This window comes from uncultured Thermomonas sp. (genome assembly GCF_937872235.1).
Lineage (GTDB): Bacteria > Pseudomonadota > Gammaproteobacteria > Xanthomonadales > Xanthomonadaceae > Thermomonas > Thermomonas beijingensis.
In genome coordinates, this window is record NZ_CALMPC010000087.1 from 1 (window position 1) to 42,050 (window position 42,050).

Consider the following 42,050-nt stretch of genomic DNA (forward strand, 5'->3'; position numbering starts at 1 on the left):
GAGAAACCCTGGGTTGATGCAGAGCTCCAGCGGATCGTGGTGGCTATCCTCACCTCTCAGGGGGGGCGCATTGCCGGAAAATTTGCTGCAGAAGCCAGTGCGCAACGGGAACGGGATCGACTGGAGCAGGAAAGCCCTGGAATCACCGAGGTGGACTGGAATCCGGATGGATCCATATCGATCGATCCGGATTGAATATCAAGTTCGGACTAGCCGCGCAACGCCTGTAGCACCGCAGCTTCATTCACATCCTTCACCACACTGGCCGTGCCCGGGCCGTTCCAGAGGATGAAGCGCAGGCCGCTGGCTTGTGCTTTCTTGTCCAGCCGCATGCGTGCAAGCAGGGCATCGGGTGCCAACCCAGTAGGCAGCTCTACCGGCAGGCCGAAGCGTTGCAGCAGGCTGCGCAGGGTGCTGGTATCGGCATCGCTGGCCATCCCCAGCAAGCCGGAAAGCTTGGCTGCCAACAGCATGCCTACCGCCACCGCTTCGCCGTGGTTGAAGCCGTGGGCATAGCCTTGCTCGGCCTCGATCGCATGGCCAAAGGTATGGCCGAAATTGAGCAGCGCACGCTCGCCGTGTTCGAACGGGTCGCGCTCGGTGATCGCTGCCTTGTGCGTGCAGCTACGTGCAATCGCGGCCGACAGGGCGGCATCGTCGGCGGCCAGCAAGGCATCGCAGTGCGCCTCCAGCCAGCGTAGGAATTCGGCATCCACAATCGCGCCGTATTTGATGACTTCGGCCAAGCCGGCGCGCAGCTCGCGGGGGGGCAGGCTGCGCAGGGTGGCGGTGTCGGCAATCACCGCGCGCGGCGGATGGAACGCACCCACCAAATTCTTGCCCTGCGGGATGTCCACCGCGGTCTTGCCACCGACCGAAGAATCCACCATGGCCAGCAAGGTGGTGGGCAGTTGTACCACGTCAATGCCGCGCATCCAGCACGCGGCGGCAAACCCGGCCATATCACCCATCACCCCGCCACCCAGCGCATAGATGCAGGCGTCGCGGGTGGCGCCCAGGGTGGCCAATGCATCGATCACGCCACCGAAATTGGCCAGCGTTTTTTCCGCTTCACCGGCATCGATGACATGACGCGCGATACGCAAGTCGGGTTGTGCGGCACGCAGCGCGGCCTCCACGCGCTTGGCATACAGCGGTGCCACATTGGCATCACTGACGATCAGCGCGTGGCGGCCACGCAGGGTGGCGGTGAGCAGCACGCCGTCATCCAGCAGGCCTGCGCCAATGTGGATGCGATACGGCGCGTTGCCACCGACAGCGACGATTTGCGGTGCAGTGCTCATGCGTGAGGATCCTTGAGGGCGTGCAGCCGCAGCACCAATGCCGCGGCCAGTTGTTCGGGCGTCTGCACGCTGGTGTCAATCACGAGATTGGCGATTTGCCGATACAGCGGTTCGCGCTGGCTTTGCAATTCGGCCAACCGCTGCGCGGGGGCGTCGCTGTCCAGCAGCGGACGATTACGGTCCCCTTCGATGCGCCGCAGTTGTTCTTGCGTCGATACATGCAAATACACCACGCAACCGACGGCCTGCATTGCGTCGCGGTTGGCTTGGCGCAGCACCGCGCCACCGCCGGTGGCAACCACCGCGGGCTGGTGGGCGAGTGCGTCGGCCAGTGCTTGCGCTTCGCGGTCGCGAAACCCGGCTTCGCCTTCGGTTGCGAAAATATCCGGAATCGACATGCCCGCCATCGCCACGATGCAGGCATCCACATCCACGAAGCCAAGCCCCAATCGCGCCGCCAATGCCGCACCCAGCGTGCTTTTGCCGCTGCCCATCGGGCCGACCAGGATGATGTGCTGTTTTTGCATCGCAACATGCTAACAGCAGGGTGCACCAAGGATGCGGACAGGCCACAATATCACCATGAGCACACTTCCTGACGATATCCTCGCGACCTTCAACACTCTGTTTGCCGAGGCCTTGGCCGCCGGCGAGCCTGACCGCACGGCGATGACCGTGGCCAGCGTAGATGCGCAGGGCCGGCCGTCGGCGCGGATTGTGTTGCTGAAAACATGGGATGCGCGTGGTTTCGTGTTCTACACCCATCTGGATGGGCGCAAGGGGCGTGAGCTGCAAGCCAATCCGCAGGCGGCGTTGTTGTTTCATTGGCCGCGGGTGCGCAATGGCGTGCAGGTGCGCATCGAGGGCGGGGTTGAAATCGTGTCTGCAGCCGAGGCGGATGCCTATTTCGCCAGCCGCCCGCGCGGTAGCCAGTTGGGCGCGTGGGCATCGCAGCAGTCGGAAACCTTGGATGCGCGTGAGACCTTCGATGCGCAGTTGGATAAATTCGACGCCGAGTTTGCTGGCCGCGACGTGCCGCGCCCGCCGCGCTGGAGTGGATTCCGGATCAGGCCACGGGTGGTGGAGTTCTGGTACGGCGCGCAATACCGCCTGCACGAGCGGCACCTGCACGAATGCGCCGCCGATGGCAGTTGGTCGCAGCGAATGTTGTATCCGTGAGCTGGCGATCAGCGGTGCAGCTCATCCGGGTCCAGTAGTTGCGCTGAGCGTTGGCGTCGAGCCTCAGCGCTGAAGATCCACCGTGGTGGTCACTTCGCTGCGCTCCGTGCCGCGTTTGGCCACCAACTGGAATTGTACGCTGGCGGGCGCATTGGCCTGCACCACGCCGATGTAGTCGGTCATGCCTGCGGTTTGAATGGCGCGCAGGGACAACGGCTTGGGCGGATCTGGCAACACGCTGGTCGTGGCACTGAGCTGCAAGTCGGCAGGGCTTAGTGAATTGCCGGCGGCATCGCGCACGGTCACCAACCACAGAACCCCTTCCTTGGTGGTGTCGATGCCGTAGTGCTTGGCGGTGGCTGCATTGATTGACGATAACGGCACGGTTTGGGTTTGCAGCACGGCATCACCAACCTTGGCCTGATGGATGGCGGCGCTAAGGTTCAGCGGTTTGGCAGGGGTGGGGGCAGCACCTTGGCTGCACGCGTCCAACGCGCCGACCAAAACGACAACAAAAGCGCTAGCCAAATAACGATAAAAGGTGGCCATGCGCATATTCAGATCCTTAATCATTGGCCGCAGATAGTTCCTGGCCGCGGCGGCGGGCGGCGTGGATGGCGGCCTTGACAAGGCCACGGAAGCCGCCGGCTTCCAACATTTCGATTGCCGCCTGGGTGGTGCCATTGGGCGAAGTCACGCGGCGGCGTAACTCGGCGGCATCCACATCGGATTCCGTCAGCATCCGCGCTGCGCCCAACACGGTTTGCAGCGCAAGGCGGCGCGCCGCATCGGCAGCGAGCCCTTCGGTGATGCCAGCATCGACCATCGCTTCAGTCAGCAAAAACACATACGCCGGGCCGCTACCCGACACCGCGGTCACCGCATCCATCTGGGCCTCGTCGGCAAGCCACACGGTCTTGCCGGCGGCCGACAGCAGGCGATCGGCGAAGTCGCGGCCGGCTGTATCCACGCGTGCGCTGGCGTACAGGCCGGTGACCCCGGCGCCGAGCAGCGCAGGGGTGTTGGGCATTGTGCGCACCACTTTGATGCCTCCACCCAGCCAACGCTCAATTTGCGCGGCCGTGATCCCGGCGGCGATTGAAACCACCAGCGGCGCACTGGTTTGTGCGTGGCTTGCCAGTGCCCCGCACACTTGGCGCAGTACCTGCGGTTTGGTGGCTAGCACCCAGGTATCGGCACCCGCGACCGCCTGTGCGCCATCGTCGAACACCGCCACGCCAAAGTCGGCGCGCAGTGCATCGCGTAGCGCAGGCACGGGTTCAGCAACGTGGATCGATGCGGGTGCGTGGCCCTGTGCCAGCAGGCCGCCAATCAGGCTGCGCGCCATATTGCCGCCGCCGATAAAAGCGATTGGGTGGTCATTCATGCTGCGGGCTCCGTCTTGGGTTGGCGTGCGCCAAATAGCGCGCTGCCGATGCGCACCATGGTCGCACCTTCTTCAATGGCGGCCACAAAATCCTCGCTCATTCCCATCGACAGGGTATCGATGCCGGGGTGTCGCATGTGTACGGCGGTGAACAATGCAGTCATCGCCCGAAACGCTGATCGACGGCGCTGCATATCAGGCGCAGGGGCGGGAATGGCCATCAAGCCACGCAGGTGCAGGCGCGGCTCATGGGTGATGGCAACCGCGAGCGCGGCGACTTCATCGGGATGGCAGCCGCTCTTGCTGGCTTCATCATCGATATTGACCTGGATCAGCACATTCAGTGGTGACAACGAATCTGGGCGATGCTTTGCCAGTGCAGTGACCAGCTTGAGTCGATCCAGTGTTTGCACCCAGTCGAACGCAACAGCTGCCTGCTCCGCTTTGTTGGATTGCAGGTGGCCGATGAGATGCCATTCCAGCCCGAGTCCGCGCAGTGCCTCGATTTTAGGCAGGGCTTCCTGTACGTAATTTTCGCCAAACGCCTGCTGGCCACAAGCCGCCATGGCGGCAATCGCTGCAGCTGATCGGGTTTTGGAGACCGCCAGCAGGCGAGCGTTTGGCCTGCCGCAGCGTTGACTTGCGTTGTCGATCAAGGACACGGCCGAATGCAGGGCTGTGCATGCGTTGGTTTCGGAATTTGGCACGGTGGTAGTTGTACGCGGGCAGGGGTGACGCTCATACTGCCTGCGGGGCGCGGGCGGTGCCAGCGGTTTAGCGAAGGCACGAGTCGTTACACAAGGGACTGCACGCCGGCTGACAATTCACATTCGGGTTGGGGAGTACGCATGGATATCGCTGAACTTCTGGCATTTTCGGTCAAGAACAAAGCATCGGACTTGCATCTGTCGGCAGGTTTGCCGCCGATGATTCGTGTGGATGGCGACGTGCGCCGCATCAATATCCCCGCTCTGGATCACAAGCAGGTGCATGCGCTGGTGTACGACATCATGTCGGACAAGCAGCGGCGCGACTTCGAAGAATTCTTGGAAGTGGACTTCAGCTTTGAAATCCCAAGTCTGGCGCGCTTTCGTGTCAATGCATTCAATCAGAACCGTGGCGCCGGTGCGGTGTTCCGTACCATTCCGTCGGAAGTGCTGACGCTGGAAGACTTGGGTTGCCCGCGCATCTTCAAGGAACTCATCGAGCAGCCGGTGGGGCTGATTCTGGTGACCGGGCCGACAGGGTCCGGCAAATCCACCACGCTGGCAGCGATGGTGGATCACATCAACAAAACCGAATACGGCCACATCCTGTCGGTGGAAGATCCCATCGAATTCGTCCACACCTCGCAGAAGTGCTTGATCAACCAGCGCGAAGTGCACCGCGACACCCACGGCTTCAATGAAGCCTTGCGCTCGGCCCTGCGCGAAGACCCCGACTATATTCTGGTCGGCGAATTGCGTGACTTGGAAACCATCCGCTTGGCACTGACCGCCGCCGAAACCGGGCATTTGGTATTCGCCACCTTGCATACCAGTTCGGCGGCCAAGACCATCGATCGCATCATCGACGTGTTCCCCGCCGGCGAAAAGCCGATGGTGCGTTCGATGCTGTCCGAATCATTGCGTGCGGTGATTTCGCAGGCGCTGCTGAAGAAAGTCGGCGGCGGCCGTACTGCCGCGCACGAAATCATGGTGGGCACCCCCGCCATCCGCAACCTGATCCGTGAGGACAAGGTGGCGCAGATGTATTCGTCGATTCAGACTGGCCAAAACGTGGGCATGCAGACGCTGGATCAAAACCTGCAAGAGCTGGTCAAGCGCGGCATGGTCAGCCGCCAGCAGGCACGTGAATACGCCAAAGACAAGCGCTTGTTCGAGTAAGCACCGGGCCGCAGGAGAGCGCCATGAGCAGCATTGATTTCACCTCGTTCCTTAAACTGATGGCGCACCAAAAGGCGTCGGATCTGTTCATTACGGCCGGTATGCCGGCGTCGATGAAGGTCAACGGCCGCATCAGCCCGATCACCCAGAGCCCGCTCACGCCGCAGCAGTCGCGTGATCTGGTATTGAACGTGATGACGCCGCTGCAGCGTGAGGAATTTGAAAAAACCCACGAGTGCAATTTCGCGATCGGCGTGGCCGGGGTCGGGCGCTTCCGTGTCAGTTGTTTCTATCAGCGCAACCAGGTGGGCATGGTGCTGCGTCGTATCGAAACCCGCATCCCCACCGTGGAAGAACTCAGTCTGCCCCCCATCATCAAGACCTTGGCAATGACCAAGCGCGGCTTGATTATCTTCGTGGGCGCCACGGGTACCGGTAAATCCACCTCGCTGGCGGCGATGATTGGCTATCGCAACGCCAACTCCACCGGGCATATCATCACGATTGAAGACCCGATTGAGTTCGTGCACAAACACGATGGCTGCATCATTACCCAGCGCGAAGTCGGCATTGATACCGACAGCTGGGACAACGCGCTGAAGAACACGCTGCGGCAAGCGCCTGACGTGATCATGATCGGCGAGGTGCGCTCCCGCGAAGGCATGGATCACGCCATTGCGTTTGCCGAAACCGGCCACTTGGTGTTGTGCACGCTGCACGCCAACAATGCCAACCAGGCCATGGATCGCATCATCAATTTCTTCCCCGAGGAGCGCCGCAGCCAGTTGCTGATGGACTTGTCGCTAAACCTCAAGGGTGTGGTCGCGCAGCAATTGATCCCCACCCCGGATGGCAAAGCGCGGCGGGTGGCGATGGAGATCCTGCTGGGCACCCCGCTGGTGCAGGACTACATCCGCGACGGCGAGATCCATAAGCTGAAGGAAGTGATGAGGGAATCCGTGCAAATGGGCATGAAGACCTTCGATCAAAGCCTGTTTGAGCTGTATCAAGCGGGTGAAATCAGCTACGAGGACGCGCTGCGCTTTGCTGACTCCAGCAACGAAGTGCGCCTGCGGATCAAGCTGGCACAAGGTGGCGATGCGCGCACCTTGGCGCAGGGCCTGGATGGGGTGGAGGTGGCCGAAGCGCGCTGAGCCCTTCGGCCGTCGCCCACGGCGCGCTAAAATATGCGCTATGGACGAGTCACGGCAAAACTTTGGCAATCACCTGTTGATCGCGCTACCCGCGTTGCGAGACTCGCAGTTCGAGCGCAGCGTCACCTTGATCTGCCAGCACGATGCTGACGGCGCGATGGGGGTGATCGTCAATCGGCCCTCCGATTACACCGTTGGCGAAGTGCTGCAACAGATGGGTGTGGCCAGCGACAACGACGCATTGAAGGCGCAGGTGGTGCTGGCGGGTGGGCCAGTACATCCCGAGCGCGGTTTTGTGCTGCATGAAGGCGATCGCACTTGGGATTCCAGTTTGGAAGTGGGTAATGGTTTGTATCTGACCACCTCGCGCGATGTGCTGGAAGCGATGGCGCGCGGCGAAGGTCCCGCCCAAGCACTGGTGGCATTGGGATGCGCCGGCTGGGGCGCAGGTCAATTGGAACAAGAGCTGGTGGATGACAGTTGGCTGTTGGTACCCAACCGCCGTGACGTGCTGTTTCAGCTGCCGATGGCATTGCGTTGGCAATCCGCTGCCGGCAGCATTGGCGTGGACTTGCTCAACCACGCCAGCCACAGCGGCCACGCATGAGCGAGCCGAGCGCGGCCAGTTTCACCTTGCGTGCCGATGGCACGGTATTGGGGTTCGATGTCGGCGCACGTCGAATCGGGGTAGCTGTTGGCAATGCGTTAACCGGCAATGCCACTGCGATTGCGGTCATCGATGTGCATGCAGGCGGCCCGGACTGGGTGCTTTTCGACAAACTCCTGCGTGAATGGCGACCCGACGGCTTGATCGTGGGTGACCCGATGACCTTGGATGGCGGTGATCAACCGATCCGCAAAGTTGCCAAGGCATTTGCCCAGCAAATCCACGCCCGCAGCGGCCTGCCCGTGGCGATGATCGACGAACGCAACAGCTCACAAGAAGCCGCTCGCCGTTTTGCCGCCGCCCGCGCCGCCGGTACCCGCAAACGTCGCGATGCGGATGTGCTGGATGCCGTAGCGGCTGCAGTGATTGTCGAGCGCTGGTTGTCTGCAGGTACCCAAGACCGACTGTCGCCTCCACGCGATTGAACTGCGGCAGGAGGTCGTGCACTGGGAGGGCGAGGCCGCAGGCAAGATCATTTTGTGGGTGCCTGGAATAAAATACGAATTCGCCCCCTTTTCTGACGCTGCCCATGAGTCTGCATCTCGACGCCAACGGTCAATTTCGCCACTTGCTCGATCTGGAACATCTGCCGGTGGATGGGTTGGATCGCTTGTTGCGCCGCGCCCAGGCCTTTGCCGACGGTGCGCAGGCCGCACAGGCACTGGCTGGGGTGGCGGTGTGCACACTGTTCTTCGAGCCGTCCACCCGCACCCGCTTGAGCTTTCAATTGGCGGCGCAGCGGTTGGGGGCGCAGATCCTCAATTTCGATGCCTCGACCTCCTCGGCGACCAAGGGCGAGACCGATATGGACACCTTACGCACCATCCAGGCGATGGGTGTGCGCGGGTTTGTGGTACGGCATAAACAGGATGGTGCGGTGGCGGCGCTGGCGGCGGTAGCCAATCCTGGCGTGGCGGTGGTCAATGCCGGCGATGGCCGCAGCCATCATCCCACCCAAGGCCTGCTGGACATGTTGACGCTGCGGCAAGCGCACGGTGACGATTTTTCCACGCTCAAAGTGGTGATGGTGGGCGATGTGAAGCATTCGCGGGTGGCGCGGAGTGACCTGCATGCGTTGCGTGCGCTGGGTTGTGGCGAAATCCGGGTGTGCGGGCCGGCGGCGTTGTTGCCGGATGACGACACCTTGCATGGCTGCGTCGTCACCGATGATTTTGATGCCGCGCTGGACGGTGTGGACGCCATGATGATGCTGCGCTTGCAACGCGAACGCATGACCGAAGGGCTGGTGGATTCGATCGAGGATTACCACCGCGACTATGGGCTGACCAGTCTGCGCGTGCGGCGTGCGGCGGTGAACGCCATCGTGATGCATCCGGGGCCGATGAATCGCGGGGTGGAAATCAGTGACGAGGTAGCCGACGGTGCGCAGTCGCGCATTTTGCAGCAAGTGGCCAATGGCGTGGCGGTGCGCATGGCGGTGCTGGAGTCGCTGCTCAGCGCACCAGAATAAGCGTCGCCAGGCCGAGGAAGGACAAGAATCCCATCACATCGGTGACGGTGGTCAGGATCACCCCGCCGGCCAGGGCCGGATCGAAGCCGAAGCGTTTGACCGTCACGGGCACAAACACACCGGCCAGCGCAGCGGAGGTGAAATTGACGGTCAGTGCCAAGGCAATGACCAGCGACAGTTTGGCATCGTGGAACCACGCCAGCACGATCAGCGCCAGCAACAGGCCAATGCCGATGCCGTTGATGATGGCGATGCGCACTTCCTTCCACACCAGCACGCCGATATTGGTGCCACCAATCTGGCCCAACGCCAGCCCGCGTACCATGAGTGCGAGGACTTGCGTGCCGGCATTGCCGCCCATGCCGGCCACAATCGGCATCAGCACCGCCAGCGCAACCAGATGCGCGATCGTGTCCTGGAATTGGTTGACCACCGATGAGGCAAGGAAGGCGGTGGCTAGGTTGATCGTGAGCCACAACATGCGGCGGCGAAATGCGCGCCGTACCGGTGAGAACAGGTCCTCGTCCTCGTCCAGGCCGGCGGCCGACATCACCTGGTGCTCGGCCTGCTCGCGGATGATGTCGACCACGTCATCGATGGTGATGCGGCCCAGCAGGATGTTGCTGTCATCCACCACTGGCGCACTGATCCAGTCGTGGTCGGAAAATTGCCGGGCGACTTCCGCCGAGGTTTCGTTGACGTCAATCGCAGGTTGTTCGTCATCCAGCAGTTGGTTGATCGGGGTGCCGGCCTCGTGGGTCAGCAAGGCTTGCAGTGCGATCCGCCCCAGATACTGGTGACGCTTGCTGACCACATACAGATGGTCGGTGTGGTCGGGCAGTTCACCGCGCAGGCGCAGGTAGCGCAGCACGACGTCGATGGTGGTGTCGGCGCGGACGGTGACTATATCCGGGTTCATCAAGCGGCCGGCACTGTCTTCGGCGTAGGACAGCACCTGTTCGAGGCGCTCGCGGTTTTCGCGGTCCATCGACTTCAACACTTCGTCGATCACCGTGTCTGGCAGGTCTTCCACCAGATCGGCCAAGTCGTCGATGTCGAGGTCGGAGGCCGCGGCCACCAGCTCGTCCTGATCCATGTCGGCAATCAGGCTTTCGCGCACTTCCTCGCCAACATGCACCAGCACTTCGCCGTCATCCTCGGCGTCCACCAGCCCCCACACCACGCTGCGCTTGCCCGGCGGCAGCGATTCCAGCAGGTTGCCGATCTCGGCCGGCGACAGCGTGTTGACCATGCGCCGCACCGGCCCCAGCCGGCCACTGTCCAGCGCATCGGACAACAGGCGCAGCTGGCGCGCAGTCTTGTCGTGGCGAATGGGCTCGGCCATGCGTGGTTCCGGCGGATAAGAGGGACGCCGCGGTGCAGGGCACGCAGGCGAGGGGTCAGGCGTTCATGATGCGCACATTATCGCTTGTGCAGATGACAACTGTCCAAGCATGATGTCGCGCACAGGGCGGGCTCCTACGGTTGGGAATGGGTGTTCAGCCAGCGCAAAATCGAAGCACGGTTGCGCGCACGCAGCAAGCTGGGGGCAGCGGCCCGCAACTGTGCATGCATGCTGTTGCGAATGGTCTGGCGAACTTCCAACAAGGTTGCTGGATGCAAGCTGAGTTCGGTCAGGCCCAGCGCCAGCAGCAGTGGCACGAAAGTGGGATCGGCCGCAATTTCCCCACACACCGTGACTGGAATCCGCCGCCGCAGGCCGGTGCGGATCACATCGTGCAATACCCGCAACACCGCAGGATGCAGTGGTGAGTACAACTCGCCCAAGGATTCATTGGTGCGGTCGGCTGCCAGCAGGTATTGCACCAGGTCATTGGTGCCTACCGAGATGAAATCACAGCCGCCAATAAAACTTCGCAGCGCCAGTGCCGCCGAAGGCACTTCGATCATCGCCCCCAGCGGAATGTGCGCGGCTACTTCAAGCCCTTCGGCGCGCAACTCTGCCAGTGCCGCATGCAGCGCGCTACGCACCGCTTGCAGTTCTTCCGCAGCAGTCACCATCGGCACCAGAATGCGGATTGGTCCATAGCCAGACGCCCGACCGATGGCTCGCAGTTGTGCGCGCAGCAATTCCGGGCGCGCCAACGACAGACGAACCCCGCGCAAACCCAATGCCGGATTGGGTTCATCGCGTAGTGCCAGCCCGGTTTTGTCGGCCTTGTCTGCGCCCAGATCCAGCGTGCGAATGGTTACGGTGCGCCCGGTCATCGCCAATACCGCGTCACGGTAAGCACGGAACTGGGCATCCTCATCCGGCAATGCATTGCTGCCCAGGAATAAAAATTCAGTGCGATACAGGCCGACACCCGCTGCGCCTAGGGCGTGCGCTTCGCTGACATCGTCACGGGATTCGGCATTGGCCCACAGCTTGATATCGATGCCGTCGCGGGTGCGCGACGGTTCACGCCGTAGCCGATTGAGCTGGCGGCGTTCGCGCCGCGCTTCGGCCACGCGGGCATGGTGCGCGCGCAGGTCACCGGCATTGGGCTCCAGCACTACCAACCCGGTGCTGCCATCGATGATCAACACATCACCATCATTGGCTTTTTGCAGCAGATGTGGACTACCCACCACCAATGGCAGATGCAGACTGCGGGCCAGGATGGCGCTGTGCGAGAGGGGGCTGCCGCCGGCGGTGACCACGCCGACCACGCCCTGCGATTGCAGCAGTGCCAACTCGGCGGGGGCCACGCTGTCGGTCACCAGAATTTCGCCCGACACGCCTTGCAGCACTGCATGCTGGCTGTGCAGTGCCGCATGCAAGCGGCCGATGACTTGATCGATGTCGTCGATGCGGCTGCGCAGGTACGCATCGTCCATGCTTTCGAATACCGCAGCCAAGCGGTTGCGTTGCAGGCGCAGGGCGTAGTCGGCCGAATAATGGCCGGTGCGAATCAAATCATCAATGCCCGAGAGCAGCTCGGGGTCATCCAGCAACAGCGCATGCAGGTCGATGAATTCACCAACCTCGTGCGCCAATGCGCCGTGCAGGCGGTCGCGCAGATCGCGCATTTCCGCACGCACCGTGGTCACTGCAGCGTGAAAGCGTTGCAGCTCAGCCGCAACTGCCTCGGTCGCGATTTTGGTTTCTTCGACATCCAACGCATGCGGTAAACGCACGCGTGCTTGCCCGAGTGCGCAACCGCGCGCGGCAGCGGTTCCGGGCAGCAGTTGGCGCATCAGCTGTCCTCGTCGAAGCGGCACTCGAACAGGGCAGCCACCGCCTCGGCGGCGGCCTCGGCATCCTCCCCATCCACTTGCAGGATCACCTGCGAGCCAGGGCCGGCGGCCAGCAACATGACCCCCATGATGCTTTTGGCGTTGACCTCGCGGCCGCGTGCTTCCAGCGTGGCTTGGCAGCGGAAGGTGGACAGCAACTGCACCAGTTTGGCGGTGGCACGCGCGTGCAAGCCCAAGCGGTTGCTGATGGTCAGCTCGCGACGAATCATGCACGGCCTCCGCGGCGGGATAGTGCTGGGGTGTGCTCAAGCATCATCGGTAATCGCTCCATTGCGTGCACCTGCGGCGGCCACCGCAGGCAGATCATCCAGATCCAAATCGGCGTAATTCATCACGCGCAGCAACATGGGCAAGCTCAGAGCAGATACCCGCCGCACCGGTGTCCCCAGGCGTGCCAAGCGCGCTGCGATATTGCTGGGAGTGGCGCCGTACAAATCGGTCAATACCAGCACGCCACTGCCGCTATCGACGCGGCGCATCGCTGCGCTGGCTTGTGGCAACAAGCTGTCCGGATCACCATCGAAGGGGACATCGAAGGCTTCGCAAGCCAGGGGCAAGTTGCGCATCAGACGCAAGGCAACCGCCAGCAAGGTGCTGCCAATGCCTTCATGGGTGATGAGGAGAATGCCGACGGCCATGCTGCAAACTTAACAGACGCAGAGGATGCTGCGAAAGCACATTGCGCAATTGTGGGTTAATCCAGTTCCCGATGGTGCACCGCCACTTCCGGCCAATCAGCGCTGCGGAAGTGCTGCGCCAGGCGTTCGGCCAGATACACTGAGCGATGCCGCCCGCCGCTGCAACCAAATGCCACGGTGACATAACTGCGGGTTTCCGAGCGCAACTTGGGCAGCCAACGATCCAGGAACGTCTGTACTTGCTCGACATAGACGCTGACATCGGCCTGCGCGTCTAGGTAGTGGCGTACTAACTCGTCGCGCCCGGACAGCGGGCGCAGTCGGGCATCCCAATGTGGATTGGGCAGCACGCGGGCATCAAATACGAAATCGGCATCGATCGGTACCCCGTGGCGATATGCGAACGATTCAAACATCAGTGCAACGCCGGCACCTTCCAGCCCAAACTCGGCCAGGATCCGGCGGCGCATCTGATGTACGTTCATCTCGCTGGTATCCAGCAAAATGTCGGCAATCTTGCGCAACGGGCGCAGTGCTTGCCGATCCAAGGCAATCGCATCGGCCAAGCCCAGACCAAGGTGGCTCAATGGATGCCGACGCCGGGTATCGGCATAGCGACGCAGCACGACCTCGTCGCGGGCTTCCAAAAACAAGAGTCGCGGATTGGCACCCAATGCGCCGATCTGCGACAGGGCTTGCGGCACCTCCGATAAATCCCCCAGGTTGCGGGCGTCAATCACCACCGCGATTCTGGACGGCGCCGAATCATTGGCCAACATGCGGCGAACGAAGTCCGGCAGCAATTCTGCCGGCAGATTATCCACGCAGTAATAGCCCAGATCTTCCAGTGTATGCAGGGCGCCGGATTTGCCCGAGCCGGACATGCCACTGACGATCAGCAGGCTGGGCAAGGTGACGCTCATGACGCGGCGCGTTCCAGAAAATGACTGTGACGGGCCATGAATGCGGCGGCCGGGTCGATGCCTTTACTGCGCAGGATATGCATGCGGGTGGCAGCCTCGGTCAACACCGCCAGGTTGCGGCCGGCCATCACCGGGATGGTGATCATGGGCACGTCCAAATCCAGTACGCGGCGGCTGCCAAGATCGCCGGTGAGTCGCTCCATACCGCTGCTGCCTGGGGTAGGGGATGGCTTGCTCAGATGCACGATCATGCGCAGGTATTTATTGCGCTTGACCGCCGTATCACCAAACATTTGCCGGATATTGAGCACCCCAAGGCCGCGCAATTCCAGCATATCCTGCAGTAATTCAGGGCAGGTGCCATCCAGCACATCGGGTGCGATTTGGGTGAACTCGGGGGCATCGTCGGCCACCAAACGATGGCCACGGGTGACCAACTCCAGCGCCAACTCGCTTTTGCCTGAACCCGACTCCCCGGTGATCAATACGCCGATGGAATAGATCTCCATGAACACCCCGTGCAAGGTGACGCGCGGGGCCAAGGTGCGTGCCAATACATATTGCAGGTGGTTGAGCAGTTCATGCCCGCGCCGGGGCGATAGCCACAGAGGCGTGTCGGATTCTTCGGCGGCACTGCGCAGGTCTTCCGGGCAGCTTTGGTTTTTGCTGATGACGAGCGCCAGCGGGCGAAAGTCGATGATCTTGTGAATGGTCTCCCAACGCTGACGCGCATCCAACCCGTCCAGCCATTCCAATTCTTCGGTGCCAAGAATCTGCACCTTGTTCGGATAAATGGCATTCAAGTAACCCGCCAGCGAGGGCCGACGGGCGACGGTGTTGACGGCTTCCAGTATCCGTTGGTCGCCGCGTTCCTGTCCGGCCAGCCAGCGCAGCGCCAAGCGCTCCTGCTGGCTGGCGAACAGTTCACTGGCGGTAATCCGCGTGGTGCTCACGCAGCCACCCGGTGCTTACGGAGCCCAGTGTTCACTCGAATACGCCACTCTTGGCCAGACCATCACCCTTGCGTTGTTCCAGCTGTTTTTCCTTGTGCTTGATCAGTTGCCGGTCCAGCTTGTCCACCAGGATGTCAATCGCGGCGTACATGTCCGGGCCCACCGCATCGCCATGCAAGGTGCGGCCGGCCACATTGATCGTTGCAATCGCCTTGTGCAACGGCTTCTCCAGCGCCAACTGCACACGGATTTCGCAGTCGCCTTCGAAATGCCGCGCAAGGCGTTCAAACCGGGTTTCCACGTGGCTGCGCAGGGCAGGCGTGACATCCATTTGCTGGCCATAGGTTTCGATCTGCATCTTGACCTCCTTCTGCTGATGCTGCGGACGGGTGCCCGCAACGGGTGCACGGAACGGTGTCAGCCGATCCGCACGCGCTCATGCGAAGCTGGAATTTGCAATGCTTCGCGGTACTTCGCGATGGTGCGCCTAGCCACCGGCACACCCTCGGCCTTCAACGTATCGGCAAGTCGTGCATCCGACAAGGGCTTGCGTGGATTTTCAGCGGCCACCAGTTGCCGAATGCGGTCCTGGATGGCGGTACTGGAGGTGCTGCCACCGGCGTCGGTATCAATGCCAGAGGCGAAAAAATCCCGCAAGGCCAAGGTGCCGCGAGGGGTGCGTACATATTTGCGCGCCACTGCCCGCGAGATCGTGGATTCGTGCAAGCCCAAGGTGTCGGCCACGTTGCGCAAGGTCAGTGGGCGGAGTGCCTGCGGGCCAAATTCCAAAAACCCGGCTTGCTCGGCAACCAGACAACGCACTACGCGCTGCAGGGTGTCGGCGCGCGATTCCAAGCCTTTGAGCAGCCACCGCGCTTCTTGCAGATGCCCGCGCAAATAGTCGGCATCGGCACTGCCGGCATGCCGAATCATTTGCTGGTAATCGCGCTGGATGGCCACCTTGGGCATGGCTCCGGCACCCAGCGCCACGTGCCAAAGCCCTTGCTGCCGCCAAATCACGCAATCGGGGATCACATAACTGCCGTTGGGCAGCGCGCCGTATTGTGCGCCGGGCCGTGGGTTCAGTGACCGCAGCAGGTCTACCGCGGCCTGGGCTTGTTCCTGGCTGCAGCCGACCTCTTGGCAGATGCCTGCGATCCCTAATTTGGGCAGGCGTTGCAGACTGTCTGCCGCCAGCTGCAGAGCCACCGTGCGCCCGACGGTATCGGCGGGCAGCGCACGCAATTGCAGGCTCAGGCATTCACCCAGATCGCGTGCCCCCACCCCCACCGGGTCAAATTGCTGGATGCGGTGTAACACCGGCAATGCATCCTCCACCCGGGTGTCGATCTCCGGGCGCAGGCTGCTCAGCAAGTCGCCAAGGTCTTCGCGCAGGTAGCCATCATCATCAATGGCATCGATCAGGGCGATGCCGATTCGCGTGTCGCGTGGGCTGAAGTGCCCCAGATGCAATTGCCACAGCAGGTGGTCGTGCAGGCTGTCTGCATCCTCCGAATGCTCGAAGTCGTCGTTGCGTGCGCTGAGGCTACCTGCATGTTCAGTCCATGTATCCGGTGTCGACTCCCAGCTGTCCTCAGGAGTCTGTTGGGGCTCTTGTGGCTCACTGTCTGCCGCAGGTGCGGTAGCGGAAAACTCCGCATCACCAGCGACATTGCCGTGGTCGGCATCTTCCACCCAGTCCAGCAACGGGTTGCTGGCCACCGCCTCGGCTACTTCGGCTTCCAGCTCCGCGGTGGACAACTGCAGCAAATGAATGGCTTGACGCAGTTGCGGCGTCAGTACCAGTTGCTGTTGCGTGGTGGCGGATAAATGCGGCTTCATCATCTGCAGCATAGCGCCAGTCGCGCGAAAATTGGCTGTCTCTGACGCTTCGATTCTCTCCGCGATGGGCGCGTCACCAAAAGTTACAAACGGAAGTCTTCACCCAGATAGACGCGGCGTACGTCTTGGTTTTCCAGCAGCTGGGCAGGCGCGCCCTGGGCCAGTACACCGCCCTCGGCAAGAATGTAGGCACGATCGCAAATACCCAGGGTTTCGCGCACGTTGTGGTCGGTGATCAAAACGCCGATGCCGCGTTGTTTGAGGTGGCGCACGATGCGTTGGATTTCGTTGACCGAAATGGGGTCCACACCGGCGAATGGTTCGTCCAGCAAGATCATGCGCGGCTTGCCAGCCAAGGCGCGGGCAATTTCCACGCGCCGCCGCTCGCCGCCCGACAAACTGGCACCTGGCTGCTCGGTGACGTGACCAATCTGCAATTCATCGAGCAGTGAATTGAGCTCGTGTTCGCGGCCATCGTCATCCAGATCCGGACGCAACTCCAGCACCAGACGGATATTGTCGGCCACGCTCAATTTGCGAAAGACCGACGGCTCCTGCGGCAGATAGCCAAGCCCGAGGCGCGCGCGGGCATACATCGGCAGGTCGGTGATGTCGGTGTCATCCAGCAGGATGCGCCCGGCATCGGCGGCCACCAAACCCACGATCATGTAAAAACATGTGGTCTTGCCGGCACCGTTGGGGCCCAGTAAACCGACCACTTCCCCCGCGTTTAGCTGCAGACCGAAATCGCGCACGACTTCGCGTGAGCGATAGCGTTTGCGCAGGCCTTCGGCGACCAGCATCAGGGCGTGCCCTTAGCGCTGCTGGGTGCAGCTGGAGCAGCGGTATCCTTGGGCAGAATCCGCATCTTGACCCGCCCACCACCTTCGCCACCGCTTTGCAGCTGGCCGGACTTGAGGTTGTACACCACCCGTTCGCCATTGATGCTGCCGCGCGATTGCTTGATCACCACGTTGCCGGTAAACACCATGGTTTCATTTTTCATGTCGTAATCGACATTGGCAGCGGCGGCGTCGATGCGATCACCATCGTCCATCTCCTGTTGCAAGGTCACCCCGCCACTGAGCAGGGCGCGGCTGGGGTTGCCGTTGGCTTGTTGGATCACGGCCTTGGCCGATTTCACATGCAAGCTGCCTTGGTCAATGGTGACATTACCGATCAGGGTGCAGCTGGCGTTGGCGCCCAGGCTGCTGCAATCGCTGCTATTGGAATTGATATCCATCGGCTGGTTGCGGTCGGTGCTGCGGGCACTGGCGGTACCACCCACGGCGAGCAGAACCAGCAAAGAGGCGCACAGATCAATGTTGCGGGACATAGCGGGCCTTAACCTGTGAAAGAAGGGAGACGTGCTGGCGATCCAAATCCGCGCGCATGCCAATGCCACGCATTGTAAGACCGGGTTGGGTAATGGTCACGGCATCGCTGGTTTGGGCGTGGTGTTCGCCCAGCAGGAGGGTCAGTGATTCGGTTTCGATGCGGGTGGCGGGTGGTGATTGTGGCGGACTGATGGCAATCACCTCGCCGGTCAATTGCAGCTGGCCGCCACCGGCAGGAACAAAGCCGCGCTTGGCATCCACATTCCAGTAATGCCCCGTCCGATCCGGAACTTCGAAGTGTGGCGTGTTCAATGTCATGGTTTTATCGGCCGGGTCGCGTTGCAATTGCGGCCCGCGCAGGGTGAACGATTCCTTGCCGAGTTTGTCCAGCGATACGATTTCGTAATCGTGCAGCACATAATCGGGGCGGCTTGTGAGCACCACATCCTGGTCGGGGTGGTATTGCCGCCACACCGACCAGCCCGTGATCCCTGCCGCCAGCAACAAGCACAGAATCATCCCGGTGCGCCAGTTCATGGGTGCTCCCCGTGCTGCAGAATGGCCTGCACCCGATCTTGTGCATGCAACAACAAGTCGCAAGCATCACGTGCGGCCCCGTGACCGGCCGTGCGTGGGGTGACCCAATGGGCGGCGGGCATGACCCAGGCATGCGCATCGGCAGGCACGATGGCCAACCCGACGGCGCGCAAGGTAGCCAGATCCGGCAGGTCGTCGCCCATGAATGCCACCGCATCCATGCTTAGCCCTGACTCCGCAGCGAGCTTGCGTATGCAGTCCAGTTTGCGGGTTTCGCCAATGTGCAGATGCGGGATCTTCAATTCACGCCCCCGCGCAGCTGTGACCGCGCTGTTGCGCGCACTGACCAGTGCGGTGGCAATGCCGGCATGGCGCAGCAGCACCAGCCCCAGCCCGTCCTGCACGTGGAAGCATTTTTGTTCGTGGCCATCACTGCCAAACAGCAGACCGCCATCGGTCAGGGTGCCATCCACATCAAACCCGATCAGGCGGATGTTGGCAGCGCGTGCCAGCACATCGGCGGGATAGTGAGGAGGTTGTGCCATCACACCACCCGCGCCCGGAGCAGGTCATGGATGTTGAGCGCGCCCACCACCTGGCCTTGCCCATTGGTGACGAGGAGGGCGTTGATTTTGTGGGTTTCCATCAATTGCGCGGCTTCCGCGGCCAGAGCATCGGCATCAATGGTGCGGGGTGCGCGGGTCATCACTGCATCAATGCGGGTGTGACGCAGGTCCACGCCAGCATCGTCCAGGCTGCGGCGCAGGTCGCCATCGGTGTACAGGCCCAGCAAGTGATCCTCGGCATCCACCACTGCGGTCATGCCCAAGCGCTTGCGGCTCATTTCCACCAGCGCCGCGCTGATGCTGGCGTCCGGACCGACTTTCGGCACGTCATTGCCTACATGCATGACATCAGTGATATGCAACAACAAGCGGCGGCCCAAGGCTCCCGCCGGGTGCGAACGAGCGAAGTCGTCGGCGGTGAAGCCGCGAGCCTCCAGCAAGGCGACCGCCAACGCATCGCCCATCGCCAGTGCGGCGGTGGTGCTGGAAGTGGGGGCCAGTTGCAGCGGGCAGGCTTCCACCGGCACTGCCACGTCGAGATGAACATCGGCTTCACGCGCGAGGGTTGATTGTTCGCGCCCGGTCATCGCCAGCACCACATTACCTTGGCGCTTGAGTGCCGGCAGCAACAGCAAGACCTCGTCACTTTCACCCGAATATGACAGCGCCAGCACTACATCGGCGTCGGTCACCATGCCCAAGTCGCCGTGCGCAGCCTCGCCCGGATGCATGTAAAACGCGGGGGTGCCAGTCGAGGCCAAGGTGGCGGCGATCTTGCGCGCCACATGCCCGGATTTGCCCATCCCGGTGCAGACCACGCGCCCGCGACAGGCCAGGATGGCCCGGCACGCGGCACTGAAGGCACCATCCAGGCGTGCAGCCACGACAGTCAGCGCATCGCCCTCAATGGCGAACACGCGGCGACCGCTGGCGGCGAAATCAAAATGGTCAAAACGGGCAGGATGGGCGGGGGGCACGTGGGTTTCCGCTAAACTTGTCCGTTCAGTTTACTTCAGTCCCCCTGCCAGCCCATGAACGCCGACCAGATTCGCCAGATGATAGAAACCGGCCTGCCCGGCGCCCACGCCAACGTCAGTGGTGAAGACGGAGTGCATTTCGAGGCCGTAGTGGTCTGCGCGGCGTTTGCCGGCAAGTTGCCGTTGGCCCGCCACCGGATGGTCAACGCGACTTTGGGCGAGTATATGGGCCGCGAGATTCACGCCTTGCAACTCAAAACCCTCACCCCGCAAGAGGCGGCCGCCTGATGCAGAAGATTCTGGTGGAGGGCGGTGCCCGGCTGTCCGGTGAAGTCCGTATTTCGGGTGCGAAAAACGCGGTACTGCCGATTTTGTGCGCCACTTTGTTGGCCGATGCCCCCGTGCGCATCACCAATGTGCCGCGCCTGCACGATGTGCTGACCACCGCCAGGTTGTTGGCTGGGCTGGGTGCCGCCGTTGTCCACGCGGGTGATGTCATGACGGTGGATCCGCGCAGCGTGAACAGCCACGTGGCCCCGTATGAGTTGGTCAAAACCATGCGCGCATCGGTGCTGGTATTGGGACCGTTGCTGGCCAAGTTTGGCGATGCCGAAGTGTCGCTGCCCGGCGGCTGCGCGATTGGTTCACGGCCGGTGGATTTGCATATCAAGGGCTTGCAGGCGCTGGGGGCCGAGATCGTGGTGGAGCATGGTTTCATCAAAGCACGCAGCCATGGCCGCTTGCAGGGCGCACGCCATGTGTTTGAACTGGTCAGCGTGGGGGCCACCGAAAACGTGATGATGGCGGCGACCCTAGCCGAAGGCACTACCGTGTTGGAAAACGCGGCGATGGAGCCGGAAATCGTGGATCTGGCTGAATGCCTGAACGCGATGGGCGCGAAAATCACTGGTGCGGGCAGCCCGCGCATCGTGATTGAAGGCGTGGATGCCCTGCACGGCTGCGAACATGCGGTGGTGGCCGACCGGATTGAAGCGGGCACCTTTCTGGTGGCTGCGGTGATGACAGGGGGTAGCGTGACACTGACCCACGCCCGCCCCGACACCATGGATGCGGTACTGGACAAACTGCGCGAAGCCGGTGCCGGCATTCATAGCGAAGGCGACCGCATCCACCTCGACATGCACGGCAAACGCCCGCGTGCGGTCAACCTCACCACCGCGCCGCACCCGGCGTTTCCCACCGACATGCAGGCGCAGTTCATGGCGCTCAATTGCATGGCCGACGGGGTCGGCGTGATCAACGAAACCATCTTCGAAAACCGCTTCATGCACGTCAATGAGTTGCTGCGCCTGGGTGCGGACATTCGTGTGGATGGCCACACGGCGGTGGTACGCGGTGTGGCATCGCTCAGCGGCGCACCGGTGATGGCCACCGATTTGCGCGCCTCGGCATCGCTGATTCTGGCCGGGCTGGTGGCCGATGGCGAAACCACCATCGACCGTATCTATCACCTCGATCGCGGTTACGAGAACATCGAGGCCAAGCTGTCCGGCTTGGGGGCAAGGATTCGGCGGGTGGATTGAAGCAGGCCGAAATTTAAGAGCGCAGGTTTCCGATAATCGATGGTTCGCGATTCCGCGCAGTTAGCTGCGCCCGGCTTGCATCGCCAATACCGTGATTTCTTCACGGTCGTGATACAGCTGCTTGGCGCGAACCGTCAGCGGCTTCTGGGCTTGCTGCGCAAATAGATCCAGGCACAGTTGGGTTTCTTGCCAACGTTTTTTCATCGGCAATTTCAGATTGAAGATGGCGTGCCGGCACCAGCCTTCGCGCAACCAGGTGGCCATGCGTTCGGCCACCCGGCGTGGTTGTTCCACCATGTCGCACACCATCCAGTCCAGTGGGTGTTGTGGCTGCCAAGCAAACCCATCGGCACGCAGGTGTTCCACCAAGCCGCTGTCCAGCACATGCTGGCGCAGCGGGCCGTTATCCACCGATTGCACGCGCAGGCCGTGGCGGGTCAATACCCACGTCCAACCGCCGGGGGCGGCGCCCAAGTCGGCGGCGCGCATGCCTTCACGCAGAATTTTTTTGCGCTCCTCATCGGTCAGCAGCACCAGCAGTGCCTCTTCCAGCTTGAGCGCCGAACGCGAGGGGGCATCGGCATGCATGCGCAGACGCGGGATACCCAGCGGCCACGGCGCGCTGTCGGCCGCCACGCTGCGCGCCAGCAGCGCGTGATCGCCGGCCAGCAGGCACACGTGCAGGCGCGGCAGGCTGGGGTTGTCCTTGGCGGTCAGCACCCCGGCCTTGCGCAAGGCGGGGCGCAGCGCATTGCCCAGGCTGCGCGCCAGACCTGCCAACGGTTTGCCGGCATCGCTGTCGGGGTGTTCCATCACCAGTTCGCCAAAGCGCAGCGTTTCGGATACGTAGCCCGCCAGCGCCTCCAGCATTGGCGCGATGCGATCGGCAGGATTCAAACCGCGCAACTCGGCCAGCAGGCGCAATTTTTGCCGCGCAAAAATCAATTGCGAAAACGGCAAGGCATGATCCAGCGCGATGGCGTCTTCGCTGAAAAACACCACCACCCCGCTGTCGCGCTCGGTACGTGCATACCCGGCGATGCCGATGCGGGCGGCGCGTTCACTCAGCTCGCCGGCAAGCTCGGGTTCGAAGCCTTGGCGGCAGTAGCACAGCAGGCCGTTAATAATTCGGCCCGCCCAATTCGCCATACATCTTCAATACGGCGCAGGCGGCGTCGCGTTCGAGGTCGCGCACCACGTCAATGCCGCGCTTGTTGAGTTCGCCCACCCAGTCGGCGGGCAGCGGGCCTTCGTCGAACGGCGTCAACGCCATCACGTCTTCGGCGCGGGCACCGATCAGCAGGCGGTCGATGCCGGCCCACATGGTGGCGCCGTAACACTGGCAGCAGGGCTGCGCAGAGGTTGCCAGGGTGACCGGGCTGCCGAGTTCGTTCAGTCGGAATTGCTGCAGGCGTTGCTGAGCCAGCATGTAGGCCATGGTTTCAGCGTGCGCCAGCGAACAGCTTTGACGCACCACCCGGTTGACGCCGACCGCGATCAACTGGTGCTGCGCACTGAACACCGCGGCCCCGAACGGGCCGCCGCTTTGGCGCTCGATATTGTGTTTGGACAGCTCGATGGCGAACGCGACCTTGGCCGCATCGGTGGAAAAATCGCGGCCGGCAATGTCCAGCTCCATCACCCAGATCGGCAGGGTGATGTGCAGTTGCACGGGCAGCGGCATTGGCATCGCCATTACGCCTTTTGTGCCCAGGTATCCCGCAATGTCACACTGCGGTTGAACACGGGTGCATCGCTGCGGTGGTCGTAGCGGTCGGCCACGAAATAGCCCAGGCGTTCGAACTGGAAGCCTTGCTCCGCTGCCGCCTGCGCCGCCGCCGGTTCGATGTAGCCGGTCACCACCCTGCGCGACTCGGGATTCAAATAATCCACATAGGTCTTGCCGCCGTTGTCGATATCCGGATTGGGGACGGTGAACAGGCGGTCGTACAGGCGCACTTCAGTGGCGATGGCATGTTTGGCGCTGACCCAATGGATGGTGCCTTTCACTTTGCGGTTGGCGCCATCCATGCCGGGGCGCGAGTCCAAATCGAGCGAGCAGTGCAGCTCGGTAATGCGGCCATCGGCATCTTTGATCACTTCATCGCAACGCATGATGCCGGCCCCGCGCAGACGCACGTCGCCGCCCAGTGTGAGGCGCTTGAAGCCTTTGGGCGGCACTTCCTCGAAATCCTCGCGCTCGATCCACAGCTCGCGGCCAAACGGAATTTCGCGCTCGCCCTGCGCTTCATCCTTGGGATGGTTGGCAAACCGCAGGAATTCCTCAAAGCTGGCATCCAGATTGGTGAGCACCACTTTCAGCGGATCGATCACCGCCATCCGGCGTGGTGCGTGTGCATCCAGATCATCACGCAGCGCGCCTTCCAGAATGGAAATATCCAGCAACGAATTCTGCTTGCTGATGCCCACGCGATCGACCATCAATTTCAAGGCCGAGGCGGTATAGCCACGCCGACGAATGCCTTGCAAGGTGGGCATGCGCGGGTCGTCCCAACCATCGACCAGCTTGTCGGTGACCAGCTGCATCAATTTGCGCTTGCTCATCACCAAGTAATTGAAATTGAGCCGTGAAAATTCGATCTGGCGCGGCTTGCCGGCTTCCTTTGGCAGCCCTTTTCCCAGCAACGGCTCCAGCAATTCGGGATGACCGACCAAGTCCACGTTGTCCACGCTCCAGTCATACAGCGGGCGGTGGTCTTCGAACTCCAGCGTGCACAGCGAATGGGTGATGCCTTCGATGGCATCGCCCAGTGCGTGGGCAAAGTCGTACATCGGGTAGATCGGCCACTGGTTCCCGGTGTTCTGGTGTTCGACGTGCTTGATCCGGTACAGCGCCGGATCGCGCAGGTTCATGTTGCCGCTGCTCATGTCGATCTTGGCGCGCAGGGTGCGTGCGCCATCGGCAAATTCGCCCGCACGCATGCGCCGGAACAGGTCCAGGTTTTCTGCCACGCTGCGCTCGCGGAACGGCGAATTGCGGCCGGCTTCGGTCAACGTGCCACGGTATTCGCGGACTTGCTCGGCGCTCAAGTCGCAGACAAACGCTTTGCCATCGGCGATCAATTTTTCGGCGGCCAGGTAATACACGCCGAAATAGTCCGAAGCGTGGCGCAGGCTGTGCCAGTCGAAGCCCAGCCAGCGCACGTCGTCCTGGATGGCGCGCACGTATTCGGGGTCTTCGCGCGCCGGGTTGGTGTCGTCCAGGCGCAGGTTGCAGACGCCGCCGAACTCGGCAGCCACGCCGAAGTCCAGGCAGATCGCCTTGGCGTGGCCGATGTGCAGGTAACCGTTGGGCTCCGGCGGGAAGCGCGTCTTGATCGCGCTGTGCTTGCCGGAGGCGAGGTCGTCGCGGACGATCTGGCGGATGAAGTCGGTACGGATAGGGGCGTCGGTGCTGGTGGCAGAGTCGGACACGGCGTTATCGCAATTCAAATGCAATCGCGCATTCTAGCGGAGCTGCGGGCGTATGCTGATGGCCCGCTCCATTCCGATGTGGTCGCCCTTCCATGCGCACCGTGTACGACGCCGAAAATGTGATTGATGCCCACTTGATCAAACAGGCGTTGGAGGCAGAAGGCATTCCTGCGTTTGTGCGTGGCGAGGCGTTGATCGGCGGGATGGGCGAACTGGGGGTGTTTGGCCTGGTGGCGGTGATGGTGCCCGAAGCGGCATGGCCACAGGCGCGCAGCGTGGTGGAGGCGCTGCACTTGGGCGAAATTGCGGCATTGCCGGAGGATGACGCGGCATTGCCGGGCGCATTGCCCGCATGAGTCTGGCGCAGTCCAGGCAAACGGCCACGCTGGAGTTGTTGATCGGCGCGGCCATCATCGGCAGCAATGGCTTGATGGTGCGCCTGACCGCGATGCCGCCGACGGCGGTGGCGTTCTGGCGGATGTTGCTGGCGGGTGTGTTACTGGCGTTGTTGGTCAGTGCGCGGCATGGCTGGCAGCCGTTATCGCGCACAACATGGCGGTGGCTGCTGGTGCCGATGCTGGCTTTCGCGATTGATCTTTGGATGTGGCACAAAAGTATTTTGCTGGTGGGGCCGGGGCTGGCCACCCTGCTGGCCAATACGCAGGTGTTTTTCATGGCGCTGGCCGGCGTGTTGCTGTTTGGTGAACGCTTGGGCCTGCGGTTTATTGCCGGGGTGCTGTTGGCATTTTTTGGGCTATGGCTGCTGCTGGGTGCGGACTGGGCCAGTTTGCCCGCGCAATACCGCTGGGGGGTGTGGCTGGGGTTGACCACCGGAATGGCTTATGCCGCCTACAACGTGGGGATCAAGCGCTCGCAGCATGCGGCCGGCATCGGCCGTGCCCGCGCGCCGGTGGAGCAGGTGCTGTGCATGGCTGCGTTTGGCAGTGCGCTGTGTTTGGGCGCAATGGGCTGGGCCGAAGGTGAGGTGTTTACGCCGCCATCGCTGCAAGTGTGGGGCTTGCTGTTGGCATTGGCGGCGGTTGGCCATTGCCTGAGCTGGATCTTGATTTCGCGCTCGATGGTGGTACTGCCGGTGGCGTTGGCGGGCTTGCTGTTGCTGGCGCAACCCATCGTGGCGTATGTGCTGGATGTGCTGGTGTTGGATCTGTCGCCCAGCCCGCGCCAGTGGGCCGGGCTGGCGGTGAGTCTGGCCGGGATTTTTGTGGCGGGGATGAAGTCCAGGCAAGCCGGCGCCGCGCAAGAGGCGTGAGTGTGGCTATGCCAGGTATTGGCACCAATACTGGAGTTCACTGCCTTTGCTGGGTTCATACACGTATTGAAAGCCGGTGAAGCCCCAATCTGCATTGCGGGCATCGAACGGCGGCCGATACGAGGCTTGATGGATGAGTACTGGATCACCGCTGCTCATGGCATAGGTGTAAATACGCACGAAACGGCCGGTGTTGGGCAGTTCGGCATTGATGAGTTTGAATTCGAAATAGCGCCCGATTTTCTGGTTGCGAACTTGATACGGCGACGTGGTGGGTGCGGCATCCAGCGTCCAAGTTTCACCGCCGTAAATCACATGGCAGCGCACGCTGTCGGCGGATGCCGAGGCACTGGCCGCAACACCCACGAGGGCAACCAAAATGTGCATCGTGCGACGGTTCATGGTGCCCCCTTGCATTGCTGAACCACGGTATCGCCGGCGTGGCCGCACGGGCTGCTGGCAGCGCTGGCAGGATGCGGCACCCCGTCCGCATCCAGTCTGGCCACATGGGTGCGCCACTGCCGCACGCCTTCCGGCCCAAGCTTGGCCGATAGCACCCAGCCGGTGGTAGTGGCCACGGTGTCAAAGCTGTTGAACAGGAAATTGCCCAAGCTGTAGATGATTGGCTTGCCCTTGTACACATCGGCACCTTGGGTGACGTGTGGATGATCGCCCACCACCATGTCGGCACCGGCGTCGATCATGCGCCGGGCAAATTCACGCAAGCGCTGGCTGGGCTGGGCTTCTTCTTCCCAGCCCCAATGCATGAACGGGATCACGATGTCGGCATGCTGCACGCGGCGCGCCGCGATGATGTCTTCGATCACCTGCTCGTCTTCGCCACTCCAGGCCACGCCGGGGTGGGTGGCATCGGCTTCGAACGCACGTGGCTTGAACTCCACATAGCCCAGCAGTGCGATACGCAAGCCGTTGCGCTCCAGGATCAGCGGCCTGTGTGCTTCTTCCAGCGTGTGGCCGCCCCCGAACCACGGCAGGCCGGCTTGCTGCATCAGGCCCAGCTGTTCGGCAAAGGCGGTCTTGCCGAAGTCGCCCGAGTGATTGTTGGCCAGCGAGACCGCGTCGAAATGCCGCTTCAGCACCGGCAACACCTGCGGGTCGGCACGGAAGGTAAATGGTTTGAGCAAGGCATTGCCGCCACGTGCCACCACGCATTCCAGATTGCCGATACGCAGGTCGTGCGCATCCAGCAGCGACTGGAACGGTTGGAAGGGGTCGGTGCCGCGCGCAATCAGCTCGCCGGGGCGTTCGGCCACCATGATGTCGCCGACGAACACGATGGACACTTCACGCGAGGGCGTTGCTGCATGGGTCGGCAACGTGGCCAGCAGCGCGGGCAAGACCAGCAAGGGGAGGGTGCGTTTCATCCTTGCATCTTGACCGAAACCCGTGCCGCCTGCATGGCGTGTTTATTCCCGCGTGATGGCGCAGGTATAGACCAGCTCGCAAGCGCCATTGCCGCTGTCATCGCGGCTCAAGGAACTGACCCAGTGCCAGCCGTTGTCGGCATCCAGCCGCACCAGCCAGCCGTCGATGCGCACGCTGTCATCCGCGTGGATGGTGTCGAGTACGCGGGCCACTTCAGGTGTCGCCGGGATGATGTGCATATTGCTGGCGCTGCGCACGATTTCAGCGGGCGGAATGGGCGGCGTATTGCGCCAGCGGTAGTAAAAAAAGCGGCCCCCTTGGCTGATCGCAAGCTTGTCCAGCACCGCATCCTCGCGCATGCGGCCCCAGCCCAAGGCCAGATCGGCAGGGGAAAATTTGGCACCGGCATCGGCAAAATAATTTTCACGGCCCAGCACCCGCGCTTCCACGCTGAAGCCGGCCAATGGCGTCATCCGCACCTGATGCAGTGCGGGCAAGACCAGCCCATCGGGCACGTTGGTTTGCAGCGGTACATCGCCGCGTGCCACATGCGGCGGCATTGGACAGGCCGCGTTGGCCAGTGCCGTGCGGGTGTCTTGCGACAGTTTGGTGCCAGGTGGATGCGCTAGCCACCACGCCAGCAGCAAGCACGCGGCGATGCATAGCACGATGGCATGACGTGGCCGCATTGGGGCGTCCGGTAATCAGGGGTGCGTCAATTGTGCCTGTGCCAGTTTGCCAATGGCATCGCCCAAGGTTTGCAGGAAATCATCCAGTGCCGAGGACTTGCGCCAGACCAGTGCAATCTTGCGGCTGGGCACCGGGGCGCGAAACGGAATCAGTTGGATATTGGGCGATGCGGCAATCGGTGCTTGCACCGAGAGGGCAGGTAGCAGGGTGACACCGACACCTGCGGCCACCATCTGCCGCAAGGTTTCCAAGCTGGTGGCGCGAAAGCCGGATTTTTCCTGCGCGCCGGACAGCCGGCACACATCCAGGGCCTGGTCACGCAGGCAGTGGCCGTCTTCCAGCAGCAGCAAGGTTTCGTGGCCGAGTGCATCCATCGCCATGCTGGGCTGCTTGGCCAAGGGGTGAGTGCTGGGTGCGGCAAACAGGAAGGGTTCTTCAAACAGGAATTGCGCGTGCAGTTGCTCGTCGTGCAACGGCAATGCCAACAAGGCGGCATCCAACTTGCCGTCGCGCAGGCGTTGCAGCAGCACATCGCTTTTTTCTTCCACCAGCAACAGCTCCAACTGCGGAAAACGCTGATGCAGCGGCGCAACCACATGCGGCAACAGATACGGGCCCAAAGTGGGGAACACACCCAGCCGCAGGCTGCCGGCTTGTGGGTCGCGGCTGCGGCGCGCGGCTTGTTTCATTTCTTCCACTTCCGCCATGATGCGGCGCGCACGCTGCACCGCATCCTGCCCGGCGGGGGTGAGCATGACCTTGCGTGGCGCACGTTCGATCAGGGCCACACCCAACTCGTCCTCCAATTTTTTGATCTGGGTGGACAAGGTGGGTTGGCTGACAAAGCACGCCTGCGCGGCCTTGCCGAAGTGGCGCAGGTCGGCCAACGCGATGAGGTAGTTGAGGTCGCGCAGGTTCATCTCACGCGGCCTTGGCCTCAGTGGGTGCCGAAACACGAATCAGATGGTCGAAGGCTGACAGTGCGGCAGTCGAACCTGCGCCCATCGCCACCACGATTTGTTTGTACGCTTCGGTGGTGGCATCGCCCGCCGCAAACACGCCTGCCACATTGGTGTGGCCGCGGTCATCGATGATGATTTCGCCACGCGGGCTTAGCGCCACCGCGCCTTGCAGCCATTCGGTATTGGGTAGCAGGCCGATCTGCACGAACACGCCGCCCACTGCCAAATCCCTGGCCTCGCCGCTGCTGCGATCGGTGAAGCGCAGCCCGGTGAGCTTGCTGCCATCGCCCAGCATTTCGGTGGTTTGCGCGTTCAGATGTACGGCTGTGTTGGGCAAGCTGTGCAGCTTGCGTTGCAGGACGTCATCGGCGCGCAGCTTGCTGTCAAATTCCAACACCGTCACATGCTCGACCACGCCGGCCAAGTCAATCGCCGCTTCGATGCCGGAATTGCCGCCACCGATCACCGCCACCTGCTTGCCTTTGAACAGCGGGCCATCGCAGTGTGGGCAATAGGTGACACCCTTGGTGCGGTAGTCGGCTTCGCCGGGCACGCCGGTTTGCCGCCAGCGTGCGCCGGGAGCCAGGATCACGGTCTTGCTGCGCAAGGTGGCGCCGCTTTCCAAGGTGATGCTGGCCAAGCCATCACTCCCGGCGGCGTGCAGGGTCTTGGCGCGTTGCGAGGTGATCACCTCCACACCGTAGCTGCGCACATGCGCTTCCAGCGATGCGGCCAGTTTCGGGCCTTCGGTGTATTCCACCGACGGAAAATTCTCGATCGCCATGGTGTCTTGCACTTGGCCGCCAAAGCGCTCGGCCAGCAAGCCGGTGCGGATGCCTTTGCGTGCGGCATAAATCGCTGCCGCTGCGCCGGCGGGGCCGCCGCCTACGATCAGCACATCGTAAGGCGCACGATCATTGAGTGCTTCTGCGGCGCGTGCGGCTGCGCCGGCATCAAGCTTGCTCAACACCTGCTCGATACTCATGCGGCCCGCATCAAATTCCACACCGTTCATGTACACGGTGGGCACCGACAAAATGTGTTTGGCCGCCACTTCCGCTTCAAACAGCGCGCCATCGATGGCGATATGGCGAATGCGCGGGTTCAGCACGCTCATCATATTCAGCGCTTGCACGGTATCCGGGCAGCTCTGGCAATGCAGCGACATGTAGGTTTCAAACTGATAATCACCTTCAAGCGCACGCACTTGCGCGGCCAGCGCCGCATCGATTTTCATCGGATGGCCACCCACATGCAGCAGCGCCAGCACCAACGAGGTGAACTCGTGGCCCAGCGGAATACCGGCAAATGCCACCGCAACATCGCTGCCGATGCGGCGAATTTCAAACGATGGCTTGCGTGCGGCGTCGCCGTTGCTGCGGGAAATCTTCGGCGATAGCGCGGCGATTTCGTCCAGCAATGCATCCAGCTCGCGTGCGGCATCGGAATCGTCCAGCGAGGCAATCAAGGCGATCGGCTGCTGCAGTTTTTCCAGGTAAGCGGCAAGTTGGGTTTTGAGCGTGGCATCCAACATGGGGGCTCCTTCGAAATTGAGGCGCAGTTGCCCGTTCTGCGCATCAGGCAGAGGGGTGGAAGAGAACAGGGCTGCGGGAAAGTGACGCGCGGCATCGCTTTCACGCAACCCTCTCCGAAGGTGGAGAGGGTGCGTTGTAAAGGCTTAGATCTTGCCGACCAGGTCCAGCGACGGCGCAATGGTCTTGGCACCTTCCTTCCACTTGGCCGGGCACACTTCGCCGCTGTGGCTGGCCACGTATTGCGCGGCTTGCAGCTTGCGCACGGTTTCGGCCACGTCACGCGCAATCGCGTTGTCGTGCACTTCCATGGTCTTGATCACGCCATCGGGGTTGATCACGAAGGTGCCACGCAGGGCCAAGCCTTCTTCCGGGATATGCACGCCAAAGGCGTTGGTGAGCTGATGGGTGGGGTCGCCGATCAGCGGGAACTGCGCCTTGCCCACCGCCGGGCTGGTTTCGTGCCACACCTTGTGGCTGAAGTGGGTGTCGGTGGTGACGATATAGACCTCGGCACCGGCTTTCTGGAACTCGGCGTAATGCTCGGCGGCGTCTTCGATCTCGGTCGGGCAATTGAAGGTAAATGCGGCCGGCATGAAGATCAGTACCGACCAATGGCCTTTCAGGCTGGCTTCGGTCACTTCGATGAACTTGCCATTATGGAAGGCGTTGGCCTTGAACGGCTGCACTTGCGTGTTGATCAGGGACATGAGAATGCTCCGGTGTGGTGTGGGTGGGTTGGATCGGAAGTGGAGCCAGCTTAGGGTATCCCTATCAATAATTGAAATTGATTATAGATATCCTATCGATAGGCAGGGACTATTATCATGCCGGCAAGGCCCCGGCGCTTCGGCGCGGCCAGCTACCATGCTGCGATGACTGCCACTGCCCCCACCGTTGCCAGCCTGCTGACTCAGGCACGTACCCGGATTGATCCTGTCGATGCCGACTATCTGCTGCTGCATGTCTTGCACCAGTCGCGCAGTTGGCTGTTTGCGCATGCTGACGACGGCGTGAGCGCAGCCGATGCGGCGCATTTTGAAGCGTTGGTGCAGCGGCGCGGGATCGGGGAACCGGTGGCGTACCTGACCGGCAGTCGTGGGTTTTGGACGCTGGACTTGGCAGTGTCACCGGCCACCTTGATTCCGCGCCCGGAAACCGAGTTGCTGGTCGAGCAAGCCTTGCTGCGTATCCCCAACGATGCCGCCGTGCGGGTGGCCGATCTTGGCACCGGTAGTGGCGCGATTGCGCTGGCGTTGGCCAAGGAGCGCCCGCAGGCGCAGCTGGTGGCCACCGATGCCAGTGCAGATGCCTTGGACGTGGCGCGCGGCAATGCGCAGCGCAATGCCATCGGGAATGTCGAATTTCGCCAAGGCGATTGGCTGACGCCGGTGCTGGGCGAGCGCTTCGATGTCATCGTCAGCAATCCGCCGTACATCGCGGAGCATGACCCGCATCTGGACGCCGGCGACCTGCGCTTTGAGCCGCTGCTGGCACTGGCCTGCGGCGTGGATGGGCTGGATGCCATTCGCATGATTGCAGTCGCCGCCCCAGCGCATCTGCGTGCCGGGGGGTGGTTGTTGCTGGAGCACGGGCTCGACCAAGGCCCGGCAGTGCGCACCCTGCTGCGCGACGCCGGGTTTTATGGGGTCAAAACCGTGCGCGATCTGGAGTCGCGTGATCGAGTCACATTGGGGCAACGATGACGCTGATGGCGAGCGCATCGGGTAGATCGCGCAGCCTATGAGCGACGTAGCGATTGCCCTGCGCCAGGCGCCAACACCGGCCCGCACCGCGACCGGGTTAAAATGAAAGCCAACACCCCCGCTGGAACCCGCATGCGCGCGCTGTATCCCGAAATCACCCCGTACCGCACCGGTAGCTTGGCCGTTGATGCCCGCCACACCTTGTATTGGGAAGAATGCGGTAACCCCCACGGCAAGCCGGTGGTGATGCTGCACGGCGGGCCGGGTGCGGGATGCACCCCCAATATGCGGCGTTTTCACGACCCTGCGAAATACCGCATCGTGTTGTTTGATCAGCGCGGTGCCGGGCGCAGCACCCCGCATGCGGATCTGACCGACAACAGCACATGGGATCTGGTCGCCGATATCGAACAATTGCGTGAACTTCTGGGAATTGTGGCATGGCAAGTGTTCGGCGGCAGCTGGGGCTCCACCCTGGCGTTGGCGTATGCGCAAACCCACCCGCAGCGTGTGACCGAGCTGGTGCTGCGTGGCATCTTCATGCTGCGCCGCTGGGAATTGGAATGGTTCTATCAAGAAGGTGCATCGCGCCTGTTCCCGGATGCATGGGAGCACTACATCAATGCGATCCCGATGGTGGAGCGGCACGATTTGATTTCCGCCTTCCAGCGCCGCCTCACATCCAGTGACGAGGCCACCCGTCTGGCCGCCGCACGTGCATGGGCGATCTGGGAAGGAGCCACCAGTTATCTGCATATCGATCCCGATTTCATGGATAGCCACGGTGACGCAGCATTCGCCTTGGCTTTTGCGCGGATCGAAAATCATTACTTCGTCAACGGTGGTTTTTTTGAAGTAGAAGACCAGTTGCTGCGAGATGCGCACAAAATTGCGCATATTCCCGGGGTGATCGTGCATGGCCGTTACGACGTGGTGTGCCCAATCCAGAACGCATTCGATTTGCACAGGGCGTGGCCGAAGGCTGAGCTCATCGTCAGTGCCGCCTCCGGGCATTCCGCATTTGAAGCGGAGAACGTGGCGGCATTGGTAGCGGCCACCGATCGCTTTGCTGCCTGACCTGCAGCGAATGTGCGTGGTCAGGGCAAGAACGTCAGCAGCCGCTACACTCGGCGCATGAACTTACTCGCCTTTGAAACCGCTACCGAAGCTTGTTCGGTCGCTATTTGGGTCGATGGGCAGGTGCGCGAGCGCTTCGAAATCGCGCCGCGTCGGCACACCGAGCTGGCTTTGCCTTGGGCCGAAGCGTTACTGGCCGAGGCTGGCATCAAACGCGCGCAACTCGATGCGATTGCGGTGGGCCGTGGACCTGGCGCGTTTACCGGTGTGCGCCTGGCGATTGGTATTGCGCAGGGCATCGCCCTGGCACTGAATCGCCCTGTCATCGCAGTATCGAGTTTGGCGGCGTTGGCGTTGCGTGCCAATGCGCCCGGCCGATGCCTTGCGGCGATAGACGCACGCATGGGTGAGGTCTATCTGGGTGCGTTCGAATGTGATGGTGATGGTGCACGGGCACTTGCACCGGAGGCCGTGATCAAGCCCGAGCTTGCACAGATTCCCGAAGGCGACGGCTGGCATGCGGTAGGCACCGGGTTTGCAGCGGTCGATGGTGCATTGCAACTACGTTTGCAGGGGCGTTTGCTGGGGCTGGATGCCAGCGCCTTGCCGCACGCCGGCGATGTGGTCCGCTTGGCTGCGCAGGCATTTGCGCGAGGCGAAGGGCAGGCACCCGAGCGCATCGAGCCGGCATACTTGCGCAATGATGTGGCGCTGACCTCGGCTCAACAGCAGGCGCTGCGCAAACAGGCATCCAGCACGGCCTGATTTTTTTTCGCTATGCTCCCGCGTATGGTGTCTGTTACAGGGGAGGATGCGTGAAGGCTCGTAATCTGTTGCTATCAGGCGTTTTACTGGCTACGCCGGCATTTGCCGAAGATGTTGCCTATGGTGGCCGAACCTTGGATGTGGCGCTCGATCAAGAGGCAAAGCCCATTCGCAGCATGCAAGGCTCGCACTATTCCATTTCATTGCCGCCCGATCAGCTCATCAGCAAGGCGCAAACCTGCCTTGCTGCACAAAGTGGCATGCATGTGGACTCCTCAGATCAGGCATCAGGTCAACTGCAGGCGACTGTCAAGCTTTCCTACCGCGCTCGATTTTCGTCTTTCACGGTCAGTAGCCGGTTGACCTTGCTGGCCGCAGGAGGGGGGTTTCAGATCACTGAAACCGGGCTTGGAGTCGCTGCAGCGGGTAGCGAAGCAGCGGCTGACGTGCAGCCGTTGTCGCAAAAGGAAAGCGGCTGGGAAAAGTCGCTGGATGCATTGATCCTGGGCGAAAATGCATTGGTCGATTGCCTGTATCGCTGAGTGGTGCGGCGCCATGCTGGCGCTTCACGGCCATTGCTTAGCGATCGACTAATTCGCCACCGGGCATGAATTGCCAAGTGCGGGTGATGTGCAAGATGTCGGGGTCTTCCGGCGTTTTCGGCAGTGGCGCGAACGGAATCGAGAGCTTGACGATGCGCAGGGCAGCATCGTCGAGCATCGGGATATTGCTGCTGCGGATGATGCGCATGCTTTCCACGCTGCCGTCACGGCGCACGGCGACACTGATCACCACCAGTCCGCCAATGTGACGGCGGCGTGCTTCATCCGGGTAGTTCAAGTTGCCTACCCGCTCAACCCGGGTCACCCAACTCCGCAGGTATTGCGCCCACGCGTATTCCTTGGTGCTGGCCGAAACAAACTTGCGTTTCGGGCGTTTGGCGTATTCGGCCGAACGCAACTGGATTTCCGCTGCCAGCCGCGCCATTTCAATGTCACGGTCGATTTTTTCGCGCCCCGGCGGTTGTCCATTGCTGGTGGCTTCCGGGGTTGGTGTGGGTAGCGGCAGACTCGTGTTGCTTTGCGTGGAGGTCACCAAGGGTGCATTTTGCGGTGGACTGGGCGTAGGCGACTGCGCATGCAGCGGTCGTGGAGCCAGCCCGTCCACCGGCTGTGGCAACGGGCCGGCTTGTGGCGCACTGGGGCGGTTGGCCTTGTCGTGTTCACCTCCACCCTGATTGTTCGCTTGCGCAAGGAAATCCGCTTGCGCCGGCGTGAGCGGTGTTTGGGTACGGGTTTGGATCACGTCAAGGGTCGGTACCAAGGGTGCGGCATCTTCAATCGTGAAGCCAATCCCAAGGATCACCAAGGCATGCAGGAGTAGCGACAGCACAACGGTTGCACGCATGCGCTCCGTGTCGCCGATTCGAGACGGGGCCGGCAGGGCAGGGGCGGTACTGGCGACCATCAGGACAGGGCGAGGGCTTCGATGCAATCGAATAATTGCGCGGCGATATTCAGGCCGAATTGCGCATCCAACTCGCGGATACAGGTCGGACTGGTGACGTTGATTTCAGTCAGTGAATCACCAATCACATCCAGACCAACAAACAGCATTCCGCGCCGGCGGAGTTCAGGGCCGACCTGTGCCGCGATCCAGCGGTCGTGCTCGGTCAGTGGCCGGCCTTCACCGCGGCCACCAGCGGCAAGATTGCCGCGGAATTCATCACCTTGCGGAATCCGTGCCAGGCAGTAATCCACCGGTGTGCCATCCACCAACAGTATGCGCTTGTCGCCATGCACGATCTCCGGCAAATAGCGTTGCGCCATCGCCAGTTGCTGGCCACCTTCGGTCAGGGTTTCCAAAATGACATTCAAGTTGGGGTCGCCGGCGTGGCTGCGGAAGATCGAGCGCCCGCCCATCCCATCCAATGGCTTCAGTACAACTTCGCCCTGTTCACTGGTAAATGCTTTCAGTGCCTTGTTGTCGCGGCTAACCAGGGTCGGCGGGCAGCACTGCGGAAACAGCAGGGCTGCCAGTTTCTCGTTGAAATCGCGCAGACCCTGCGGATTGTTGACCACCAGAGCACCCTGGCGTTGCGCAAACCCCAGAATCTGGGTGTCATGCAGGTAATTGGCGTCCACCGGTGGGTCGGTGCGCATCAGCACGGCCTGGCCGGGGCCAAAGGTCAGGGTTGACCAATCGCCCAGCATGAAATGCTCGCCCGGGATGTCGTGCACTTGCAGTGGCGCCACTACCGCAGTCGCTTGCCCGTCGCGCAGGGCCAGGCCGCCGGGGCGCACATAGTGCAGGCGGTGGCCACGGTGCTGGGCTTCCAGCAGCATGGCAAACGTGGAGTCTTTGGCCGGCTTGATGGCGCCAATCGGATCCATGACCACCACCACATCAAGAGCTGCGGAAACTGGCATTACGAAGAGTCCATACGGGGGGGCGAAGCATGGTAGCAGGCAGACAAATCGAACATCAGATGCGGTAAATGCTTGACACGCTGCGCATAGACTGGGATATAGAGAGCTGTTGTCGCCGCTGGGTGCGGCACTCAGGATTCAAGCGCAAGGGGAACACATGGCGCAGCAAGACAGTGCAGATAGCAACCTGAAGGGATTGCGGGTGATGGTCATTGACGACTCCAGAACAATCCGACGCACGGCGGAAACCCTGCTTGCGCGCGAGGGTTGCGATGTCGTTTCGGCAACCGATGGGTTCGAGGCGTTGTCGAAGATCGCAGATCACAATCCGCAGATCATTTTCGTCGATATCATGATGCCGCGACTGGACGGATATCAGACCTGTGCCCTGATCAAGAACAACCAAACGTTTAAAAACGTGCCGGTGATCATGCTTTCGTCTAAGGACGGTTTATTCGACAAGGCAAGAGGCCGTATTGTCGGCTCCGAGCAATACCTGACCAAGCCGTTCACGCGAGATGAGCTGCTTGGTGCAATTCGGACGTACGTTAACGCCTGACCGGGGGGGACAGGATCAGCATGGCACGCATACTGCTTATCGAAGATTCACCGACTGAGACTGCAGTCATGGTGCAGTTGCTGGAACGCAACGGTCACCAGGTCACGACGTCGGGTAGCGCGGAAGACGGCATTACTGCCTGCAAGCGCGACAAGCCCGATCTGGTGCTGATGGATGTGATTCTGCCCGGAATGAATGGCTTTCAGGCCACCCGTGCACTGTCGCGGGATAGCGAAACCAGCCATATCCCGATCGTGATCGTCAGCACCAAGGGGCTGGAAACCGATCGCGTATGGGGCATGCGCCAAGGGGCCAAGGATTACATCACGAAGCCGCCGCGCGAAAGTGAGTTGGTTGCGCGCATCAACGCATTGATTGGGCACTGACTATGGCCAAGCGCGGCAAGCAAAAGCAAAAAGGCAAAGCCCAGACCGAAGCCGCCAAGGCGGCACCAGTACCGGTCGTGCATGACAGCGCTGCCGAGAGGGTCGATGAAACCCGTGCGGCCAATGCTGTTGCCGCACTGCCGGAACCGCAGGCTATGGCCGACGATACGGCTGAGGCAGCGGTGCCTGCCAGCGATGCGGCGGAAGAAGTAGAAACGGGGCACGTAGAAATAACGGCAGCAGTCGCGTCGGGTCCGGATGCCGATGCCAGTGCCGTTATTGCCGAACATGATGTTTCACAGGCCGCAGCGGAAGCGGCCGTGGTTGACGTCCAGGTGGCGCAAAAACCCAAGCGCCCACGGCGTGCGCCAGTGCGCCCACGTGAGCAACGGCCCCCATTCCTGGTGTTGGCCGATTACGAACAGCGCAGCCTGTCGCACGTCGCTGGTTTGCCCGAGCAATTGGACGCGCCGGGGTTGTGGCGCGGAGTTGCCTATCGTGTTGGCGCGCATCGGCTGGCATCTGGGTTTGGTGAGGTGATTGAAATCCTGCCATTGCCGGCGCTAACCCATGTGCCAGGTTCGCAAGCGTGGATGCTGGGGGTTGCCAATATTCGCGGCACCTTGCTGCCGGTGGTCGACCTCAAGCAATTTTTGGAAGGCGAGCGTACCGTCCTGCACGAACGCCAGCGGGTGCTGGTGATGCGTCAGCCGGGCGGTGATGTCGCCGTCACGATTGATGAGCTTTATGGTCAACGCAGTTTCGTCGACGCGCAGGGCATCGCCGCCGATGCGATCAGTGAAGGGCGCTATGCGCACTTTATCGATCGCGCCTATCGCATCAATGATCAAGATTGGGGCGTTTTCAGTTTCGAACGCCTCGCCCGTACTCCCGAATTCCGCCAAGCCGCCGCCTAACTGGCGGAACCCCAAGCAAGCCGAGGTCGCACGATGAGCACTTTGATGGATTCCGCCGCCGGTAAAGGCCGCAATCTCAGCACCAACTTCTGGATCTGGTTGCTGATCGGTTCGCTGGTTGTATTTGCCGGCAACACCCTGTATGCCACGACCAAGGCATCGCGCTTGGGCGGTGCCAGTACTGCGGCTTCGCGCTTGCAGTTGAACTCGCAGCGACTGGCCAACCAAGGCCGTGAAGCGATCGACGGTAAAGGCCAGGCGTTTGATGCGCTGAAGGCCACCAAGGGCGAAATTGACGCGGATATCAAACTGCTGAATGACCGCTTCGGTGATGCCGCGGGCGTGGCGGCACCGATTCGCACAGTCACCAATACGTGGGATCCGCTGGCAAAGCGTTCCGACGAAGTCATGGGCTCGCAGCAGGCGGTGCTGGCGTTGGCCGGCCACGCGGACAGCTTCACCGGTAAGATTCCGCAGCTGCAAGCGCAATTGAACGAAGTTGTACGCGGCCTGGCCTCCGGTGGTGCCAGCTCGGCACAGGTGTTCACTGCGCTCAACCAAGTGGTGACCTCGTCCACCATGGCGCGTCGAATTGCCGAACTGCGTGCGGGTGGTGCGGGTGCGCAGGTCGCTGCCGATGCGCTGGGGCGCGATGCTGCGGTGTTCGACCGGCAGATGAATGCGTTGGTCAGTGGCAGTGCAGATATCGGCAAGGTCAGCGCCGCTGGCGCGGTGGGCCCGCTGAATCAAGCACATGCCATGTGGCAGGGCATGAAGAAGGATCTCGACGCGATCGTGGGGGACTCCAAGCGTCTGATCGTGGCGCAGGCGTCGGCCAGCGCCCTTGCCGCAGGCTCGGACAAGTTGTTGTCCGACAGTGAGGGCCTGTTTGCGGCATTCACCTCGTTTGGCTCATTGAAGGACACCAGCGTCATCGGTGGCGTCTGGGTCAGCATCCTGTCGGGTGCGGTGGCGCTATTCTCGATCGTCGGCTTGCTGTGGGCACTGGGGCGTGCCCAGCGCGTACGCTACCAGACCACCAAAGAACTGAATGACCGTAACCAGGAGGCGATCATGCGCCTGCTGGACGAAATGGGTTCGCTGGCGGAAGGCGATCTCACCGTGAAGGCGACCGTGACTGAAGACATGACCGGCGCGATTGCGGACTCCATCAATTTCGCCGTCGAACAGTTGCGTACCTTGGTGGCCACGATTAATGACACCTCGGTGCAGGTCGCGGCCAGTGCGCAGGAAACCCAGGCTACCGCGATGCATCTGGCCGACGCCGCGGAGCATCAGGCGCAGGAAATCAACTCCGCGTCCGGTCGAATCAGTGAAATTGCGACCAGCATTAATCAGGTGTCGCGCAACTCCGCCGACTCCGCCGAGGTGGCGCGCCGCTCCGTGCAGATCGCCACCAACGGTGCGGGCGTGGTGCGGCAGACGATTGCCGGCATGGACAGCATTCGCGACCAGATTCAGGAAACCTCCAAGCGCATCAAGCGACTGGGTGAAAGCTCACAGGAAATCGGCTCGATCGTGGAACTGATCAATGACATTTCCGAACAGACCAACATCCTGGCGTTGAACGCGGCAATTCAGGCGGCCTCGGCCGGCGAAGCCGGCCGTGGGTTCGCGGTGGTGGCCGACGAAGTGCAACGCCTCGCGGAACGCTCTTCCAGCGCCACCAAGCGCATCGAATCGCTGGTGCAAACCATTCAGGCCGATACCAACGAAGCAGTCAGCTCGATGGAACAAACCACATCGGAAGTGGTAGCCGGTGCCCGTTTGGCCGAAGACGCCGGTACTGCACTGGGCGAAATCGAAAAGGTGTCATCCGACTTGTCGGGATTGATTGAAGGGATTTCGGTGGCTGCGCAGGAGCAATCCTCGGCAGCAACCAATATCACCCAAGCGATGAACACGATTCAGTCGATCACCGCACAAACCTCACAAGGTGCCAGCCAGACTGCGGCATCCATTGGAAATCTGGCGCAGCTTGCCGCCGACCTTCGCCGTTCGGTCGCCGACTTCAAGCTGCCTGCCTGACGTCGATTGAGACAAGGATCAGGATGAACAGCATCCTTCAGGGCAGAATCGTTTTGCTTGGATTTAGCGGAGCCTCGTCATGACCACGGCACAGCGAGACGCCATCGACCATACCGCGTTGGGTTGGGTAAAACCCGAGATCGATGAGGCCTTGCGTCAGGCCAGGATCGAGCTCGAAGCGTTCGCCGACGCCCCCAACGGTGAAAATTCGATGCAGGCGTGCATGGGGTATCTGCACCAAGTGCAGGGCACCTTGCGGATGCTTGAATTGCAGGCACCCACCATGGTGTCGGTGGAAATGGAGCAGGTGGCAGCAGCATTGCAAGCAGCGGCCACGCCCAATCGAGATGATGCCCTGGCTGCGCTGATGCGCGGTTTGGTGCAGTTGCCGGACTATCTGGAGCGTTTGCAGGGTGGGCATCGCGACATTCCGATCGTGTTGCTGCCGCTGATCAACGATCTGCGCGCCGCACACGGGGCTGCCCCGATGTTGCAAGACCAATTGCCCAGCTTGCTGGTCGCGCCCAGCGATGCCGAAATCGAACATGCACGCGGCAGCTTGGCCGGGCGCAACCGTGCACTGCTGGATACCGTGTCTTCCGCGATCAAGGAAGACCTGCTGAAGGTCAAAGACGCGCTGGATCTGTATCTGCGCGGCAATCGCGCAAATGTGCAAGATCTGCTGCCGCAGGCCGAAGCGCTGGATCGAATTGGCGACACCTTGGGTATGTTGGGGTTGAGCAGCGCCAGCGGTGTGGTGCAAGAGCAGCGCGCAGTTGTGCAGGCCATTGCCAGCGGCGAGCGCGCATTGCAGGAAAGTGACCTGCTGGACGTGGCTGGCGCGCTGATTTACATCGATCATTCGCTGGATGATCAAGTTGCGCATTTGGGTAGCGGTGCTGAAAGCGGCGATTTGCTGGCGCAGGAATCAAGCAAGGTCATGGGGGCACTGACTCAGGCCACCATCGGCAATTTTGCGGAAGTGCGCAATGCCTTCATAGCTTTTGTCGAAACCAATTGGGATCACGCACACGTTGCCTCGGTGCCGCGCCTGTTGGCAGAGGTTGCCGGGGTGCTGCACATGGTGCAGCAAGACGTCCCCGCAGATTACTTGCAAGCCCTGCAGGTCTATACACAAGCCGAGCTGATTGACCGCAAACGCGTTCCCAGTGGACGCCAACTAGATACTCTGGCCGACGCGCTGACCAGCTTGGAGTACTACCTGGAATCCCTGCATGACCCGTTGGGTCAGCGTTCGGAT

The 42,050-nt window shown here is 61.8% G+C and carries 49 protein-coding genes; 20 read left to right on the top strand and 29 right to left on the bottom strand.

Translation table 11 applies throughout. The annotated features are described in order from the left end of the window. Nucleotides 1-195: hypothetical protein (locus tag QWB57_RS07980; RefSeq protein WP_288969064.1), on the top strand; the 195-nt coding region annotated here is incomplete at its 5' end. A 14-nt stretch (nt 196-209) separates the two neighbouring features. Here the strand turns inward: QWB57_RS07980 and aroB are convergent. Together aroB and QWB57_RS07990 are read right to left on the bottom strand one after the other, a co-directional pair. Continuing rightward, nucleotides 210-1,304: a 3-dehydroquinate synthase gene (aroB, locus tag QWB57_RS07985; protein ID WP_223627814.1), complete on the bottom strand. Its 1,095-nt coding sequence runs from the start codon at nt 1,302-1,304 to the stop codon at nt 210-212. Then, on the bottom strand, nt 1,301-1,831 hold the full coding sequence (locus tag QWB57_RS07990) for a shikimate kinase (protein ID WP_223627816.1): 531 nt from the start codon (nt 1,829-1,831) through the stop codon (nt 1,301-1,303). The genes aroB and QWB57_RS07990 overlap by 4 nt, the downstream gene beginning before the upstream one ends. A gap of 55 nt (nt 1,832-1,886) precedes the next feature. Here QWB57_RS07990 and pdxH point away from each other — a divergent pair, with 55 nt between their 5' ends. Further along, nucleotides 1,887-2,483 carry a pyridoxamine 5'-phosphate oxidase gene (gene pdxH / locus QWB57_RS07995; protein ID WP_223627818.1) on the top strand — a complete coding sequence of 199 codons (597 nt, stop codon included), beginning with the start codon at nt 1,887-1,889 and terminating at the stop codon, nt 2,481-2,483. A gap of 63 nt (nt 2,484-2,546) precedes the next feature. Here the strand turns inward: pdxH and QWB57_RS08000 are convergent, their stop codons facing one another. Genes QWB57_RS08000 through QWB57_RS08010 form a run of 3 tightly spaced genes read right to left on the bottom strand, consistent with a single transcriptional unit; the run spans nt 2,547 to nt 4,523 of the window. Next, nucleotides 2,547-3,032 carry a DUF4426 domain-containing protein gene (locus tag QWB57_RS08000; RefSeq protein WP_223627820.1) on the bottom strand — a complete coding sequence of 162 codons (486 nt, stop codon included), beginning with the start codon at nt 3,030-3,032 and terminating at the stop codon, nt 2,547-2,549. A 16-nt stretch (nt 3,033-3,048) separates the two neighbouring features. Further along, the gene (proC, locus tag QWB57_RS08005; RefSeq protein WP_223627822.1) at nt 3,049-3,870 is read right to left on the bottom strand and encodes a pyrroline-5-carboxylate reductase; all 822 of its coding nucleotides are present in this window, start codon (nt 3,868-3,870) and stop codon (nt 3,049-3,051) included. Further along, on the bottom strand, nt 3,867-4,523 hold the full coding sequence (locus tag QWB57_RS08010; protein WP_223628696.1) for a YggS family pyridoxal phosphate-dependent enzyme: 657 nt from the start codon (nt 4,521-4,523) through the stop codon (nt 3,867-3,869). Before QWB57_RS08010 ends, proC begins: the two co-directional genes overlap by 4 nt. Before the next feature lie 195 nt (nt 4,524-4,718). On the opposite strand from QWB57_RS08010, the gene QWB57_RS08015 reads away from it, so the two are divergent. From QWB57_RS08015 to QWB57_RS08035, 5 genes are all read left to right on the top strand, one after another. Further along, entirely contained in the window at nt 4,719-5,756 is a 1,038-nt protein-coding gene (locus QWB57_RS08015) for a type IV pilus twitching motility protein PilT (RefSeq protein ID WP_223627824.1), read from the top strand. Nucleotides 5,757-5,779: 23 nt separating this feature from the next. Beyond that, entirely contained in the window at nt 5,780-6,910 is a 1,131-nt protein-coding gene (locus QWB57_RS08020; protein WP_288969065.1) for a PilT/PilU family type 4a pilus ATPase, read from the top strand. Between the two features lie 40 nt (nt 6,911-6,950). Beyond that, nucleotides 6,951-7,517 (top strand): YqgE/AlgH family protein, encoded by a 567-nt coding sequence (locus tag QWB57_RS08025; protein ID WP_223627829.1) that lies wholly within the window; start codon nt 6,951-6,953, stop codon nt 7,515-7,517. After that, nucleotides 7,514-8,002, top strand: coding sequence for a Holliday junction resolvase RuvX (ruvX, locus tag QWB57_RS08030; protein ID WP_223627830.1), 489 nt, complete (start codon nt 7,514-7,516; stop codon nt 8,000-8,002). Before QWB57_RS08025 ends, ruvX begins: the two co-directional genes overlap by 4 nt. A gap of 104 nt (nt 8,003-8,106) precedes the next feature. Then, the gene (locus QWB57_RS08035; protein ID WP_223627832.1) at nt 8,107-9,048 is read left to right on the top strand and encodes an aspartate carbamoyltransferase catalytic subunit; all 942 of its coding nucleotides are present in this window, start codon (nt 8,107-8,109) and stop codon (nt 9,046-9,048) included. Here QWB57_RS08035 and mgtE read toward each other — a convergent pair. The 13 genes from mgtE to QWB57_RS08100 all read right to left on the bottom strand — a co-directional run bounded on the left by mgtE (nt 9,032) and on the right by QWB57_RS08100 (nt 20,082). Beyond that, entirely contained in the window at nt 9,032-10,393 is a 1,362-nt protein-coding gene (mgtE, locus tag QWB57_RS08040; RefSeq protein WP_223627834.1) for a magnesium transporter, read from the bottom strand. The two genes, QWB57_RS08035 and mgtE, sit on opposite strands and share 17 nt — an antisense overlap. Before the next feature lie 134 nt (nt 10,394-10,527). After that, nucleotides 10,528-12,249 carry a phosphoenolpyruvate--protein phosphotransferase gene (gene ptsP / locus QWB57_RS08045; protein WP_288969066.1) on the bottom strand — a complete coding sequence of 574 codons (1,722 nt, stop codon included), beginning with the start codon at nt 12,247-12,249 and terminating at the stop codon, nt 10,528-10,530. Then, nucleotides 12,249-12,518, bottom strand: coding sequence for an HPr family phosphocarrier protein (locus QWB57_RS08050; RefSeq protein ID WP_223627838.1), 270 nt, complete (start codon nt 12,516-12,518; stop codon nt 12,249-12,251). Before QWB57_RS08050 ends, ptsP begins: the two co-directional genes overlap by 1 nt. A gap of 36 nt (nt 12,519-12,554) precedes the next feature. Continuing rightward, nucleotides 12,555-12,947, bottom strand: coding sequence for a PTS sugar transporter subunit IIA (locus tag QWB57_RS08055; protein WP_223627840.1), 393 nt, complete (start codon nt 12,945-12,947; stop codon nt 12,555-12,557). 56 nt (nt 12,948-13,003) lie between these two features. Continuing rightward, complete coding sequence (rapZ, locus tag QWB57_RS08060; RefSeq protein ID WP_223627842.1) at nt 13,004-13,870, bottom strand: RNase adapter RapZ; 867 nt, start codon at nt 13,868-13,870, stop codon at nt 13,004-13,006. Next, nucleotides 13,867-14,823: an HPr(Ser) kinase/phosphatase gene (hprK, locus tag QWB57_RS08065; RefSeq protein WP_223627844.1), complete on the bottom strand. Its 957-nt coding sequence runs from the start codon at nt 14,821-14,823 to the stop codon at nt 13,867-13,869. The genes rapZ and hprK overlap by 4 nt, the downstream gene beginning before the upstream one ends. Before the next feature lie 31 nt (nt 14,824-14,854). Then, the gene (gene raiA / locus QWB57_RS08070; protein ID WP_223627846.1) at nt 14,855-15,181 is read right to left on the bottom strand and encodes a ribosome-associated translation inhibitor RaiA; all 327 of its coding nucleotides are present in this window, start codon (nt 15,179-15,181) and stop codon (nt 14,855-14,857) included. Between the two features lie 59 nt (nt 15,182-15,240). Continuing rightward, nucleotides 15,241-16,665 carry an RNA polymerase factor sigma-54 gene (locus QWB57_RS08075; RefSeq protein WP_288969093.1) on the bottom strand — a complete coding sequence of 475 codons (1,425 nt, stop codon included), beginning with the start codon at nt 16,663-16,665 and terminating at the stop codon, nt 15,241-15,243. An 83-nt stretch (nt 16,666-16,748) separates the two neighbouring features. Beyond that, nucleotides 16,749-17,468: an LPS export ABC transporter ATP-binding protein gene (gene lptB / locus QWB57_RS08080; RefSeq protein ID WP_223627848.1), complete on the bottom strand. Its 720-nt coding sequence runs from the start codon at nt 17,466-17,468 to the stop codon at nt 16,749-16,751. Beyond that, nucleotides 17,468-17,971 (bottom strand): lipopolysaccharide transport periplasmic protein LptA, encoded by a 504-nt coding sequence (gene lptA / locus QWB57_RS08085; protein ID WP_288969069.1) that lies wholly within the window; start codon nt 17,969-17,971, stop codon nt 17,468-17,470. Before lptA ends, lptB begins: the two co-directional genes overlap by 1 nt. 13 nt (nt 17,972-17,984) lie before the next feature. After that, entirely contained in the window at nt 17,985-18,539 is a 555-nt protein-coding gene (gene lptC / locus QWB57_RS08090) for an LPS export ABC transporter periplasmic protein LptC (RefSeq protein ID WP_288969071.1), read from the bottom strand. Continuing rightward, entirely contained in the window at nt 18,536-19,084 is a 549-nt protein-coding gene (locus tag QWB57_RS08095; protein WP_223627854.1) for an HAD hydrolase family protein, read from the bottom strand. Before QWB57_RS08095 ends, lptC begins: the two co-directional genes overlap by 4 nt. Beyond that, nucleotides 19,084-20,082, bottom strand: coding sequence for a KpsF/GutQ family sugar-phosphate isomerase (locus QWB57_RS08100; RefSeq protein WP_288969072.1), 999 nt, complete (start codon nt 20,080-20,082; stop codon nt 19,084-19,086). The genes QWB57_RS08095 and QWB57_RS08100 overlap by 1 nt, the downstream gene beginning before the upstream one ends. Before the next feature lie 54 nt (nt 20,083-20,136). Between QWB57_RS08100 and QWB57_RS08105 the strand changes: the two genes are divergently transcribed. Together QWB57_RS08105 and murA are read left to right on the top strand one after the other, a co-directional pair. After that, nucleotides 20,137-20,370, top strand: a complete 234-nt coding sequence (locus QWB57_RS08105; protein ID WP_223627856.1) for a BolA/IbaG family iron-sulfur metabolism protein — start codon at nt 20,137-20,139, stop codon at nt 20,368-20,370. Continuing rightward, nucleotides 20,370-21,626 (top strand): UDP-N-acetylglucosamine 1-carboxyvinyltransferase, encoded by a 1,257-nt coding sequence (gene murA, locus QWB57_RS08110; RefSeq protein ID WP_288969073.1) that lies wholly within the window; start codon nt 20,370-20,372, stop codon nt 21,624-21,626. The genes QWB57_RS08105 and murA overlap by 1 nt, the downstream gene beginning before the upstream one ends. A 60-nt stretch (nt 21,627-21,686) precedes the next feature. Here murA and rlmM read toward each other — a convergent pair whose 3' ends face one another. From rlmM to QWB57_RS08125, 3 genes are read right to left on the bottom strand one after another with little or no spacing between them, the layout of a single operon-like run. Further along, nucleotides 21,687-22,751 (bottom strand): 23S rRNA (cytidine(2498)-2'-O)-methyltransferase RlmM, encoded by a 1,065-nt coding sequence (rlmM, locus tag QWB57_RS08115; protein WP_288969094.1) that lies wholly within the window; start codon nt 22,749-22,751, stop codon nt 21,687-21,689. Beyond that, entirely contained in the window at nt 22,747-23,310 is a 564-nt protein-coding gene (locus tag QWB57_RS08120; RefSeq protein WP_288969095.1) for a nucleoside deaminase, read from the bottom strand. Before QWB57_RS08120 ends, rlmM begins: the two co-directional genes overlap by 5 nt. An 11-nt stretch (nt 23,311-23,321) precedes the next feature. Beyond that, nucleotides 23,322-25,061, bottom strand: coding sequence for a glutamine--tRNA ligase/YqeY domain fusion protein (locus tag QWB57_RS08125; protein ID WP_288969075.1), 1,740 nt, complete (start codon nt 25,059-25,061; stop codon nt 23,322-23,324). 92 nt (nt 25,062-25,153) lie between these two features. Between QWB57_RS08125 and QWB57_RS08130 the strand changes: the two genes are divergently transcribed. Both QWB57_RS08130 and QWB57_RS08135 read left to right on the top strand, forming a co-directional pair. Continuing rightward, nucleotides 25,154-25,417 carry a DUF2007 domain-containing protein gene (locus QWB57_RS08130; RefSeq protein WP_223627863.1) on the top strand — a complete coding sequence of 88 codons (264 nt, stop codon included), beginning with the start codon at nt 25,154-25,156 and terminating at the stop codon, nt 25,415-25,417. Beyond that, a complete protein-coding gene (locus QWB57_RS08135) occupies nt 25,414-26,331 on the top strand; it encodes a DMT family transporter (protein ID WP_288969078.1) in 918 nt (305 codons plus the stop codon). The genes QWB57_RS08130 and QWB57_RS08135 overlap by 4 nt, the downstream gene beginning before the upstream one ends. A 6-nt stretch (nt 26,332-26,337) precedes the next feature. Here the strand turns inward: QWB57_RS08135 and QWB57_RS08140 are convergent, their stop codons facing one another. The 6 genes from QWB57_RS08140 to ahpC all read right to left on the bottom strand — a co-directional run bounded on the left by QWB57_RS08140 (nt 26,338) and on the right by ahpC (nt 31,611). Further along, the gene (locus QWB57_RS08140; protein WP_288969079.1) at nt 26,338-26,733 is read right to left on the bottom strand and encodes a hypothetical protein; all 396 of its coding nucleotides are present in this window, start codon (nt 26,731-26,733) and stop codon (nt 26,338-26,340) included. After that, nucleotides 26,730-27,716, bottom strand: a complete 987-nt coding sequence (locus QWB57_RS08145; RefSeq protein WP_288969081.1) for a CapA family protein — start codon at nt 27,714-27,716, stop codon at nt 26,730-26,732. Before QWB57_RS08145 ends, QWB57_RS08140 begins: the two co-directional genes overlap by 4 nt. Before the next feature lie 42 nt (nt 27,717-27,758). Continuing rightward, entirely contained in the window at nt 27,759-28,406 is a 648-nt protein-coding gene (locus tag QWB57_RS08150; protein ID WP_288969083.1) for a hypothetical protein, read from the bottom strand. Nucleotides 28,407-28,421: 15 nt separating this feature from the next. After that, nucleotides 28,422-29,327, bottom strand: coding sequence for a LysR substrate-binding domain-containing protein (locus tag QWB57_RS08155; protein ID WP_288969085.1), 906 nt, complete (start codon nt 29,325-29,327; stop codon nt 28,422-28,424). A 1-nt stretch (nt 29,328) separates the two neighbouring features. Further along, nucleotides 29,329-30,903 (bottom strand): alkyl hydroperoxide reductase subunit F, encoded by a 1,575-nt coding sequence (gene ahpF, locus QWB57_RS08160; RefSeq protein WP_288969086.1) that lies wholly within the window; start codon nt 30,901-30,903, stop codon nt 29,329-29,331. A 144-nt stretch (nt 30,904-31,047) separates the two neighbouring features. Beyond that, nucleotides 31,048-31,611, bottom strand: a complete 564-nt coding sequence (gene ahpC, locus QWB57_RS08165; RefSeq protein WP_223627877.1) for an alkyl hydroperoxide reductase subunit C — start codon at nt 31,609-31,611, stop codon at nt 31,048-31,050. A gap of 165 nt (nt 31,612-31,776) precedes the next feature. On the opposite strand from ahpC, the gene prmC reads away from it, so the two are divergent. From prmC to QWB57_RS08185, 4 genes are all read left to right on the top strand, one after another. After that, entirely contained in the window at nt 31,777-32,607 is an 831-nt protein-coding gene (gene prmC / locus QWB57_RS08170) for a peptide chain release factor N(5)-glutamine methyltransferase (RefSeq protein ID WP_288969089.1), read from the top strand. A gap of 132 nt (nt 32,608-32,739) precedes the next feature. Then, the gene (gene pip / locus QWB57_RS08175) at nt 32,740-33,684 is read left to right on the top strand and encodes a prolyl aminopeptidase (protein ID WP_223627881.1); all 945 of its coding nucleotides are present in this window, start codon (nt 32,740-32,742) and stop codon (nt 33,682-33,684) included. A 57-nt stretch (nt 33,685-33,741) separates the two neighbouring features. Further along, nucleotides 33,742-34,449 (top strand): tRNA (adenosine(37)-N6)-threonylcarbamoyltransferase complex dimerization subunit type 1 TsaB, encoded by a 708-nt coding sequence (tsaB, locus tag QWB57_RS08180; RefSeq protein ID WP_223627883.1) that lies wholly within the window; start codon nt 33,742-33,744, stop codon nt 34,447-34,449. A gap of 50 nt (nt 34,450-34,499) precedes the next feature. After that, nucleotides 34,500-34,991, top strand: a complete 492-nt coding sequence (locus tag QWB57_RS08185) for a hypothetical protein (RefSeq protein WP_223627885.1) — start codon at nt 34,500-34,502, stop codon at nt 34,989-34,991. Nucleotides 34,992-35,028: 37 nt separating this feature from the next. Here QWB57_RS08185 and QWB57_RS08190 read toward each other — a convergent pair whose 3' ends face one another. Both QWB57_RS08190 and gshB read right to left on the bottom strand, forming a co-directional pair. Beyond that, nucleotides 35,029-35,916 (bottom strand): energy transducer TonB, encoded by an 888-nt coding sequence (locus QWB57_RS08190; protein ID WP_223627887.1) that lies wholly within the window; start codon nt 35,914-35,916, stop codon nt 35,029-35,031. Then, nucleotides 35,916-36,878 (bottom strand): glutathione synthase, encoded by a 963-nt coding sequence (gshB, locus tag QWB57_RS08195; RefSeq protein WP_288969090.1) that lies wholly within the window; start codon nt 36,876-36,878, stop codon nt 35,916-35,918. The genes QWB57_RS08190 and gshB overlap by 1 nt, the downstream gene beginning before the upstream one ends. A 157-nt stretch (nt 36,879-37,035) precedes the next feature. On the opposite strand from gshB, the gene pilG reads away from it, so the two are divergent. The 5 genes from pilG to QWB57_RS08220 all read left to right on the top strand — a co-directional run. Next, nucleotides 37,036-37,437: a twitching motility response regulator PilG gene (pilG, locus tag QWB57_RS08200; RefSeq protein ID WP_223627891.1), complete on the top strand. Its 402-nt coding sequence runs from the start codon at nt 37,036-37,038 to the stop codon at nt 37,435-37,437. A 20-nt stretch (nt 37,438-37,457) separates the two neighbouring features. Continuing rightward, nucleotides 37,458-37,823, top strand: coding sequence for a response regulator (locus QWB57_RS08205; protein WP_223627893.1), 366 nt, complete (start codon nt 37,458-37,460; stop codon nt 37,821-37,823). 371 nt (nt 37,824-38,194) lie between these two features. Next, complete coding sequence (locus QWB57_RS08210) at nt 38,195-38,740, top strand: chemotaxis protein CheW (protein ID WP_223628708.1); 546 nt, start codon at nt 38,195-38,197, stop codon at nt 38,738-38,740. A 33-nt stretch (nt 38,741-38,773) separates the two neighbouring features. Next, nucleotides 38,774-40,789: a methyl-accepting chemotaxis protein gene (locus tag QWB57_RS08215; RefSeq protein WP_223627896.1), complete on the top strand. Its 2,016-nt coding sequence runs from the start codon at nt 38,774-38,776 to the stop codon at nt 40,787-40,789. A gap of 79 nt (nt 40,790-40,868) precedes the next feature. Then, the coding region (locus tag QWB57_RS08220; RefSeq protein WP_288969092.1) for an Hpt domain-containing protein at nt 40,869-42,050 on the top strand (1,182 nt) is incomplete at its 3' end.

Excerpts from the sequence above, each read along its gene's own strand:
- aroB (WP_223627814.1), bottom strand. The coding sequence starts at position 1,304 with ATGAGCACTGCACCGCAAATCGTCGCTGTCGGTGGCAACGCGCCGTAT.
- QWB57_RS07990 (WP_223627816.1), bottom strand. The coding sequence starts at position 1,831 with ATGCAAAAACAGCACATCATCCTGGTCGGCCCGATGGGCAGCGGCAAA.
- pdxH (WP_223627818.1), top strand. The coding sequence starts at position 1,887 with ATGAGCACACTTCCTGACGATATCCTCGCGACCTTCAACACTCTGTTT.
- QWB57_RS08000 (WP_223627820.1), bottom strand. The coding sequence starts at position 3,032 with ATGGCCACCTTTTATCGTTATTTGGCTAGCGCTTTTGTTGTCGTTTTG.
- proC (WP_223627822.1), bottom strand. The coding sequence starts at position 3,870 with ATGAATGACCACCCAATCGCTTTTATCGGCGGCGGCAATATGGCGCGC.
- QWB57_RS08015 (WP_223627824.1), top strand. The coding sequence starts at position 4,719 with ATGGATATCGCTGAACTTCTGGCATTTTCGGTCAAGAACAAAGCATCG.
- QWB57_RS08020 (WP_288969065.1), top strand. The coding sequence starts at position 5,780 with ATGAGCAGCATTGATTTCACCTCGTTCCTTAAACTGATGGCGCACCAA.
- QWB57_RS08025 (WP_223627829.1), top strand. The coding sequence starts at position 6,951 with ATGGACGAGTCACGGCAAAACTTTGGCAATCACCTGTTGATCGCGCTA.
- ruvX (WP_223627830.1), top strand. The coding sequence starts at position 7,514 with ATGAGCGAGCCGAGCGCGGCCAGTTTCACCTTGCGTGCCGATGGCACG.
- QWB57_RS08035 (WP_223627832.1), top strand. The coding sequence starts at position 8,107 with ATGAGTCTGCATCTCGACGCCAACGGTCAATTTCGCCACTTGCTCGAT.
- mgtE (WP_223627834.1), bottom strand. The coding sequence starts at position 10,393 with ATGGCCGAGCCCATTCGCCACGACAAGACTGCGCGCCAGCTGCGCCTG.
- ptsP (WP_288969066.1), bottom strand. The coding sequence starts at position 12,249 with ATGCGCCAACTGCTGCCCGGAACCGCTGCCGCGCGCGGTTGCGCACTC.
- QWB57_RS08050 (WP_223627838.1), bottom strand. The coding sequence starts at position 12,518 with ATGATTCGTCGCGAGCTGACCATCAGCAACCGCTTGGGCTTGCACGCG.
- QWB57_RS08055 (WP_223627840.1), bottom strand. The coding sequence starts at position 12,947 with ATGGCCGTCGGCATTCTCCTCATCACCCATGAAGGCATTGGCAGCACC.
- rapZ (WP_223627842.1), bottom strand. The coding sequence starts at position 13,870 with ATGAGCGTCACCTTGCCCAGCCTGCTGATCGTCAGTGGCATGTCCGGC.
- raiA (WP_223627846.1), bottom strand. The coding sequence starts at position 15,181 with ATGCAGATCGAAACCTATGGCCAGCAAATGGATGTCACGCCTGCCCTG.
- QWB57_RS08075 (WP_288969093.1), bottom strand. The coding sequence starts at position 16,665 with ATGAAGCCGCATTTATCCGCCACCACGCAACAGCAACTGGTACTGACG.
- lptB (WP_223627848.1), bottom strand. The coding sequence starts at position 17,468 with ATGCTGGTCGCCGAAGGCCTGCGCAAACGCTATCGCTCACGCGAAGTC.
- lptC (WP_288969071.1), bottom strand. The coding sequence starts at position 18,539 with ATGAACTGGCGCACCGGGATGATTCTGTGCTTGTTGCTGGCGGCAGGG.
- QWB57_RS08095 (WP_223627854.1), bottom strand. The coding sequence starts at position 19,084 with ATGGCACAACCTCCTCACTATCCCGCCGATGTGCTGGCACGCGCTGCC.
- QWB57_RS08105 (WP_223627856.1), top strand. The coding sequence starts at position 20,137 with ATGAACGCCGACCAGATTCGCCAGATGATAGAAACCGGCCTGCCCGGC.
- murA (WP_288969073.1), top strand. The coding sequence starts at position 20,370 with ATGCAGAAGATTCTGGTGGAGGGCGGTGCCCGGCTGTCCGGTGAAGTC.
- QWB57_RS08120 (WP_288969095.1), bottom strand. The coding sequence starts at position 23,310 with ATGCCGCTGCCCGTGCAACTGCACATCACCCTGCCGATCTGGGTGATG.
- QWB57_RS08130 (WP_223627863.1), top strand. The coding sequence starts at position 25,154 with ATGCGCACCGTGTACGACGCCGAAAATGTGATTGATGCCCACTTGATC.
- QWB57_RS08135 (WP_288969078.1), top strand. The coding sequence starts at position 25,414 with ATGAGTCTGGCGCAGTCCAGGCAAACGGCCACGCTGGAGTTGTTGATC.
- QWB57_RS08140 (WP_288969079.1), bottom strand. The coding sequence starts at position 26,733 with ATGAACCGTCGCACGATGCACATTTTGGTTGCCCTCGTGGGTGTTGCG.
- QWB57_RS08145 (WP_288969081.1), bottom strand. The coding sequence starts at position 27,716 with ATGAAACGCACCCTCCCCTTGCTGGTCTTGCCCGCGCTGCTGGCCACG.
- QWB57_RS08150 (WP_288969083.1), bottom strand. The coding sequence starts at position 28,406 with ATGCGGCCACGTCATGCCATCGTGCTATGCATCGCCGCGTGCTTGCTG.
- QWB57_RS08155 (WP_288969085.1), bottom strand. The coding sequence starts at position 29,327 with ATGAACCTGCGCGACCTCAACTACCTCATCGCGTTGGCCGACCTGCGC.
- ahpF (WP_288969086.1), bottom strand. The coding sequence starts at position 30,903 with ATGTTGGATGCCACGCTCAAAACCCAACTTGCCGCTTACCTGGAAAAA.
- ahpC (WP_223627877.1), bottom strand. The coding sequence starts at position 31,611 with ATGTCCCTGATCAACACGCAAGTGCAGCCGTTCAAGGCCAACGCCTTC.
- prmC (WP_288969089.1), top strand. The coding sequence starts at position 31,777 with ATGACTGCCACTGCCCCCACCGTTGCCAGCCTGCTGACTCAGGCACGT.
- pip (WP_223627881.1), top strand. The coding sequence starts at position 32,740 with ATGCGCGCGCTGTATCCCGAAATCACCCCGTACCGCACCGGTAGCTTG.
- tsaB (WP_223627883.1), top strand. The coding sequence starts at position 33,742 with ATGAACTTACTCGCCTTTGAAACCGCTACCGAAGCTTGTTCGGTCGCT.
- QWB57_RS08190 (WP_223627887.1), bottom strand. The coding sequence starts at position 35,916 with ATGGTCGCCAGTACCGCCCCTGCCCTGCCGGCCCCGTCTCGAATCGGC.
- gshB (WP_288969090.1), bottom strand. The coding sequence starts at position 36,878 with ATGCCAGTTTCCGCAGCTCTTGATGTGGTGGTGGTCATGGATCCGATT.
- pilG (WP_223627891.1), top strand. The coding sequence starts at position 37,036 with ATGGCGCAGCAAGACAGTGCAGATAGCAACCTGAAGGGATTGCGGGTG.
- QWB57_RS08205 (WP_223627893.1), top strand. The coding sequence starts at position 37,458 with ATGGCACGCATACTGCTTATCGAAGATTCACCGACTGAGACTGCAGTC.
- QWB57_RS08215 (WP_223627896.1), top strand. The coding sequence starts at position 38,774 with ATGAGCACTTTGATGGATTCCGCCGCCGGTAAAGGCCGCAATCTCAGC.